Here is a 44,093-nt window from a genome sequence, read left to right as displayed (position 1 = left end):
CCGGTGAGGGTAGCGATGGGTTTTTGGCTTTCGAGGTTCCACAGTTTGATGGTGTTGTCAAAGCTTGCAGAAGCCAAGGTCTTTCCATCTGGACTAAAAGCGACGCTATAGACAGGATTGCTATGGCCGGTGAGGGTAGCGATGGGTTTTTGGCTTTCGAGGTTCCACAGTTTGATGGTGTTGTCAAAGCTTGCAGAAGCCAAAGTCAAGCCATCTGGACTAAAGACGACGCTATAAATCGAACTGCTATGCTCCGTCAGGGTAGCGATGGGTTTTTGGCTTTCGAGGTTCCACAGTTTGATGGTGTTGTCGTTACTTGCAGAAGCCAAAGTCAAGCCATCTGGACTAAAGGCGACGCTTCTGACCGGAGTGAGATGCTCGGTGAGGGTAGCGATGGGTTTTTGGCTTTCCAGGTTCCACAGTGTGATGGTGTTGTCACTTGCAGAAGCCAAACTCAAGCCATCTGGACTAAAGGCGACACTATTGACCGGAGTGCGATGCTGGGTAAGGGTAGCGATGGGTTTTTGGCTTTCCAGGTGCCACAGTGTGATGGTGTTGTCACTGCTTGCAGAAGCCAATGTCTTTCCATCTGGACTAAAGGCGACGCTATAAACCGAATTGCTGTGTCCGGTAAGGGTAGCGATGGGTTTTTGGGTTTGCATGTTCCACAGTTTGATGGTGTTATCCTCGCTTCCTGAAGCCAAAGTCAAGCCATCTGGACTAAAGACGACGCTATAGACCGAATTGCTATGCCCGGTAAGGGTAGCGATGGGTTTTTGGGTTTGCATGTTCCACAGTTTGATGGTGTGGTCACTGCTTGCAGAAGCCAAAGTTTTTCCATCTGGACTAAAGGCGACGCTTCTGACAGAATTGCTATGCCCTTCCAAACTATTGCGCTCTTTTACTGCGGACACTGCTTGTTGCAGCGCAGCTATCACTCGTCCTCTAATTTGTTTTGTCGTCTCGGCTGAAGCATCTAGTTTTTTGAATGCTTGCCCTGCCTTTAATGCTTCCAACAGTGCTGAGAATGTCTGTCCTGAACGAAATGATTCATTAGAAAAAGCAGTTTCCTGGATGACATTTGCTAAATTCTGGGCTTGAGTGATTTTATATGTGGCAAATTCCTGCGCTTTAATTAACGTCTGATTCGCTTCTTTCAAAATTTGATTGGCTTGTCTCTGTGCTTCTAACTCTCGTTCAACTTCCCGTTGTTGTAATTCCCGACTGGCATTTAAAAACTGATAATCCAAATCACTCAAACTTTTATCTGCTGCCCAAGTTTGAGCATCGTGCAAGGCTTGACCCCGCAACAGTCGCGATTCATCTTGACAATCAGAATCTATCCAAGCTTTAAAACTTTCGCTGTAAGGGCGGAGTTCCGCTAATTGTTTTTCCACCCAATCCTGGTTAAAAACCGATTGATAAATCCGGTTATAAACTTTAAGTTTGCCAGACTGCTTAACCACCAAACCAGTTAACCGCAGCTCCATTTGTTCGGGACTATCATCAGTCGCTATTTCCTTGTGCTGCAAAATTTGCTGATATAGTCCCAATAACCTACTTGCCCGTTGTTCGCTGCGTAAAATGCGATCGCGAATCGTTTTTAAATGTTCTGGTTCATCCTGTCCTTCCCAATGCTCAATCACCTTTTCTCGGACTAAATTTTCTACCCACTCAGCGGGATATTGCATGGATGCAGAGTTGGCATGATTGAGCAGCAATTTACAAACTTTTTGCGTTAAAAAGGGCTGTCCTCCTGTCCAATATAACACCGCTTCTAACAATGCTTGCGAATTTTCTGCTTGACTCTCTAACCCAACTGCCAAAGGTTGGGCTTCTGCTAATTCAAACCCCGTTAACTCTATCCCTCGACCAATATTAAAAGGAGTTCGTCGCTTGTCTTGAATTAAATCTGAGGGAGTTGCCACCCCTAACATCGTAAATGTTAATCGACGATAGTCGGGTTTATCGGCTCGATTATTATAGCAATCACGAATCACAGCAAAAAAATCTTCTATTTTAAAGTTTAAGCTGATTAAGCTGTCCGATTCATCGACAAAAATTACTATATTTGCTGAGATATTCTTGAGTAATACTTCTTCAACGAATTTACTAAATCGTTTAACGTTCGATAGTAATCTATTCTGCTCCCACCATTCATCTAAATCAAAAATTTCATACAAATCTAATCGGCTGACGATGCTATCAATCACGCCTGCATACCACTCTTCTGGTGTAATATCTGAGGTGCCAATTTCTGTGATGTCAATGCTACTACAGGCGATACCCTCTGCTTGTAACCGCTGCATTGTCCGCACTCGCAGGGATGATTTTCCCATTTGTCGGGAATTAAGAACATAGCAAAATTCTCCGGCTTTTAAAGCTTGATAAAGTTCTTCATCCGCCTTTCTAGTGACATAAGTTGGGGCGTTTGCAGGCAGGCTACCTCCCACTTGATATTGATAATCTTTCATAGGTAATCGTTAATTCTTAGGGGAAAATCCGAGAATCAAGGAATCAATTTGTACAGCCGTACAGGTTCAGAAATTCCCTTTAACTGTTGCATTCCTAAGTCAATCACATTTAAAGATAAATGGGTTTTAACGACTTGATAAATTGTCTCAGAAATACAGATTCCTCCTGGTTCTGCTTTCCCTTCTAAACGAGCAGCTAAATTTACACCAGCCCCCCTGATATCATTATTAAGAGAGAAAATTTCTCCCAAGTGAATACCAATGCGGTGTTGGAGGACATGACTCGCAGGTAAGGTTGTAGCAGCTTGGGCGAGACTTCGTTGTATTTCTAGCGCACAGGCAACTGCTTTTACGGCACTTTCGGGAAAGCAAATTAATAAACCATCGCCCATTTCTTTAAGGACTTTGCCTTGATATTTAGCGCAGATGCCTCGGATGATGTTGAAATCTCGATTTACTAATTCTAGTGTCAGCTTTTGGTTGGCAACCGATAAGGCGGTGGAATTAACAACATCCGAGAACATAATAGCTGCTAAATTACTCTCTACGAGCAAGCTTGATGGGTTATTAGGTTGTTGCACAGGAGTAATATTTGGTTGGGGAGAGGCTAGGCGATCGCGAAAATATTGACGATACAAACCACACAATGGCATTACAGCATTTCCCTGAAATTTGATCAACCCCATGCTTCGCAATTTAAAAGCCTCTCCGGTATTAATTTCTACAGGTTGTTCGCTGTTAATGACTTCTCTAATTGTTGCTGCTAGTTCTGCATCTGTTTCCAAGTTAACTAAATGCCGTCGTAAATGATCGTAGTAAGGGCCTTCTTCAGTAGGAGCGACTTTTAGCAAGCGATCTAAGATAATTCTTCCCCTGGCAATTTGGTAGAGAGCAACTCTAACTAAATAAGGATGACCGCCCACCATTTCCATCAGGTCACAAATTTCTTGATTTGACCAATTTAATTGGTGTCGATTCACTAAATCTTTTACCTGTCTCTGATTGAGTTCAGGTAATTCTATAGGCAATCCCACGTTAAATGGCGACTGATTAATATTGAGAGGGATATAAACTTCTTGAGAGTGAGAAATGACTAACCTCAGCTTTTTCCAAATTTCCTCATTTTTCCCCCGCTCGTGCCAAGCTCGTAATAATCCAAAGAAGTCGGTGGCTATTTCGGAATGCACAAAAATCCGATCGACTTCATCTAACCCTAAAACAAGAGGTTGATCGCTGTCAGATAGTAGATAGCGTTGGAAATACTTCGTAGTTTTATTTTTACTGCCGAGAACGCCTTTCCAATATTCTCCTAACCTATCTTCTAAGTTTAATTCATTGGTAATCTCACCACAAAACCACTGCAACAACTCATCAAGATTGGTGAGAAAACTACCATCAGCCCATTGAAAGTTTAAATACGCTGTTTGATATCCCTTTTCCTTGGCGTGGTCTAAAATTCGCTGCACTAAGGAAGTTTTTCCCATTTGCCGGGGGGCTTTGATTCGGATTAAAGCTCCGGGTTTGACAATAGTTTGGTAGCAGTCCGATTCAATGGGAGCCCGATCGATATATAGCGGTGAATCCAAACTCACAGAACCTTCGGGGTTGTCTAAGTTGAGCAGAGAAAGGGGAGGTGCGGCGATCGATCGCGCATTTTCCACCACAGGCGACGACTTCTCAACTATATCGCTAACAGAAGCATCGCGCGATCGCCCTGCTGCATCCAACTCCGAAAAATCCGACTTCTTCTTCAATACCGGAGTAAGTTCTTCGGAAATTCCTGCCATGCTGATGCTAACGCAACCCAACTTATAGGCACGTTCGATCGACTCCCCCGCCGCCAAGGTATCGTAAAAACCTACTGCAAATTCTCGTGCGGCGTTATCTCCCACCGCTTGCTTCATGCCGATCACGTAGGGAATGTGACGTGCGATCGCAGACGCTTGCACTTCTGAATAGCAAGCGTTGAGTATGACGCACTCCACGTACTCATTAAACGCCTCAAACAAAGCTGCCAAAGCTTTGGCATTTACCAGCTTAATCTGCCCCATGTCATCTTCTAGGGCTAAACCGCTTTCTCCTGCACCATGCCCAGAGAAATGCACAATCTCTGGTTTATAATCTAATATGGCTCGCTGCATTTCTCTGGGTGTCACCGCCCACTGTTGCTCAAGTTGGAACTTGTCGGCCTTTTTAGAGCGTTGCAACCCCTCTGCAATTTCCTTCGCCTCTTTCTGTAAGTCCACAGGGGTGGTATTTTTGGGGTTGGCTGCTAAAAACAGGATAGTTTTTTTATTTCGAGTAGAAATACTCATCAATCGAACCTTCACGCTTAGGAGATACTGGAGCTTAAGGACACTACCCCACTCAGGGCGAGATATTTCTTGCCTTGACGGTATTTAAGCACAAACATCTTTATTTTTGTTGGTAAGTCAATTGGCAGAAAGGAGCACCCTGAGTCAAGCATAACCAATCGAAAAGGCGATCGCGACTCTCAACTAATTTTTTAGCTACGTATTCAAGAAGTGCGATCGCCTTCCCCTTTTGCAGTCCTATTTCATAAATATCGAGATTCTTTATAGTTTTATTCTCATGCCCTATCCAGGATTTTTTGATGATTATTATTGCCTAAATTAGTACATAAAATTTTCTATAATTCCGCATTTATTTAATCCACGTACTCAGAAAAAAACGGTTTTTTTATCAACTCTGTGGATGACAACAATGATTTATTTTAGTTTACTTAAACAATCATTTAATTCTCCTACCAACCATTCTTTCTCAGCTTGCGGCAAAAATAAGCCAAAACAATAGTTACGCGATTTGGTGCGAATTCGGCAAAAAGTCATCGATATTTTGAGTAATGGCAGATGAATTCCGCTCAACTTTACCCGCTGGATATCTTGAGGACTGATTTGAATTGGTCTAGTAAATAGAGGAGAAGCAATCCTACACAAGCACCTACACAAGAACATCAAAGCATAAAATACGGTAGCTATTATTATAGCTAGCATTGATATAACGAAAAATTGGTTAAATAATTTACTTAGCCAGTCGGCAACAGCGTATTGAGACAAGCTAAATATAAAAAATACCAGAATCAAAGAGAAGGGAAGTAAAAATTTATAACTCAGATGAATGAACTGGAAAAAACACTTGATTTTGCTAGGTGAACGATCGGGGTGTATCTTGATTAATAACCACCGTTTAGCATCAATTAAAGTAATTCGTGATTGGGGCGATCGCTTAAAAATTTTTTCGGGATTAATCCCGCTTGGCTGTTCCCCTCGCAGCGCTGATAAAGCATCTTTTGCTGAGTGAAATCGATCTTCAACTTCGGGTTCAACTATCTTCTCTAACCAGTCGGCAAACTCTGGAGAAATAGAGACCAGATCGCGGAATTGTACCTTCAGCTTGTGTCTGGGTAGATCGGATGGAAATTTCTGGGTTAACAAGAAAAGCAGCGTTGTGCCTAATCCATACAAATCTGTTGATAATACAGCTTTTCCTCTGAATTGTTCTGGTGCCATGTAACCGTAGGTTCCGACAACGGTACTGCCTCCTGTAACGGTATGATGGTAAGTATTTTGAACTGCGCCAAAATCAACTAGGAAGACGCGCCCATTTTTTTGGAGAATAATATTTTGGGGTTTAATATCTCGGTGGATAGTAGCAGGTAACAGCGATTGCAGATAAACTATAATTTCTAGCACTTTATCGGCGATATGACGAACTTGCGATTCATTTGGTTTCCAGCCATTTTCTACCAACTGTGCGAGAGATTTTCCCGGTGCGAGTTGTTGGGCGATATAAAAACAACGATCTTGGGAAGTATCAACTTGAAAGTAGTCAATGTAGCGAGGAATTCCCGGATGATTCAATCCCGATAAAGTTTTTGCTTCTCGTTCAAATAACTCGACTTTCTTCCATTCAGTTGTCAGGCGCAGGGATAAAGCTTTGAGTGCAACTTTTTGATTGCTGTTTAAATCTACAGCAGCATAGGTGATCCCAACTCCACCCTGTCCTAGTTTACCGAGAATGCGATATCTTTCAGCAAAAATTTTTTCCGATTGTTGTAGTGTTTCCATATTTTTGTGCCTGGGTTTATTTTGGATAATTAGTTTGTTGCGCCGTGAGATCTAAGTATTTCGGCTGCTGCTTCTCGGTTGGGATTCGAGTCGGTTTCTGCTATCTTTAGCGGCGTATCGCCATAAGAGTTTGTAGCGTCAATTTTTGCACCTTTAGCAATCAGCATTTTTAAGATTTCTACAGTGCCATAATGTGCGGCTTGGTGGAGTGGAGTTGTGCCAGATACATCTATATTATTAACATCTGCACCGTTGTTAATTAGCAGTGCAGCAATATCATTGTGTCCGAGCGCGATCGCTCGATACAATGGAGTTTGACCTTTCACATTTCTAACGTTAACCCTCGCACCTTTAGCAATTAGCAGTTCAACGATATCTAGAGAGCCTCGAGTAGTGGCAAGATGCAGGGGAGTTTGAAGCAAGTTATTTTTGGCATTAACGAATGCACCTTTGGCAATGAGTTGTTTGGCTGCATCCTTAAGTTTGAAATCGACAGCGATATGCAGTAAGGTTCTGCCATATTTGTATTCGCTATTAACATCTGGGTGTTTACTAATCATCAACGCTACTGTATCCTCAAGTTGCCTGTCTACTGCGATATCCAGTGGAGTTGTTTTGTTATTATCCTGGATATTAATTTCGGCACCATGCTCTAGCAGCAGTCGATCGATATTCTGCATATTATTGTAATCAAAAAACCGCCTATTTAACACTGCAATATGTAGAGGAGTCTGTCCATCATTATTTTTAACATTGAGTTTCGCACCATTAGCAATTAAAAAAGAGACGATTGCTGGGCGATTCTTTGGAAAAGATACCCTTGGTGGGATATTATCTTGAACAGCTAGGTGTAACGGAGTATCTCCACTTTTATTTTTAACATTGACTTTCGCACCATTAGCAATTAAAAAAGAGACGACTTCTAGGCGATTATCTTGAACAGCTAGGTGTAACGGAGTATTTCCAGATTCGTCCCTAGCGTTGATATCCAGCATTAGCAAAGCAGCAACTTCTTTTGTTGCTGCATAGTGCAGTGGATTTCTTTTTTTGCTATCCCTGATAACAATATTTGCGCCGTTGTTAATTAGCTGTTGTACCAACTCCTTAAAGCCTATTTTTGCCGCGTTATGTAATAAAGCTGTACTCTTGCCATATTGGGCATTGTCTTCTTTGATGTTAATTTTTGCACCCGCAGCAAGTAGTATTTGTGCTTTTGCCTTTGATTGCGCCGTATGTAGAGGAGTTATGCCATTTTTGTTTTTGGCATTGACATTCGCACCTTTAGCAATCAGCAACTTGGCCATTTCAAGCGATCGCGCAAAGAATAGAGGAGTTGTACCCATACTATTGTCAGGTAAAAACCTTCGCAATTTAGAAGTCCATATAGACCCCGACCTCGACACATCCCAATCAAGATGAGGTGCGCTCTGGGCGTTAATATCTGCACCTTTAGCAATTAGCGTCTGTGCTACTTCTATGCGATCGAATGCAGCAGCAAAGTGTAACGGGGTAAAGCCATATGTATCCTTAGCTTTGACATCTGCACCATTAGCAATTAACAATTCTGCCACCTCTTTTGAGCCAGCAAAGTGTAGTAAATTAAGATTATCTATCCTGGTATTGGCACTAATACCAAGATCCAGATAATGCCTAATAGTTTTAGTATCTCCCTGTTCGACAGCCTGGACAACTGCTTGGGGGGTAAATCCAATCCGGTTGAGGATGGGATATTTAAAGTGATTGAAAACAGCAACAGTAGCAATAGCAGCAATTCCTATTTTGAGGCGCTTTTTCCATTGCGTCGGATTGGATTTAACGTTAACTATTCGAGGATTGCGAAGAGATTCAAGCGCTTCTTTTGCCGAGTTAAAGCGGTTTTCTAAATCGGGCGCTATCGCTTTTTCTAACCAATAGGCAAATGCTGAAGAAATCTGAATTTGAGAGCGAAAATCTTTCTCTAGTATATTTGTTGGTAATTCGGCGGGGGAACGGTGGGTTAGTAAATACAACAACGTCGCTCCTAAACCATATAAATCTGTTGCAGGTACGGCTTGTCCGAGAAATTGTTCTGGAGCCATATAACCATAGGTTCCAACTACGGTACTTCCTCGCATTAAAGTATTGTTATAAGTGTTTTGCACGGCTCCAAAATCTACTAAGCAAACTTCCCAATCTTTTGGTTGGTGGGAATTAATGGGGGATTTGAAAACAATATTTTCGGGTTTAATATCCCGGTGGATAACAGGTGGTGTTTGTGAATGGAGATAAACTAAAATCTCCAAAATCTGTGTGGCAATGCGTTGAATTTCGGCTTCGCTAGCGTGCCAGCCATATTCGACTAAACTTGCTAGAGATTGCCCTTGGGCCAGTTCTTGTACTATATAAAAACAACGGTTATCGGGAGTATCGACATAAAAATAATCCAAATAACGCGGAATTCCCGGATGATTCAATTTTGATAAAACATTGGCTTCTCTTTCAAATAGTTCCAGGACTTTCCAGTCATTCATCTTCTGTAAAGACAAAGCTTTGAGTGCGACTCGCTGATTGGTTTTGAGGTCAATGGCTTCGTAAGTTGTGCTACTACCGCCTTCTCCAAGCAGATTTTTAATCTGATAGTGGTTGACTAAGTTATGGGGAATTTGTGAAATAATATCCATAGCATTATTTTGGGGTAATGAGTACCAAGAAACATTTTATATTTGGGTTTTTGGAACCCAAGTCTTGAAAAATTTATGCAAGGTAAGTTGAGTGTTTGAGTATATTTCAAACAAGTCAATAGAAAAGTCAATGACTGACTCTGTATATTTGCTTAAATTTCAATTACCGTATTTCTATGGATAACTTACCCAGAATTTTGGAGTGTCATATCACCTTTGGCGAAAATTTACTTACGGGATATTGATCGTAATCGAGCCGATAATCATAGCCGACGCGATCGTAAATGCCTGCAAGCAATTCCGGCAAATTAACAATAGGTTCTACATCTTCTTCGCGCAAAGGAAGTTGTCGGTCTTTTTGAGATGCTAGCCAACGTTCGTAGGCTTCTCTATCGCCACTTTTTCTCTCAGCGCCCTCTGCGTCTTCTGCGGTTAATTTAAAAAATTTAGTGATTTTGGATACAATTCCCCACCAAACAGTCGATCGAACTCCTCAATTTTCGGTGGGGATCTAAAATTCACCTAAAGTTCGACGCCCTTTGGCAAAACCCTCCCTAAGATAGAAGTTGGGGGACGATCGGTCTCGTAGCCGATTCAGGGGCAAGTGTCAAGGACTCCATCGAACCCAAATCCAGAGCAGCAAGACAGGGAGGACATCAAAATCATGGTAAACGCGCCGACAGGGGAAACCCGCCTGGGCCCGACAGATCAGGTGCAAGCCTTAGACCGCGATTGCACAACCCTATCTCGTCACGTACTCCAGCAACTTCACAGCTTTTCAGCAGATGCTCAGGATCTCAGCGCGCTGATGAATCGCATCGGGCTGGCGGCAAAGCTGATCGCGAGGCGGCTCAGCAGAGCCGGATTAATGGCAGATGCCTTGGGGTTTACAGGGGCTACGAACGTGCAGGGAGAATCCGTCAAAAAGATGGATATCTATGCCAATGAAGTCTTTATCTCGGTATTCCAGCAAAGCGGACTTGTCTGCCGCTTGGCTTCGGAGGAAATGGAAAAACCCTACTACATTCCCGAAAATTGTCCGATCGGGCGTTACAGTCTGCTCTACGACCCCATAGACGGTTCTTCCAATCTTGACATCAATCTCAATGTAGGCTCCATATTCAGCATCCGCAAGCAAGAGGGGGACGATGCAGATGGCTCTGCTTCCGACTTGCTGCAACATGGACACAAACAAATTGCCGCTGGTTATGTGCTCTACGGCCCCAGTACCATGCTGGTTTATTCGATCGGTCAGGGTGTTCATTCCTTTACCCTCGACCCCAGTTTGGGCGAGTTTATTCTAGCTAACGAAAACATTAAGGTTCCCGATCGCGGCCCGATTTACAGCGTTAATGAAGGCAACTTCTGGCAGTGGGAGGAATCTTTGAGAGACTACATTCGCTACGTACACCGCAGCGAAGGCTACACCGCCCGGTACGGTGGGGCTTTGGTGGGAGATTTCCACCGGATTTTGTTCCAGGGAGGCGTGTTTTTGTACCCCGGAACGGTGAAAAACCCGGAAGGCAAATTGCGTTTGCTCTACGAATCGGCTCCTTTGGCGTTTTTGATGGAGCAAGCCGGCGGGCGCGCCAGTACGGGCATTCAAGACATTTTAGACGTTGTGCCGACCAAACTGCACGAGCGATCGCCCTTGATTATCGGCAGCAAAGAAAATGTAGCGATGGTCGAGTCTTTTATTCAAGATCGATCGCGCAATCCTAGAACTGTCCAAGAGTGAAGGAAGTTCGGCAACGGATTGTGTAACGGATGTAACGGATGTCAGGAAGAAGGAAGAGGGTTTTAACTTATAACTTTCGACTCCCAATTACCAATTCCCCATTGCCAATTTTCAATTACCAATTTTCAATTTTCAATTTCCAATTTCCAAGTCCCAATTAACAGCTATCAAATTGTAGGAGTTACAGTAATGACAGCAACACCAACGAATCACCTGTTAGAAATCAAAGAAATTGGCCAAAGTATCTGGATGGACAATTTGACTCGCGATCTGATCGAGTCCGGCGAACTCAAAAAGATGATTGAAAGTCGGGGACTGCGCGGGATTACATCTAATCCGGCTATTTTTGAGAAAGCGATCGCAGGTAATGTGATTTACGACGCGGATATCGAAGCGGGCATCCGGGCGGGTAAATCTGTAATGGAGATTTACGAATCTCTGGTATTTGAAGATATCCGCAACGCTTGCGACATCTTCGCCCCAGTTTACGCAGAGTCGAAGGGTTTGGACGGTTACATTAGCATTGAAGTGCCACCGACGATCGCCAACGACACAGAAAGCACGATTAGCGAAGCCATGCGCTATTACCAAGCCCTCGGCAAAGAAAACGTGATGATTAAGATTCCGGGAACTGCTCAAGGTTTGCCCGCAGTCGAGCGAGTCATCAGCGAAGGCATTAACGTTAACGTGACTTTACTGTTCTCGGTTGACAGCTACGTCGAAACCTTCTGGGCTTACATTCGCGGTTTAGAAGCGCGGGTGGCTAAAGGTTTGGATGTGAGCAATATTGCTTCTGTTGCCAGTTTCTTCTTGAGCCGGATCGACATCAATATCGATGGCAAGATTGACGAGAAACTCAAAAATGTCACAGATATTTCCACAAAAGCTAGACTGGAAGCAGTGAAGGGGAAAGTGGCGATCGCCAATGCGAAGATAGCTTACCAGAAGTATAAAGAGATCGTAGCGAGCGATCGCTGGCAAGCATTAGCGGCTAAGGGAGCGAAAGTACAGCGCTTGCTGTGGGCTTCCACCAGCACCAAAAACCCCAACTACAGCGATGTCATGTACGTCGATGAACTAATCGGCCCCGAAACCGTTAACACTTTGCCGCCGAACACCGTTGAAGCTTGTTTCGATCACTGCGATGTCGCACCCCGGATTGAGAACAACGTTGAAGAAGCTTACACGCTGATCGAAAGTCTCAAAGATCCCGACATCGACATCAACTTGGACCAAGTGATGGCAGACTTGCTCCTCGACGGGATTGATAAATTCGTCACCCCGTTCCAATCCCTGATGGATTCCTTGCAAGAGAAAGTCCAGAAGTTGTCACCCGTCGCTTAGGCAGATATCTGTATCCTGAAAGGCAGAAGCATTTAGGAATCGGAATAGATAATTGTTTGGGTTCTTAAATGCCGAGTTTTAAATCCTCTCTAGGATTTTTGAGATTAATGCCTCTCTGAGTTCCTAGAGAGCAAAATCATCGGCTTCCTCTAGCAGTATGAAGAACCGATTAACTCTCTCACCGAGAAACTAGCAGAAATGACCGCAAACACTCATGGTGTCTTGGCAGGGTTAACATCACTAGAACAAGGAAAATAAATAATGGTAACGCTACTTGAAAATCCACTGCGGGTCGGTTTGCGAAAAGAACGAGTGCCGGAACCACAAATTCTAGTAATATTCGGAGCTTCTGGGGATCTCACCCAGCGCAAACTGGTACCTGCAATTTATCAGATGAAGCGCGATCGACGCTTGCCACCGGAAACTACCGTGGTGGGAGTAGCCCGTCGCCCTTGGAGTCACGATTACTTCCGAGAGCAAATGCGCGAAGGCATTGAAGAATTTGGCGGCGGCATTGGCAATGAAGAATTTTGGCAAGATTTCGCTCAAGGTTTGTACTATTGCCCGGGCGACATTGACAACCCAGAAAGCTATCAAAAACTCAAAGCTTTCTTAGCGGAACTCGACGAAGAAAGGAGAACTCGCGGCAATCACATATTTTATCTATCAGTTTCCCCGAACTTTTTCCCAGAAGCAATTAGGCAACTGGGCGATGCTCAAATGCTGGTTGATCCAGTAAAACACCGCTTGGTAATTGAAAAACCCTTCGGCCGCGACTTGAGTTCGGCAAAAGCTCTTAACCGAGTCGTGCAGAAGGTTTGCCAAGAACAGCAAGTTTACCGGATCGACCACTATTTGGGTAAAGAAACTGTTCAGAATTTAATGGTGTTCCGGTTTGCTAACGCGATTTTTGAACCGCTGTGGAATCGGCAATTTGTCGATCACGTACAAATTACTGTTGCAGAAACAGTAGGCGTAGAAGACCGGGCAGGTTACTACGAATCCTCTGGGGCGTTGCGGGATATGCTGCAAAACCACTTGATGCAGATTTTCTGTCTGACGGCGATGGAACCGCCGAACTCGCTTGACGCTGACAGCATCCGCACCGAAAAGATGAAAGTTCTGCAAGCAACTCGCTTGGCAGATTTGCATAACTTGGAGTTTTCAGCGATTCGGGGTCAATATTCCGCAGGTTGGATGAAGGGCAAACCCGTGCCAGGATATCACGATGAACCGGGGGTTGCTCCCAACTCGACAACGCCGACTTTTGTGGCGATGAAGTTTATGATTGACAACTGGCGCTGGCAGGGAGTGCCTTTCTACCTGCGAACCGGTAAACGGTTGCCGAAAAAAGTTAGCGAAATTGCGATTCAGTTCCGCGAAGTTCCGCTGCTAATTTTTCAGTCCGCAGCCCAACAAACTACTCCTAACGTTTTGACTATGCGGGTGCATCCCAACGAGGGGATTTCGCTGAGGTTTGAGGCGAAAATGCCGGGGCCGGATTTGCGGACGCGGACGGTGGATATGGATTTCAGTTACGGTTCTTCTTTTGGGGTGACATCTTCGGATGCTTACGATCGCCTGTTAATTGATTGTATGCTTGGCGACCAAACTTTGTTTACCCGTTCTGATGAAGTGGAAGAAGCTTGGCGGGTGGTAACGCCGGCGTTGATGGATTGGGAATCCTCCAACGACCAAGATTTGGTTCCTAAATATGAAGCAGGTACTTGGGAACCTGCGGAAGCAGAACTGCTAATTAACAGAGACGGTCGCAAGTGGCGCAGACTTTAAGAGTCAGTCGATTTTAGATTTTAGATTTTAGATTTTAGATTTACTGCACAGATGAATCTGAGAGCTTAAACTAGGGTCTAAAATTTGGGGATCTCCACGACTACTGAACTAATGACCAATCACTGATGACTAAAAACTGACAAAGGAGAAAAAACCGATGACGATGACACCGATGAAAGCTCCGCCTCTGGTTTCGCTACAAAGTCCTAAAGATGTGTCGATCGACCAAATAGAGGCCGAATTGAGTCAAATTTGGGAAAGTTACAGAGAATCGGGGTCAAAGGGCGATGTTCCGATCGCTAGTAGGGCAACAACTTTTACTTTTATAGTCTACGAACCGGAAGAAACTCAGCGGTTATTAGCGGATCTGGGGTTTTACGACGGGCCGGTGGACGGTATTACCGGGCCGATGACGGCATCTAGCATCAGGGCGGCTCAAAAAGCTTACGGACTGCCGAGAACTGGCAAACCTAATGCTGAATTGCTGGCGACTTTGCGGGAAGAAGTGGCTCGCAAAAATTCAAATGGCGAGGAGATGGGCTCCAGTGGTTTGGGTTCAGGGGGTTCGGGGGTGGCTGACGCGATCGTGGCTGCCAATCCCTGCCGGATTATTGCTCTGTGCCCGACGGCGGGAGAAGATACGGGCGTACAGGCTCAAGTGGCTGCTTATTGTCCGGTTCACAAGCGCACCACTGGCAATCTGATCTGTTGCGAATACATTACCTTACGGGGTACGGAAGCTGCTTTGGAACGGGTGAGCGGCATCGTGACGGCGTTGACTATCGCTGATTTGCCGACGCTGCTGTGGTGGAAAGCGAATCCTGATGCCGATCGAGGTTTGTTCCAGCGGCTGGCGGCAGTTAGCAGTTCTGTGATTGTTGACTCTAGCAGCTTTGCTGAGTGTGAAGCTGAATTGCTGTTGATGCAAAGTCTGATCGAGGAGGGAATTCCGATCGCGGATCTCAATTGGCGTCGGCTTGCCGCGTGGCAGGAGTTGGCTGCTGAGGCTTTTGACGCCCCGGAACGTCGGGCTGCGATTCGGGAAATCGATCGGGTGACGATCGATTACGAACAGGACAATTCTACGCAAGCGCTGATGTATTTGGGTTGGCTGGCGAGCCGGCTTCAGTGGCGTCCGGTTGCTTTTAAACAGGAAGAGGGCGATTACCAAATCAAGCGAATTAAATTCGCGGGGCCGGACGAACGGGTTGTAGAAGCTGAGTTGGCTGCTATTCCTACTGCTGATACGGGCGATGTCGCGGGCGATTTGATTGCTGTGCGTTTGAATTCTACAAACGAAAAGGCTGACTGCGGTACGGTTCTGTGTTCGGAAGCGGGCGGCTGTATGCGGATGGAAACGAAGGGCGGCGCTCAAACCGATCGGTTTAACCAGGTGAGTCCTCTGTTCGATCAGGTGACGGAACAGTTGCTGGGCCAGCACTTGCAGAGTTGGGGCCGAGATGTGCTTTACGAAGAAAGTTTGGCAGTGACGGCTCAAATGCTGAAGTTGGCTAAGCGGTAAAGAGAAGTTCGGCAACGGATTGTGTAGCGGATGTAACGGATGTCAGTTCGATGTCCGTCGGAAGAAGGAATAAGGATTGAGTTAATATTCAGTGGGGCAGGCAATGTCTGCCCTACTTTTTTAGAAGTTATGAGTTAGAAGTTATGAGTTTTGAATTAATAATGTTCTTTGACTCAAAACTCTAAATTACTTCCCAAAAGCCACTAAATTACCTCTATTCTTCTCATTCTTCCTTCGCGGTCTTCGTGTCTTCGCGGTTCGTTAAATATGTATGTATTATTTGAGAGGTTCGAGAGCAATACTCATAATTTTATAACCGATCGGTTTTCAGTATTTTTTGTAAATAATTTAGAACTATGACTTTAGTAATTGCTGGCGAACGCAGCGGTGCGGGAAAGACTACTGTAACGATCGCCCTTTTAGCTTATTTAGTCCGTCGCGGCTTGAATGTTCAATCTTTTAAGGTTGGCCCGGATTACATCGATCCGATGTTTCATGCTTTTGTTACTGGTCGCCCCTGTCGGAATTTAGACCCGGTATTAACGTCTGAATCTTATGTAAAAAAGTGTTTTTCTCGTCATATTCAAGATGTCGATTATGCCTTAGTTGAAGGGGTGATGGGACTATTTGATGGAGTGAGTCGAAAAAATCAGGAATCACGAAGGCAAGAGACGGATTTTGACAGGGATACAGGGATTAATTATCGAAAAGAAGAAGGCAATTATGATTTTTCCTTTGCTTCTACGGCTCATGTGGCTTATTTGCTGAATTTGCCGGTATTGTTTGTGATAGATTGCAGCAGGCTCTCTGGTTCTGTGGCTGCGATCGCCCACGGTTTTCGTTCTTTTAACCCTGACCTTAAATTCGCTGGTTTGGTGCTGAATCGGGTGGCGAGCGATCGACATTTGGAACTGCTTCAAGATGCTCTCCAACCGCTCAATTTACCGATTTTGGGCGTTTTGCGTAGGGATGAGGCTGTTACTATTCCCGATCGACATTTGGGTTTGATTCCTGCTGAGGAGTTACCGAATCTTCATGCTGCGATCGATAAATTAGCGGATTTGGCTGCTGTTAGTTTTGACTGGGAGCAACTTTTGCCTTTGTTGGCTGCAACTCGAAATGAGGGGGGTGAGGGGTCAGAGCAACTTTCGTGTAGGCACAGTCTCCCTTCTGTCATTATAACTCAAAAAGATGATGTTGTCAACAGTTTGGGAAAACAATTTGGAGTGAGGATTGCAGTTGCGCGCGATCGGGCTTTTAATTTTTACTATCAGGACAATCTTGATTTGTTGGAAGAGTTGGGTGCCGAGTTGGTATTTTGGAGTCCCCTTGATGACTCGGTTTTTCCTGACAATGTGCAAGGGTTATATTTTGGTGGTGGTTTTCCCGAAGTGTTTGCTCAAAAATTGAGCGGTAATGTTTTAATTCGGGATGCGGTAAGAAGTGCTATTTTTTCGGGAATGCCGACTTATGCGGAGTGCGGCGGTTTGATGTATTTATGCGATTCTATTGTAGACTTCCATGGCAATTCTTGGCCAGGGGTGGGAGTGTTGGAAACTTCTGCTGCGATGGGAAAACGTTTGACGCTGGGATACCGAGAAGCTGTGGCGGTGAGGGATAGTTCGGTGTTAACTGCTCTTGATGAGGTTTGGGGACATGAGTTTCATCGATCGCATTTAACTGTGGAACCGACTAATCCAGTTTATCACAGTTGGAGGTATGGCAAGCGAGGGGAAGTTGAGGCGGTTGCTGAAGGTTGGGGAGTTTGTCAGGTGCACGCTTCTTATTTGCATTTGCATTGGGGTGCTCGGCCTGATATTCCGGCTCGTTTTTTGCAGCAGTGTGCTGATTTTATTAATTGTAATGGTGTTTTGGGCGATCGAACTTAAATAATATTTTTTTAACGAACCGCGAAGACGCGAAGGTCGCTAAGGAAGAGGAACGGCATGATGGGTTATGTCTGTAGCGATTTGGAAGTAAATCAATTAAGTTTTTTGTGGAACAACTCGAAAAGCCTATTCCTGGCTGTTTCCAGAGTATAAATCCAGTGGTCTTACTATTTATATTAGAATATTTATGACGGATAGAGCTAGGGATGTTGGGATTTATGAGCGAATTAATTTCGACTAAGCAGTTGTCCGCCCAATGGGTGACACCGGAGAATTTTCATAGTTACGGTCAAGTTATCTTTGCGGCTGTTGATGGCAAGTCTTTCGATGGTGAGGATGCTCAGTTAAATTTGCAAAATGGTATTCCTAGATTTTACATTATGCGGCTGCACAATAAAGGTCGCAAGTTTGGCAAAATTACACGACACATTCAATGTACTCAGTGTTTGGGTTCTTTGGAGGGGAAGGATTGGTTGATGGCGGTTGCACCTCCTGGGGATAGCTATAAACCGAGTTTAGAGGATATTGCTGCTTTTCGGATTCCGGGCAATTGTTTTATTAAGTTAGATGTGGGGACTTGGCACGCGGGGCCGTATTTTGATGCGGATTTTGTGGATTTTTACAATCTGGAATTGAGCAATACTAATGTGGTTGACCATTTTACTTTTGATTTGGTAAAAAATCACAATCTGGAGTTTGAGATTGTCTGATATTGGCGATTTGTAGTTGCGCTTTCTGCGGGGTAATTCTCGTTAGAGGTTGCTTTTGTGAGTAATATTTTTTAACCGCAGAGGGCGCAGAGGACGCAGAGGAGGAAAAGGAGGGGGTTCGCAAGGAATTGAGGACTTGATTTTGCCTCACTAGGCTGAATGGCTACTAGAAAGGATAAAGTTTACAAGTGTTAAAATAAGTGCCATTGTCATTCCTGAGCAAAAGTATAGCATTGTTCTTCTGCGCGATGTGGTTTTTAATTGTGTTGGATACTGAGGATTGTTATCATGCAATTATGAGGCGGCTGCGGTTCGGTATGTAATTTCTCGGGGGAACTTGTTGGCAGAAACTGCACCTGCTAAAATTAGTTTTTATGGTATTTGACAAACAATATTTGAAGCTATTAAATTGTGAATCAAGGTGCTATTCCCGATGAGAGTCCGAGAAATTTGCAGTAGCAACTTCTGTTGCAAGATGCTAAGGCTGGTAATTGCATAGTAATTCATTGCGGTACAGATAGATTGTTGGGGGAAGCACCGAGACTTATTGCTGTTTATGGCGGAAATTCTGACGATTGGGATAAAATGACAAGTATTGAGTCTTTTGAAATTAATGGAGCTTCCGTACAAGTCCATTGGTTTCGGAACAGTCAGACTCTTCAAGATGTGGAGTTTAAATTCAAGCGACAGTATCCCAAAACAGCCCCTAAAAATCTGTAGGTAATCAAGTTATGAAAATTCGTTGTATTGCTAAGACTGGTGCATCTCTTCCTGAAGAATATATAGATCCGCGACGCGGTTACACTAGAAAGGTTGAGTTACCGCTAACTATAGGCAAGGAATATGTTGTTTATGCTATCCGAGAATGGAAAGGGACTATTTGGTACTACATCTGCAATGATAATTATAGCTATTATCCCATCCATAATCCGGCGCCGATGTTTGAAGTGGTTGACAGCAGAATTTCTAAGTATTGGCGGTTTGAACTTTCGCCCAATGGTTTGTTAATGATAGCGTTTGAGCAGTGGTTTACTGACCCTTATTTTTATGATAAGCTAACGGATCAGGAAGAGGCAGAGGTTGAGATTTTTGAGAAGGTTAAGGAATTGATGGATGCTGAGGATTTTAGTTTGCCTCCGCTGGATGTTGCGGTTGAGAAGTTGCGGGAAACTGTCAGTGTTTGAGTGGAAAAAAAGTGCGAGCGCAATTTGTTTCTTACCACTTGACTCACATACCTTCAAATGGTATCAAATAGGAAGCAGCATAATTTTGGAAAAAAAATGGACGACAAACTTGAATCCAATAAGAACTATGAGATACTAGACGGCGATGATGTTTTGTTATTCGATAAAGCTACTTTTCTAGTACGCAGTTTTGCAGAGGTAGTCACTAGCAAGTTTATTGACATACTTGATCTTATTGCAATAAGGGAATCTCGCCAGAAATCAATAATTAATTGGATGAAAGAGCTACGGATTAACGACGAAATAATAATTAGTGGAGGGGAGATAGACTGGAACTCCCCTCAAGAAGGAATAGATTGTCAAGTTCTAAAAATTGGTTCTAAGGGTTGGCAAAAAGGAAAGCTTCAAATAAAAGTTAATGAAAATTTCCAGGCGGGGGAAACGCAGGTATGTATAAAGTTTTGTCCTGATGAACCAGCAAAGCAAAAATCCCCTCTAGATGATATCAGACAATCGGAGGAATACAAAAAACTGAGCAATAACAACTGACAACCCGATCGCGATTACAATACAATAATCGATCGCACTTATATCTGAATCTTAGATTTTCAACCGCAGATGAGGGCAGATGTACGCGGATGAACGCTGATGTTGTTTGGGATGGACTAATGATAAATATAGAAGAATATGTCGATCGCACCGCCGAACTGATACACTTACCCTTAGACCCGGAACACCGCCCCGGTGTTGTGGTAAACTTCGAGAGAATAGCTGCGATCGCCCAACTCGTTACTGAATTCCCTTTACCTCAAGCAATCGAAGCTGCGCCGGTGTTTGAACCTTAGATTTTTAACCGCAGATGAGGGCAGATGAACGCAGATGAACGCAGATGTTTTTTAGATAAGGCGGATGCGGTTGCTACGGCAGCGGCTGTTAAATGTGGTAACGTTACAGCTACAGAGGCGGTAAGTGCTGCTTTGGAACGGATTGCTGTTAAGGATAAAGCTTTTAATTGCTTTACTGCAATCACTGCATCCAGCGCACTCGCAGCAGCCGAAAATATAGATAATTCGATCGCAAATAACCAAAACCCAGGCCCTTTAGCAGGCGTTCCCTTCGCTGTCAAAAACCTGTTCGATATCGGCGGAATTACTACTCTAGCAGGGTCAAAAATCAACGCTGACAATCCTCCGGCTACCCAGGACGCGGCCGTGGTCGCCCGACTAAAACAAGCCGGGGCTGTGCTCGTAGGTACGCTCAACATGGATGAGTACGCCTACGGTTTCGTCACGGAAAACAGCCACTACGGCCCGACTCGCAATCCCCACGATACTACGCGCATCGCCGGCGGTTCCAGCGGCGGTTCCGCAGCAGCAGTCGCCGCCGGTTTTGTACCCGTCACTCTCGGTTCTGATACTAACGGTTCCATCCGCGTACCGGCTGCTTTGTGTGGTGTCTTTGGGTTTAAGCCTACTTACGGCCGTTTGTCGAGGGCTGGCGCTTATTTATTTTCGGGTAGTTTGGATTGTGTGGGGCCGTTTGGGCGATCGATCCGAGACATCGCGCTGCTGTACGATATCCTGCAAGGCCCTGATTCTCGTGACCCAGTTTGCACTCAACGCCCGCCAGAACTTTGTTCGCCCCAGTTAAATCAAGGTATCGAAGGATTGCGAATTGCTGTTGCTGACGGGTATTTCGCCACAGGGGCCGAACCCGAAGCAATGGATGCTGTAGAAATAGTTGCTAAAGCCTTGACAAATGTCTTAGATTGTGGTAATCGAACAGAAAAAACAACAAACCCCCCAAAAATAGGGGGGCTTGCGACTGTCAGCATACCGGAATCCGATCGCGCCCGGGCTGCGGCATTTATCATTACCGCTTGCGAGGGGGGAAACTTGCATTTAGACAATTTACGCTCGCGCCCTCAAGACTTCGATCCTGCCACGCGCGATCGCTTTTTAGCGGGAACCCTGATCCCTGCGACTTGGTACTTGCAAGCGCAGAGATTCAGACAGTGGTACCGCGATCAAATTCGGGAAATATTCCAACACACAGACATCATCCTCGCACCCGCAACCCCGATAGCTGCCCCTGAAATTGGCGTCGAGAAAATGGTAATAGCCGGACAAGAAATCTTAGTGCGTCCCAATCTCGGACTGTTCACCCAACCCCTATCATTTATTGGCTTGCCCGTTCTTTGCGTGCCCGTACAGCGGCCCGGCGCTTTGCCCTTGGGGGTACAAATTATTGGTGCTCCCTACAGCGAAGCGGTGATTCTCCGAGTCGCTGCGGTACTAGAATCGCAAGGCATTATATCTGCCGAATCAATTTAGTGCTAATAATTCTAGGGTTTGTTGTTGCGGTGGAAGCGTCTCTTAGTCCTTCTGGCAATAGCTTTGCGCTTCTGCTTTTCCAACGGGGTTTCAAAGTGGCGGTGCTTTCTCATGTCGGGGAAAATGCCCGCTTTAGAAACTTGTCGCTTAAACCGTCGCAGGGCTGACTCAATCCCTTCATTTTCGCCTATTACAACTTGGGTCATTATTTCTCCTTTTGTTCGGTAGATCAAGTTTTATCATATCAAGGTTTTTGGCCGCGCGACCTGTTGAAGGTCGGGCGATCGGTCAAAACCCCAAAATCATACCAGAAAATTGGTTCGTAGTCAGGACTTCAGTCCTTCTTTTTTGCGGACTGAAGTCCTCACTACAAACCCAAATTTTCGTAGTGAGGAATGCAAGTCCTGCTTTTTTGCGGACTGAAGTCCTCATTGACTACTGACTACTGACTACTGTCAACTGACTACTGTCAACTGACTACTGACTACTGACTACTGACCAACTGATTTTCCTGCCGCAGGTAAGCTTGAATAAACGGGTCTAATTCGCCGTTCATCACATCTTGGATGGCAGTTGTTTCCACTCCAGTCCGCAAATCCTTGACCATTTGATAGGGGTGAAACACGTAATTGCGAATTTGCTGGCCCCAAGCGGCCTCCACCATATCGCCGCGAATCTCGGCAATTTCCGAAGCCCGCTGTTCCTTAGCAATCACTAACAGCCTAGCCTTGAGTAATGCCAAAGCTTTTTCCTTATTTTGCAACTGACTGCGTTCTTCCGTGCAACGGACGGCCAAACCAGTAGGAAGGTGAACGATGCGGACTGCGGTTTCTACCTTGTTAACGTTTTGCCCGCCCTTGCCGCCAGCGCGGGAAGTAGTGACTTCCAAATCTTTTTCTGGAATGTCCAACTGTACGGATCGATCGAGAATTGGCATCACTTCAACGCCAGCAAAACTGGTTTGACGCTTGTCGTTAGCATTAAAAGGCGAAATTCTGACCAAGCGGTGAGTGCCTTTTTCCGATCGCATATAACCGTAAGCGTAACGGCCGACAATTTCCAAAGAAGCCGATTTAACACCTGCTTCCTCTCCCTCGGAAATTTCCATTAAATGTACTTTGTAACCTTGACTTTCCCCCCAGCGGGTGTACATCCGCAGCAGCATTTCCGCCCAATCTTGAGCATCTGTGCCGCCGGCCCCGGCGTTAATTGTCAAAACGGCGCCGCCTTCGTCGTAGGGCCCAGATAGTAATTGTTGCAGTTCCCACTGGTCGAGTTCACGGGTTAACTGAGAAAGACTCGATGAGGCTTCTTGGAACAGGGACTCGTCGGCTTCTAACTCCAGCAGTTCTAAAATAGCTTTAGCATCTTCCAAGCTCGTTTGCCAGCCGCGATATTGGTCTAAATGAGATTTGAAGTCATTAAGTTCTTGGAGGGTTTCTTGAGCTCGATCTTGGTCTTCCCAAAATGCTGGTTGGGCGCAGATTTGCTCTAAGTCTTGAATTTTGGCTGTAAGTGCGGGGATGTCAAAGATAGTCCTGGGTTGTACCCAGTCGATCGGACAAAGTTGCGATATTGTGTTTGATGTCTAGAACTTCCACTGTTACTTTTCCTAGTTGTGGGATGTATTTTTGATTTTAGCTGAAATTGGGATCTTTCAACAAAATGTTATTGCTTCTTCCTGATTAGATATAGTGCGAATGCGAACCCGTTGAATTAAAAACTTTACCGCATTCAAAATTCAAAATTCACAAAAAGTTGCTATAGTCTAAAATCAGGTTAACGATCTCGATGGGAGTTAACTGCCATGATTTCCCCAGAACTAAAATTAAGCTTGCCGTCCACCGAAGACCTCCCCTGTTCGGACGATACGCCTGTGGATAACGAAGACCAGAATCTGCTACCCAACCTATTGTTGTTTGTCCTGACCAGCATTTGGTCCGATCGCATGGATTGGTACTTTGGGGTGGATATGGCGGTGTATCACACGACGGGAATCAGTCCCAAAGTGCCTGTCGTCCCCGACGGGTTTCTCAGTTTGGGGGTGGAGCGCCGAAAAGGGGGCAAATCGCGCCGCAGCTATGCTGTCTGGGAAGAAAACGAGGTTGTGCCGATCGTAGCATTGGAAATGGTGTCTCACAAACCCGGTGGGGAGTACGACGATAAAATGTCGATTTATGCCGGGTTAGGGGTTTTGTACTACATTATTTACAACCCCGAATTTTGGCGGCGCGATCGGCATCAACCGTTTGAAGTCTACAAGCTAATTGACGGGCATTACCGGCAGCAGATTGGCGAACCCTATTGGATGCCAGAAGTGGGACTGGGCATGGGGCGATCTCAGCAACTTATTGGGGGCATCGAGCAAGAAATTCTGGTTTGGTACGACGAGTCGGGAAATGTTTATCCCCTGCCGGATGCAGTGGCGGGGCAGATGCGCGAACTGTTGAGAGTAGAACAACAGCGAGCTGAGGGTCTACAACAGCGAGCCGAACGCCTAGCTGAGTATTTGCGATCGCAAGGGATAGATCCCGATAACCTGCCTGAATCGTGACATAAAATTCGATCGGCTTGAGCGCATTCTTCCTTGTGACTAATGACTAATAACTAATGACTAATGACTAATGACTTCTTAGATATACTGCGAACCTGTTGAATTGAAAGTTTTACCGCATTCGTGAGCGCATACGTCCAACCTTTTAGAACAGGAAAAACTTTTTGTGAGGTCTTCGCGAAACCAATCTCTGGCGATCGCATCTTTCACCGATTGAGTTCTGAGAGAATTAAAGCCATTTCCGTACTTTTCAATTAAAGCCAGCATTTGCGGTCTGTAAGTGTGGTTATAAACAGCGTATTTAGTATGGCTTACCCAACAGCAAGGCCAGAGTTCCGCTTCAAAACTGATGAAAATCTCTTGGGTGGCTTGAGTTTGACAGCTAATTTCTACATTTCGGTAGTAATTGTTTAGGCTACCAAATTTTTCTACAGCTTGGATAAATTGGTCTCCTTGGGGATTTTTATATTGTTCCAAGGATGGGGGTTGCAGTTCTTCGTTGGCTGGCTTTGATGGGACAGAAGGAGTTGCTTCTGGTGCTTGAGAGGTTTCGATAGCTATAGCTTGATACCAAGCATAATTTGCTTTTTCTGGTTGCCCCAACTGCGTCAACACTTGAGCTAAATTGCGATAAGCTCCTGCAAAATTGGGTTTAAGCTCGATCGCCTTTTGGTAATAAGCACTAGCTGGCTGCCACTGTTGCTGTTGGGCATAAAGACTGCCGACATTAGCATAAACTTCTGGAAAATTAGGCTGAATTTTGAGGGCCTTGGCGTAACAATCTGCTGCTGCTTGCATCTTCCCCAAACCTTGAACAGCATTGCCTAAAGTTTTCCAGCCTGCTGCAAAATTAGGTTGAATTTTCAGGGCTTGTTGGCTGGCTGCGATCGCCTCTGAGAGCTGTCCTTGTTTCAAACAGTGTTCAGCTTGTTGGTGCAACCCAACAGCCGTCTGTGTTTGATTTCGAGGGGCTGACGCATTAGTTGTTTCTGATTGGTTGGGGCGATCGCTCTTAGCCTCTAGCTGAGAGTTTTCTGCCTTCTGGGGCTGTTGATTTGCGGACTCTTTGTCATAAATCTCTTTCGCCACAAAACGAGAGGTAGCTTTCGGTACAAACTCGACAAATCCTAGTTGTTGGGCTAGATCTCGCGCTGCTTCTACTTGGTGCTGGTTGTGTTCAAATATCAAGTAATGCCATACAGCTTTTCCGCCAGCTTGGATAAAGGCATTAACAGATTGCATTATCCTGTCCCAGTTGGTATTTTGGCGGTAGATGCTGTTAGTATCTGCCAACCCGTCGATACTAAAAATTACGCGATCGTGTTCTCCTGTCATCGCCTTTGCCAGGGCTTGCCACCAGTCTGGATTGCGTCCGCTACCGTTGGTGTACAGGGAGATATGAGGAACTCCCATGCGGTGCAAATATTCGATCGCCGGAATTGTTGTATTGCTAGTCATAGCATCGCCGTAGTTGCCGCACATATACACCAAATCCAACTGAGAGCAAAACTCTTGTGGGAAAATTCTCTCAATATCCTCCATCTTTAATTCTGCCCCCGGCAAAATCGGGTTGCCGGTGCGGGGACACTGCGGACAAGCTGCATTACACCGGGAGGTAATTTCTACGCTGACTCTCCTGATATCTTCATATTTTAAGTACATGAGTTTTCCCCAATTAATTTGTGATTAATATTGAAATCGCGATCGACACAATTAGATAGCAAGAGTTTTGATTGAGTGATTAAAGATTAAAATTATACCTTATGTCTGTCGGCTGTGAACATGATATAAGTTTTTTGTATGAGGGACAGAGGAAACGAGGACGACTATCTTGATTCCAAATCTTAATAAAAAAAAACCGCGGCCGGATGTCGATCGAGCCGCAGTTTTTTTTAATAAGCTAAAGTTTCAATTAATCCCGGCCGTTGAGAGCAATCAGCAGGCGGAGAATAAAGATGAACAAGTTGATGTAGGTCAAGTACATCGACAGAGCGGCGGGTAAATACTGGTCGTCGCGGTAGCTGCGGGGTAATATGTAAAAATCGACGATCGCAGCGCCGGCAAATATAAACACCCCGATGCCAGAAATGCCAATTTCCAACCAAGTTGGGGTGTAGACGCCAAATAGAGAGAGCAGAAACTGACCGCCAACGACGACTAACAAAGCAATGACACCTAAACTGATAGTTTTGGTGAGGGCCATGCCGTCTTGTTCAGAAAGGTTGGAGCCAATTTGGCGGGCGGCGATAAAGGTAATGCCACATCCGAGGGCTGCAAAAGCGATGCCGGAGATGCCGACGCCTTGGGTTCTGAGGGCTGTAAATACCAATCCGCTGAGAGTGTAGCCGGAAAGCAGGCTGTAGGTTGCCAGCAGGGGCAAAGCGGTGTTTTTGTTGCCTTGTTCGGCGGCGCCGCGGGCGATGAAGAAGAGAATTAATTCTACGACGATCGCAGCAATGAAGGTGGGAAAGAAGATCCCAGGATAGTTGCGGATCACTCCGAGGCCCCCGTAGGTGCCGACAGCAGTTAAGACAAGTCCGCCGCCCACGAAGGGGAGAGCGTTGGAGATGACGTTCGGGCCTACCAGCGCGTGGTTTTTGGCCTCGCGCACGGCTTCGCGGAAATTGCTAGTGTTACTCACGAGGATTTACCTAATTTTGGCTGAGAATTTCTATCTATTATTGTGACAGCTTTACACTTTGTTTGCAAAACCTGAAATAGTTTAAAGATTTGATAAAGAACGGGGGTGAAATCACTCCAAACCAGGGATCGATTGTTTATAATAGACTGCGTACAAGTCGGTGCCGTTTCGCTGTCTCGCCGCGTTGCGCCTCGCGGCAAAACTATAATTGAGTTTAAAGGGCCGGCGCTATCTGCCGCCAAGGGCTACCTTAAAGTCGATCAATTTTGGAGGGGGGATTTACGATTGGGGATTAAGGAGTATATGCTAGAGGCATGGGCCACATTTGATTTTAGGTTTTTGATTTGCGACTTAGTTGAAACTAGGGACCAGAAACTTGAATAATCTAAAATATAAAATATAAAATCAGTTCGGTTAATTGCTAAGGTAGCTCAGACACAGGATACCGAGAAAATTAATGAATAGATCGAATTCTATCGACAAACTGCTAAATAGGTAATGTCCAATGCCCACATTTCTTGAGCGCAAATTATTGCCACCTACAGCCGGAATTTTATTGGCTGTCGCCGTTATTTCCGGCGGTCAAGCTGCCGTTGCAGCTAATGTCCGAGCCGTTTCTACCGCTGCTTCATGGCAGGGTTCAGAAAATTTGCTGCTGGCTCAGACCGGTCAACTCCCCCAAAGTACAAGTTCTTCAACCCCGAACCGGGGGACGGCAAACCGCGTACCTCTGCCCGTAAGAATTCCTGAGCCTTCGGCGGTGGTAGGGTTGGGTTTAGTTGCCGGTTCGCTGGCCCTGAGTCGCCGGAGAGTGAGAGTTAAAAATTAGACTTTTTTTGGCAAAAAGTCTAATTTTTGGATTTTTAACCGCAGATAAACGCGAATAAACGCAGATAAATGTGGCTATCAGGATTTTAGCCGATCGCGTCGCGCAGAGCATTTTTAGTCATAGCTGCGATCGACTGTTCGGTAGCTTTGGGCAAGTGATAGTATTTCCCTCCAGAAGTCTTGGCCAATTCCTTCGCAAAGCCAGTCGAAATAAACTTGCTCTCGGTATCAATCACCAGCAACTGCATTCCCAACCCACGAATTTTGGCAGCAATTTCTAACAATTCCTTCTTAATATCAGGCTTTTCTCCATCTACAATCGGTTCGCCCAAAGAACGAGCCAAAGGAATATTACCGCGTCCGTCGGTAATGGCGACAATCGCAACTTGACCGATATCTCCAGACTGCCGCGCGTTGACTCCCACCCGCACTGCTTGAGTCAAACCGTGGGCCAGGGGAGAACCGCCGCCGCAGGGCAACCGTTCCAAACGCTTGCGGGCCAAGGCTATCGAGCGAGTCGGCGGTAGCAGCACTTCTGCTTGTTCTCCGCGAAAGGGAATGAGAGCAACTTGGTCGCGGCTTTGATAAGCTTCTGTGAGTAGCTGCATGACTGCACCTTTGGCAGACTGCATCCGGTTGAGGGCCATCGAACCCGAAGCATCGACGACAAATACGACTAAAGCTCCAGCTTTTCTGGCCAAACGCTTCGCCCGAATGTCTCCCTGTTCCACAAATACACGCTTCTCTCTATTTGTGATTGATCCGGCGGTGGATTCCTGATCTGAATTCCTGTCGCGGCGGGCTTTTTGGTAGGGTGCGGCGGCTCTGAGGGTGGCGTCAACGGCGATGCGGCGGACGGGGCCTTTGGGTAATACTGGCTTGACGTAACGGCCTCTATCTTCCGAGAAAATGGTGCTGCGGCTGCCCGATTTGCCTTGTTTGTTGGCGGATTGTTGGGCGAATAAAAGCACGCTGGGGTCGAGAATTACGCCTTCGGGGTCGAAGAGAAATTCTTCGGGAATGGTATCTTTTTCTGGTTCTTCTTCAGGTTCCGGGTTGTCTTCATCCTCTTGGTCTTCTTCGTCTTCTTGCTCGTTTTCTGGTTCGTCTTGTTCTTGTTCTGACTGCTTTTGGGGAGGCGGTGGAGGGGGAGGAGGAGGAGAGTTTTCGTCTGGGGGAGTTTGGATGATGGTGGCGCGGGGTACGATGACTAATTCTACGGCGCGGCGCAGGTCTTCGGCGTTAACTTCTGTGCGTCCTTCGATGGCGGCGGCGGCTTTGGCGACGCGGACTGCGAATATTTCGGCGCGGTGTCCTTGAACGCCTCCCCGGATGGCTTCTTCTACTAGGTAGGCAATTTGTTCGCGTTTAATGCTGACATCTTTGAGCCATTCTCTGGCTAGGATGATTTGGGTTTTGAGGTTGTCGGTGTCTTCGCTGTATTGATTGAGGAATTCTTGGGGGGAGCGGGAGTAGGATAAAGCTTGTTCTACTGCATAGACTCTTTCTTCTAGTTCGAGTGCTGCATCGGCTGAAAGTACGATCGCGATGCGATCGAGCAAATGTTCTCTCAGCGGCCCTTCTTCGGGGTTGTAGGTGGCGATAAATAGAGGTTTGCAGGGGTGTTGGAAGCTAATGCCTTCGCGCTCTATTTGGTTGCGCCCTTCGGTTAATACTGTTAGCAATTGGTTGGAAATATTGTCATCGAGGAGGTTAATTTCGTCTACATATAGTACGCCTCGATTTGCTTGGGCTAAGAGTCCGGGTTGAAATACGGTTTGGCCGAATTTCACTGATTGTTCGACATCAACTGAACCTAAGAGTCTGTCTTCGGTGACACCCAAAGGAATTTGAATGAATGGTGTGGGAATTATTTCAGTAGTTAAGGAATTAGTATCGGTGGTGTGGGCATCTTGCCCGCCATTTTCTGATAACAAGCCTGATGCTTGTTCTGCAAGAATATCATTAGGTTCGGCGTTGCAAAAAGAATCTTTAACAATTTCAATGGGTGGCAGTAATGAGTGCAAGGCGCGGGCCATTACTGATTTTGCTGTGCCGCGGCGGCCTGCGATCGCAACTCCTCCCAATCCGGGATCGACTGCTGCTAACAGCAGGGCTAATTTGATTGCTTCTTGCCCGACTACGGCGGTGAGGGGAAAGGCTGTGGTGGAAGGGCTAAGGTTGGCTGCGGGCATAGGATTTTCGGATGTAAAAATTTGAACTTAATGTTTAGCTTACTTCTTGGAGTATTTTAACTTCTAGGGGCAGAATCACGGTAAAAGTTGAACCGACTCCTATTTCTGATACTAGCTCGATTTTGCCTTGGAGCAGCGTGACGAGCCGCGATACTATTGCTAATCCCAGGCCGGTGCTTTCGGCAGGAAAGAGCTGTTTGCCGGCTTCTCCTGCTTGAAAGAAGGGGTCAAAGATGCGCTTTGTATTTTCGGGGGCGATGCCAATGCCGGTATCTGTAATTGCGATCGCCCAATTTCCTTCTCCAGCAGGGTGGCAACTTAATTCGATGCTACCAGCTTCTGTATAGCGAATGGCATTGCTCAGCAGGTTGATCAGAATTTGTTGCAGCCGCCCAGAGTCGGAGATTACTTGTGTTGGGCCGCAGTCGCTGGTAACAGCGAGCTTTAGTCCTTTAGCATCAGCAATTGGCTGCATCATTTCTACTACGGTGTTAATTACCGATCGTACATTAGTTCGCTGCAGGTTAAGTTTAATTTTTCCGGCATCGGCGCGAGAAAGTTCTAGCGTGTCATTAATCATGCGGAGCAACTGTCTGCCGTTACGCAATACTCGCTCGATATGTTCGATGCCGGGGAGGGTATCTTTGACTTCTGATTGCCATTTTTCTTTTCGCAGGAATAGTTCGGAATAACCAATAATTGAGTTGAGAGGAGTTTTGAGTTCGTGAGCCAAATGGTAGACGTTTTCTTGATGGACGCTGACAAGGCGAGAGAGTTCTTGATTGGTGAGTTGTAACTGAGTTTGAATTTGTTGAAGTTCCAGCAGCCTCTGAGCAACGTAGCTATTGAAACACTGGGCAATTGCTTCGTCTACTACGGCATCTATCAGCCGAAAAGCTCTGAATACGTCGGTGGTGGTTCCTGCTAGCAAATCTGCTTCTAATTGGGAGAATATTACTTGACGCAATAAGTGGTATTCGCGGGCTACTTCTGCGGCGTCGTAGCCTTGTTCGGCTCTGAGAAATCCGTGATCTAAACTGGCTTCTATTATTACTTTTATTTCGCTGTGTTGATATTGGGAAAGCACTGTGGCCATCGCCGTCAGCAGGTGAGGTATGTGATTCTCGATTGCTGAGTGCGGTAAGGCGTCAGCGCTTTCAATTTTCCGATCCTGACGAACTGCTTCAATCCAGTTTTGGACGATAGTATCGGTTTTTTCGGCGAGCACTTGGCTGTAGTCCATGATTTCTGCGTGGGGGTTGAGTTTGGCAGAGATTGCCCATGCTTCATTGTAGTTGAGCGATCGCCGGATCGCCATATCAAACTTCTGGCGATCGCGACCCTCCCAAAAGAAGTAGTTTTGAGGTTATTTTTTCCGTGTACCGGAGAGCTCTTGATGAGTCACTTCCAGCTTGTTGCTGCCAAAATCAGCACTTAAATTTATTGACAGAAGAGCCATAAAGTAGTATATTCACTCGAACCGAGAGTTTTTAATTTTTAAGTTTTATTTTTTTTAGGGGACTAAATGGAAAACGTGCAAGCTGTGATTGCTGCAACAACATTTATATGTGTAATTTTCTTAATAATTACAGAATGGATACACCTCACAGTTGCGGCATTTCTGGGAGCGGTGATTCTGGTTTTTACCCACGTGATGACGTTAAACAACGCGATCGAATATATCGGTCGCAGTCACGCCACGCTGGGCTTATTCTTCGGAGTCATGGTAATGGTGAGAGCCTTTGAGCCTACCAAAGTATTTGAATACTTGGCAACTCAAATGGTGCTTTTGGCTAAAGGCAAAGGCAAAAATCTATTGCTGGGTATTGTTGCAATTACTACGCCAATTTGTGCAGTTTTGCCCAATGCCACGACAGTCATGCTGCTAGCACCATTAATTCCACCAATGGCAGAAGAAGTCGGTGTAGATTTTGTGCCGTTACTGATTTTAATGGTATTTGTGGCTAACAGTTCGGGACTGCTGACAATCGTGGGCGATCCGGCGACATTCATTGTCGGTGATGCTATTAACATGAGCTTTGCAGATTACCTAGTAAAGTTAAGTTTGGGCGGGGCAATTGCAGTAGGAGTGATAGTAGTTATGTTGCCTTGGCTGTTCCGCGAAATTTGGCACAAGAACTTAGACGATTTGGAACATTTGCCCCACCCAAAAATCAATCACCCGCGAGTCTTAGCAGTAGGCGGCTTAATTATAGCTTTCGTGCTGACTTTTTTTGTAATAGGAGAGTCTCTGCCCGTGCCTATTTCACCGGCAGCCGTTGCTTTGTTGGGGGCTGCTTTGGCAATGCTTTTAGCTCACCATTCCCAAATTGATTCTGTTAATAATATTTTGCGGGATTTAGATTGGAGCACGCTGCTATTTTTTATGTCTATCTTTGTGCTGATTGGCGGTTTAGAAAAAACCGGAGTAATCGGCAGTATATCTGGAATATTAGCCATGATTTTAGGTAAGAATATTTTTCTTGGTTCTTTAGTTTTGTTATTTTTTGTGGGTTTGATGTCGAGCGTAGTGCCAAATATTCCGCTGGTAGTGGCAATGGTGCCGCTGCTAAAACAGTATGTTGTCAATGTCGGGCTTGCACCGGCAGAAGTGCTGGCGCCGGATTTTGCAGGGCAGTTTCCACCTGCTGTGCTGCCGCTGTTTTATGCGATGATGTATGGAGCAACTTTAGGAGGAAATGGCACTTTGGTAGGAGCTTCTTCTAATATAGTGGCAGCGGGAATTTCTGAACAGCACGGACGCCGGATTTCTTTTCAAACTTTTCTGCGTTACGGGCTTCCTGTGATGGCTGTGCAATTGGTGGCTGCGGCTGTTTATGTAACTCTTCGGTTTCTGATTTAAAGAAGTCATTAGTCATTAGTCAACAATTAACAGTCAACAGTCAACAGTTAACAGTAATCTAAACTCCATCCAATTCTAAGGGGAAAATTACAGTGAAGGAGGTGCCAACTCCTACTTCAGAAACTAATTCGATTTTACCTTGCAAGAGGTTGACTAATCGAGCGACAATTGCTAGCCCTAAGCCGGTACTGTCAGGCATCACAGAACCCAGGGAGTTGTTGGCCCGAAAAAATGGCTGAAAAATCTGATCGCAGTCTTCTGAAGCAATGCCAATGCCTGTATCGGTGATGCAGATACTCCAATGTTGGTCTGGCAATAATTCGGTTTTTATGGTAACAGTACCAGCTTGGGTGTAGCGAATGGCGTTACTCACCAAGTTGGTGATAATTTGCTGCAAGCGCAAGTAATCTGTCATAACTTGATCGAGAACCGGATCGCATTCAAGGGCGATCTCTAAATTTTTTGCTTTGGCCAAAGGCTCGATTATTTCGACAACAGTGCCGATCGCCGATCGCAGATTTGTGGCACTTAGCTGCAATTTTATGCGTCCCGTGTCGTACCGCGAGATTTCGAGAGTATCGTTAATTAATCTAAGTAATAGTCTGCCGTTGTTGAGGACTTTATCAATATGTGCCAAATTGGGAGCCGAATCTTTAACTCTAGGATTGTTTATTTGGCGCAAAAACAATTGTGAGTAGCCAATAATAGAGGTGAGGGGGGTTTTCAATTCGTGAGCTAAGTGAGATATATTCTCTTGACTGGCGCGAAGTAAGCGACTCAGCTCTTGATTTGTAAGTTGCAATTGGTTTTGCAAGTCCTCTAGTTCTTGGAATCTTGCCTGGGTATAGGTTTGAAAACAGTCAGCAATTGCTTCGTCGAGGGCAGCGTCAATTAAGCGATAAGCTCGGTTCACTTCAGCGGCTGAGCCTTTTAGCAATTCTGGCTCTAAAGCATCGAAAATTACGGTTCGCAGCAAGCGGTATTCCCGCGCAATTTCTTCGGCATCGTAGCCTTGTTGTGCCCTGACAGTCCCGTGGTCTAAACTTTCTTGTATAACTGCCCGAAAGTCGCTTTCTTCTGATTCGGACAGCATAGTTACGATCGCTTGTAGTACGATGGGAAGGCTGTCGCGCACGGAATCGTAGGTGAGTTGCTTGGCGGTGCCGATTTCCTCGTCGCCCCGAACAGCTTCGATCCAGTTTTGGACAATTATATCAATTTTATCTTGTAGCGCTTGGCTAAAATCTATCATTGCTTTTATAGAAATGAAGTAAGCGATCGTATTTTATATTTCTAGATTACTTTAATAATTAACTTTTTGAATTTTCTCTCAACTTTTGGGCTTCGTAGCCGAGCGCAAATAGCTACTCCTAAAGACGTATTGACAGAATTATATGCTCGTGCTAGCTTATGTTAAATTGGCTTAAAAAGTCAAGCCTAATTCAGCACTGCGCGATCAAACCAAGCGTGTGGCTGGAGCGGAGGAACCAATTTTCGGGGCGAATCTCTACAGAATTAAAAAGCAAAGTTAAAAATTGCCAAATGTGAGTGTAGTTTTTGATTTTGAAATCTAAGGAGAAGGACATCTCTCAGTCCTAGCCCGTCAGCTAACTTCGCAGGCATTGAGAAGAGACTGAAAAGCCAACTTTCTGAACAAGATAGTTTGGCTTCGTCAGTGTCTCAGGTTGGTATTGTTCAAGATTCTTGTACCTGCCCTGACTCTGAAGGAGATTAAAATGTTCATACAGCTTAATTTATCTGCGATCGTACTTGCAGGAGTTGCAACGTGGAAGCGTGTAAAACCCGTTGTCATCCGAGATGCAGTTTTGTTACCTGCTGCGGGTTTTTTGGGAATTATTGGCTTGTGGTGGATTGTTGCCAGCTTCAACAGCGATTTGATTCCCACTCCCTATCAGGCGTTAATAGCTAATTTAGATTACATATTCCATCCATTTTATCAGCGCGGGCCTGGAGATTTAGGTATTGGCTGGCTGCTGCTAGCGAGTTTGCGACGGGTGTTGGTGGGATTTTTCCTGGGTGCAGCAGTTGCGATTCCCGTGGGATTTCTGATCGGGATGTCGAAACCGGCAATGATGGCGCTCAATCCGCTGATTCAAATCTTCAAACCGGTGTCGCCGCTAGCTTGGCTGCCGATAGCTTTATCGATTTTTAATTTAGCAGAGCCGTCGGCAATTTTTGTCATATTCATCACGTCTTTGTGGCCGACAATTATCAACACAGCTTTGGGAGTGTCTAGCGTTTCCAAGGATTATCTGGATGTGGCGCAAGTGTTGGAAATGCAGCGCTGGAGGCGGATTACCAAAATAATTTGGCCGGCGAGTTTGCCCTACATTTTTACAGGTTTGCGGATTAGTTTAGGGATTGCTTGGCTGGTGATTGTGGCGGTGGAAATGCTGACAGGCGGTGTGGGAATTGGCTTTTTTGTCTGGGATGAGTGGAGCCGTTTGAATCTGAGCTCGGTCTTTTTAGCGGTGTTTGTAATTGGCATAACTGGATTGTTGCTCGACGCTGCTGTTGATAAAGTACAGGAATTGGTAACGCATCGATCAATCCAGAGTCATTAGTCATCAGTCATCAGTCATCAGTCATCCTCATCTCTTGACATTATCTGCGTTTATCTGTGTTTATCTGCCTTAAATCTGCGGTTACTCTATCGAGCGAAGATTTAGGCAATTGCTCGTCTATTAGTCATGGCCAATTCTTGAATCTAAAATGGTATGAGTGACAAGTTTTCCAATGAATGGAACCGCCGAGAGTTTTTGCAAGGAATGGGAATGGCGGCGGGAATGGCTTTATCGGGTTGTGGAATTAGCGCGGATCGATCGGCAAAAGGACTCACAGAAGAAGCCTTAGCCGTAAAGCCGGTTGTCGATTCCCGAAGCTTAGAAAAACCCGATTTAACCGTAGGATACGTACCGGTTAATGATTGTGCACCATTTGCGATCGCCTGGAAAAAAGGCTTTTTCCGCAAATACGGTTTAAACGTCCAACTCAACCGCGAAGCAAGCTGGGCAACCTCCCGCGACGGCGTAATCTTCGGCCGCCTCGACGCATCCCCAGTTGTATCTGGCGCCGTCACAAACGCCCGAGTTGGCGCCGAAGGAGCGCGCCACGCACCCCTGTGTGCAGCAATGACAATTCACCGCCACGGCAACGCCATGACGATGAACAAAGCTATGTGGGATTTCGGTTTGCGCCCGTGGCACGAATACAACGGCAATTTAGAAGAATTTGGCAAACAATTTCGAGCCTTTTTTGACAGTCAGCCAGCGGAAAACAGGGTTTGGGCAGTGGTTCTGAGTTCTGCGATTTACGAATATTTTGTCCGCTACATATCGGCGGCTGCCGGTGTCGATCCGTTCAAAGAATTTCGGGTAATTATTGTGCCGCCGCCGCAGATGGTAACGAACATCAGGATTGGCGCCATGCAGGCTTACATGGTGGCAGAACCTTGGAATACGCGGGCTATTCAAGGCAATTTGGGAGTGGGTTTTACCTTCGTGCAAGGCAAAGAAGTTTGGCTGGGACATCCCGATCGCCTTTTGGGAGTAATGGAATCATTCATTGAGGAAAATCCGAAGACTTATTACTCGCTGGTTAAGGCAATGGTGGAAGCTTGTCAGTATTGCAGCAAGCCGGAAAATCGCAATGAAATATCGGCGCTGCTGACTGAGCGATCGTTTACGGGGGCGAAACCGAAAAAAGGGGCGATCGACAAATTTACGCGACCGGCAATTGTTGGCGACTACAACTATGGAGGGTTTGACGGAAAAGACCGCATTATACAATCGGAAGATGCAACTATTTTCTATAACATTCCTAAGAATTTGCCTCAAATACCGGGAAATCATTCAACATTTATGTGGCAGTCTCAGAGTATTTGGTTGATGACTCAAGCCGCTCGCTGGGGACAGATTAAAGAAGTTCCCAAAAATGCTGAGGAATTAGCTAAAAAAGCTTGGAGAACCGACCTTTACCGCAAGATTGTTGCCGAAATGGGACTCGATTGTCCGAAGGAGGATTACCAAGTGGAACCTGCAGAACTTTTTATTGATAAAAAGGCATTTGATCCTAGCGATCCGGTGGGTTATTTGAATAGTTTTGAAATTCGAGCCAACCGCCCTCAGTCTTTTTTTCAGTCTTAATGTTTGATATCTGCTCTCTTCCTTCTGGATTTCTCCCGCTTCCTCCTAGCTCCTCGATCCCCCCTAACCCCCCTTAATAAGGGGGGAACCGGAGCATTCAAAGTCCCTCTTGGAAAGAGGGGACAAGACCATTCAAAGTCCCCCTTAAAAAGAGGATATAAAAGCATTCAAAGTCCCCCTTATTAAGGGGGATTTAGGGGGATCGAGACTCAGCTACAAGCGATATATACAATTACCAACTACCAATTACCAGGTACATCAGATGACTCAAAATACTGCTACTTCAATCAACACCAATAGCCAAGGTTCCAACTCCTATGAATTTCTGGAAATTAACAATTTGTTCAAGTCCTATAAAAATGCTGATGGTAGCGAATTTAGCGTTTTGGAAAATATCAATTTAAGTATTAGAGAAAACGAATTTATTTCGGTAATCGGTCACTCTGGGTGTGGCAAATCAACGCTGCTAAAAATAGTTGCTGGTTTGGAAAAACAGAGCAGGGGAATGGTGACACTGGAAGGAAAAGAAATTCGGAAACCGGGAGCCGATCGCATGATGGTATTTCAGCACTACGGATTGCTGCCTTGGCTGACGGTGCGGGAAAATATTCGGCTGGCAGTTGATGAAGTTTTGCAAAGTCTTAGCCGTCCCGATAAGATTAGTCTTGTCAACGAACATCTAGCAATGGTAAACTTAACGGCAGCAGCCGATAAATATCCAGACGAAATTTCAGGGGGCATGAAACAGCGGGTTGGGATTGCGCGAGCTTTGGCGATTCGACCGAAAATGTTATTAATGGACGAACCGTTTGGAGCCCTGGATGCTCTGACTCGCGGCAAGTTGCAGAAACAGGTGCTGGACATCTGGGAAAATCATAGACAAGCTGCAATGATGATTACTCACGATGTGGATGAAGCTATCTATATGTCCGATCGCATTGTGCTGATGACAAACGGCCCGGCTGCGACGATAGGTGAAATTTTGTCAGTGCCGTTTGCGCGCCCGCGCGATCGCCAAGAGTTGCGGGAATCCCAGGAGTATTACGAACTCCGCAACTATGCTTTGAATTTTCTCGATCGCTACTTTACCCAAGACGAATAACGCCCGACGAACCGACAAAACAATTCACTTAATAGAGGTCAAGCCTGTGAATCTCAAAACAATGTTAGCGCGTTTTGAAAGTGCATTGGGATACCACAACTTAGCAGAAGAAATGGTGTTGCTGCCGGAGCCACAAGTGCAAGGTTCTAAGAAATCCAAAGTTACAAAACAGGCAAAAAGTATCAATTTTATTGTCGGTTACAATAGTTCTCCCAAAAGTCAAACAGCTCTGGACATTACCCTTTGGATGGCGCATCAAACTCGTTTAGTAACCACTAAAGAAGTCACTGTTCAAGTTGTCTACGTGATCGACGAATCGCAAAAAAGTTACCGCGAAGATAGTTGCAAACTTGCTGTAGAAAATGCCTTGGCAGCACAGCCGAAAGTGTCTGATTTAGAGGGAACATTCGCCCTTGATTGTGCAGCACCTGCACTCGCTTTACCAACCGAAATCACATCGCTATCCGAGCAAAACACTTGGATTGATCCGTATTATTTCCAAGCAATTTATGGTCAAAATAATGAGTACGAGGTAGCAGATAAGTTGCTGTGGCAAGCGCGCTGTTTGGCTGAGGAATGGCGCGGTTTATTCAAAGCTCATTTACGCATCGGGCGGGTTGCTACAGAACTGAGAAATGTGGTTGAATTAGAATCAGCAAATTTACTGTTTTTGGGCTGTGGTTCTGGCAACCATCGGCTGGTTAGGGAACTAGGCAATAATTTTCCGTGCTGCGTACTCGGGATTCCTTCGGCACTCAGCTATCACATGGATGTTCAGCCTGAAGAAAGTTTGAGCAAGTTACAGTTGGCGACAACTATACCTGCACGTTAAACTTGTTCACTCGTTGGGCCAGAATCTAATTATGTAAGGTGCGCTGCACCCTACGACTATAATTCGCGCGCCCAACCTTTTTTTGCGTAAATTCTATATCGATCAAAATTAAAAATGGTTTCCTCGCTCGAAGTCCTAATTATGAGAGAATTAGGACTTTTTTTGATTGTGGAGACTTTAAAAATTATCGTCAAGGAAAATTATCGGCACTTATCTGATCATAGACAGTTCGTTAACTAATTTTATCCTTCCCCGACACACAGAACGCAGCAGCCGATCGATCGAGCGTTTGTCTTCCTCAGTCAAATTTTCGTCAAAAATAGCAGCCATCAAACCGTACCTATCGGCTAGAGTAATGTAGCCATTTTGATTCACTTCGGCAAACAGCTCGCCCAAAGCAGATGGAATCAGGTGGACAGGAGTTTGCATAGTAATTGACTCTCTACTCGACAATCGCGCGATCGGGCGTTTCTGCTGCAACAAAAGGCGATCGCACTATAAAATTTTAAGCTGTATTGCCTTTCAAGATGTGATAGTAAACAGCAAAATTTGTGAACAAAATCACAGTAAAAATTTGTGAATTATGATATAGCTTGCAGGTGCGTTTTAGGAAAAACCGAGCAACTGCAAACTAATGTTTTCTATAGATTGAAAATCATCACTTTCTCCACAGGTTCAGCTAACTCAAACTTAAACACCCGCGAATAGAAATAGAATTCGCCGTCAAGAGTTCTTTTAATATTTTCAGCGCGGCGAAAACCGTGCTGTTCCCCTTCATAAGCAACATAAGCAACCGGCAAACCTTTAGCTTTCAATATCTCTACCATCATTTCCGCTTGATTAGGCGGAACCACTTTATCTTCTAATCCTTGAAAGAAGATAACGGGACAAGATAAACGTTCGGCGGAATGAATGGGCGAACGATGTACATACAAATCTTTTCTTTCAGGATAAGGCCCGATTAATCCATCCAGATAGCGCGCTTCAAATTTGTGAGTATCCGTTGCCAAAGCTTCCAAATCGCTAACTCCATAATAGCTCGCACCGGCCTTAAACACATCGCGGAAAATAAGAGCGCACAGAGTAGTGTACCCCCCTGCGCTGCCTCCGGCGATCGCCATTTTTTCGCCATCAACTAAACCATTTTGAGCTAAATATTTAGCACCGTTAGCGCAGTCGTCAACATCGACAATTCCCCAACTATCTTGCAGTCTTTTTCTGTATTCTCGGCCGTAACCAGTGCTCCCGCCGTAATTAACATCGAGCACGGCAAAACCGCGACTCGTCCAATATTGAATTTTCAAATTCATGCTGCTAGAAGTAGCAGCAGTGGGGCCGCCGTGAGTTTTGACAACAAGCGGCGGTTTTTCACCCGCAGGTGCTGCGAAATCTTGATTTTTCGGGGGATAGAAGAAACCGAAAGCAGTCAAATTGTTTTCCGTGGGGAATTCAATTGGTTCCGGTACAGAAATATAACCCGGATTGATGCTTAAGGTGCTCGATTGTCGCAATATTTCTAGTGGATTTGTTGCTAAATTTAGTTGTACAATAGCAGTAGATTCAGTAGGCGAACTTGCTAGAAAAACAACAGTTTCTCCCCGCCCTTTGACAGACGAAATATCGGTGTAAGGAGTCTCAATAGTTGCCAAATGCTTTGTCGTTAAATCTAGACTCGCTAAATACCACAGGCCTTGCTGAGTGTAGGTGCAAATAATTTTGCTTTCCGAGACAACGGCATAAGTAGACATTCCAAAAACCCACTGAGGAAGTCCGAATTCAGCCGCCATTTCGCACAGAGGTTCAACATCTTGCTGTTCCCTCGGCAAGCGGGGATTGACGGTTCTATAGAAGTTCCACCAGTTCGACTTGTCAGAAACAAAATACAAAACTCCATCGGGCGACCATTCCGGTTGAAAAATCGACTCATCAACCCCGCCAGCAACCAAGTATTTTTCACCTAAACAACCGTCAGTATTAATTTCTGCTACCCACAATTCTGTGCCATCCCACGGCATATTTGGATGGTTCCAACAAATCCAGGAAAGTTGAGAACCGTCTGGACTTAAACGAGGGGAAGCATAAAAATCATTGCCTTGAGTTAAGATTTGAATATCTTCGCCGTTATCTAAATTAATGCTAACAATAGTATTGACAGGTTCGCCCTCACCTGCGTGGTCTTCGCGCACGCAAATCAGGCGATTTCTTTGCTTGTCAACTATCGCATCTGCATAGCGACAATTAGCAGCAGGAGTCAGAGGTTTGGGTTGAGAATTTAATGTTTGAACATAAATACGTTGGTCGGCAAAATGAGAAAAATAGACAACACCGCCAGCAACTGCAAAAGCAGCGCCGCCGTATTCGTTAACGCGAGTGCGAACATTAAAAGGATGCGGTGTCACGTCGCTGATTTTACCATCAGGAGTGCGCCGCACGAGGACGCTTCTTCCCGCTTCCGAAGGTCTTCCCTCAACCCAGTAAATATCATCGCCGTCAATAGCAATTTGTCCGAGCCCGACAGTTCCAGAAACAATTAAATCGGAAGAAATAGGTGATTTCCAAGAGCCGTAAGGTGATACTGTATTCATATAGTTGAGGCAGTTGTGTTTTTCGCACAAAAAAATTAATATTTGTACTTTACACTAATTCAGTCACCGGGGAAGCAAAATGTCCAAAAAACTCGTATTAATGGATCACGACGGTGCAGTTGACGACTATCTCTCAGTCGTGTTGCTGATGACAATGGAGGAAGTCGAAACTCTGGGAGTAATTGTAACTCCTGCGGACTGCTACATTCAACCGGCGGTGAGTGCAACGCGCAAAATCCTGGATTTGATGGGGCGTTCAGAAGTTCCGGTGGCGGCGAGTACGGTGCGGGGACTCAACCCATTTCCGGTGTTATTTCGGCGAGATTCCTTTGCAGTCGATCGACTTCCCATTCTAAATGAAAAAGGAACCATTGACACGCCGTTAATATCAGAACCCGGACAAAACTTTATGGTGCGAGTTTTGCAAGATGCAGCCGCACCAGTCACATTAATGGTAACAGGGCCGTTAACAACAGTAGCGCAAGCTTTAGATATCGCACCAGAAATTGAAAACAAAATTCAAGAAATTGTCTGGATGGGAGGCGCCCTCAATGTTATCGGCAATGTTAGCAAAGATATGGAACCCGGACAAGATATGTCGGCGGAATGGAATGCTTACTGGGACCCGATAGCAATCGAGAGAATTTGGCAAACCCAAATTCCCGTTGTCATGTGTCCTTTAGATATCACGAATAATGTACCGCTGACAGTCGAATTTTCCAATCTCTTAGCAAAACAGCGCAAATATCCAATTTCCGACTTAGCAGGACAGTGTTATGCCCTAGCAATATCTCAAGATTACTATTTTTGGGACATTTTGGCAACTGCTTATTTAGCGCATCCCGAATTTTACCAACTGCGAGAATGGGAAACCGAAATAGTTACAGAAGGCATCAGCCAAGGACGCACAAAAGTTAAAACGGGAGGGCGGAAAATTCAAGCAATGGATAAAGTAGACACCGCCAAATTTTACAATTACATATTACAACAGTGGGCGCGGTAAAAAACAAACTGCAAAAGTCGCAAACCATCTTGAAAGACATCTGCGTTAATCTGCGTTAATCTGCGGTTTCCTATAAATCTAAGACTAAATCAAAACATCAAAAAATGTTGCCAATTCTATCAATTATTCCCTTAGCCCAAACCCCTCCCGCACCTCAAGAAATAGTTCAAATCCAAGAAGTGCGACCTCTCCCCGGACAGTTAGACAACATACCAGTATTTAACAGTAACAGTCCCGAATTAGTGCTGCAAGAAGGAATTTTACTTTCGACATTTCCCCCAGATGGTAAAAGATTTCCAGCCGCACATTTAAACTTTCCGTTTCAAGGACGTTTCGACATATTTGCCCACCACATAGCCCGCGCACCTTCGCCGGAAGATTTGCGAACCTTGTATCAAGGAGTAATTGTTTACAATCCGGGCAATAAACCAGTAAAATTAGATATATTGCAAGCTGCGAGTTATCTCAGTCAACCCGATGCACCTTTTATTGAATTGCCGCCGCAAGTCGATAATTCAAACAGCAATATTTACGCGGGGCCGGGAAGCCGCGCTGTGAATGATATTCTCAGAGGAAGGAGACAGTCTGACTTTGAGCCGGTATTAATTATTCCACCGGGAAAAAGCCAATTGTTGATGAATCATCCGATACCGGTGCGGGGATTGGTACCTCCGCTAAACGGTCGATCGACCTTGATGCGGTTACGGAGCGATGGTATAGTCTATGTTGCCAGTCTGGCCATGTTTGCCCGACTTGACCCAGAGGGAAACGGACAGGGAAACGAGCGATCGCCCAACTTAGCAGAATGGCAAAACTTATTAGACAATGGTAATATAGCCGGGCCGCGCGATCGAACTCCCACACCGCCGGAAATCACGGAAGGTCAAATAATTTACGGCCGAGTTGCCGGTGTAGCATTAGGTTCAGAATGGCGAGCACTTCTCTCCGACAACCCCGCCACATCAAACCTAGCAATTCCCCAACCCGGAACAGCATTTTCCTACCCATTAAGCAGCCTCCCGCGCGGAATGCTGGGCACAAATCAAGTGCAAAGTGCGAGAATGCTACTCCGCTACCCAGATACAGCATACCGCGCCCACGGCAATTACGGAATTCAATACAGTCTCAGCTTGCCGCTATACAATTCTACCAGCAACAATCAAACTGTAACTGTCGCAATTCAAACTCCAATTAAGACAGACAAATTAACTTCAGGAGGACTGAGTTTTTTAGAACCTCCGGCACCTCAAACTTTTTTTAGGGGGACGGTTAGAGTGCGTTATACTGATGACAATAAAGTGCCTCAAACTCGGTACGTGCATTTAGTGCAGCGGCGGGGACAGCAGGGGGAACCTTTAGTAAAATTAGAGATGGAATCGGGAGAAAAGCGACTGGTAGAAGTGGATTTTATTTATCCGCCCGATGCGTCGCCTCCCCAAGTTTTGACAGTGAAAACAAATTAAATTTTAGCGGCTGCTACGGGTAGGTAGACGGCTACAAAGACAATGCGTAATGTAAGGATTCAGGTCAAAAAAACTTCGGTGACAAAAGCTGGTAAAATAAACCAATGAAAAAGCCCCCAGCAACCAGA

At 45.4% G+C, this 44,093-nt stretch carries 34 protein-coding genes and 1 riboswitch; of the genes, 20 read left to right on the top strand and 14 right to left on the bottom strand.

Annotated elements, in window-relative coordinates:
• From QT979_RS21325 to QT979_RS21305, 5 genes are all read right to left on the bottom strand, one after another.
• Positions 1 to 2,474 (bottom strand): WD40 domain-containing protein (locus tag QT979_RS21325; RefSeq protein WP_333311618.1); only part of this gene is annotated, 2,474 nt, incomplete at its 3' end.
• Positions 2,475 to 2,509: 35 nt separating this feature from the next.
• Positions 2,510 to 4,789, bottom strand: a complete 2,280-nt coding sequence (locus tag QT979_RS21320) for an AAA-like domain-containing protein (protein WP_333311617.1) — start codon at positions 4,787 to 4,789, stop codon at positions 2,510 to 2,512.
• Between the two features lie 414 nt (positions 4,790 to 5,203).
• Positions 5,204 to 6,562, bottom strand: a complete 1,359-nt coding sequence (locus QT979_RS21315) for a serine/threonine-protein kinase (RefSeq protein ID WP_333311616.1) — start codon at positions 6,560 to 6,562, stop codon at positions 5,204 to 5,206.
• A gap of 29 nt (positions 6,563 to 6,591) precedes the next feature.
• Complete coding sequence (locus tag QT979_RS21310) at positions 6,592 to 9,222, bottom strand: ankyrin repeat domain-containing protein (RefSeq protein WP_333311615.1); 2,631 nt, start codon at positions 9,220 to 9,222, stop codon at positions 6,592 to 6,594.
• Between the two features lie 205 nt (positions 9,223 to 9,427).
• Positions 9,428 to 9,562, bottom strand: a complete 135-nt coding sequence (locus QT979_RS21305) for a DUF4058 family protein (protein WP_333166948.1) — start codon at positions 9,560 to 9,562, stop codon at positions 9,428 to 9,430.
• A 324-nt stretch (positions 9,563 to 9,886) separates the two neighbouring features.
• Here QT979_RS21305 and fbp point away from each other — a divergent pair, with 324 nt between their 5' ends.
• The 11 genes from fbp to QT979_RS21250 all read left to right on the top strand — a co-directional run bounded on the left by fbp (position 9,887) and on the right by QT979_RS21250 (position 21,733).
• Positions 9,887 to 10,960 (top strand): class 1 fructose-bisphosphatase, encoded by a 1,074-nt coding sequence (gene fbp, locus QT979_RS21300; RefSeq protein ID WP_333166999.1) that lies wholly within the window; start codon positions 9,887 to 9,889, stop codon positions 10,958 to 10,960.
• A 189-nt stretch (positions 10,961 to 11,149) separates the two neighbouring features.
• Complete coding sequence (tal, locus tag QT979_RS21295) at positions 11,150 to 12,304, top strand: transaldolase (RefSeq protein WP_333311614.1); 1,155 nt, start codon at positions 11,150 to 11,152, stop codon at positions 12,302 to 12,304.
• Positions 12,305 to 12,565: 261 nt separating this feature from the next.
• A complete protein-coding gene (zwf, locus tag QT979_RS21290; RefSeq protein ID WP_333311613.1) occupies positions 12,566 to 14,095 on the top strand; it encodes a glucose-6-phosphate dehydrogenase in 1,530 nt (509 codons plus the stop codon).
• A 157-nt stretch (positions 14,096 to 14,252) separates the two neighbouring features.
• Positions 14,253 to 15,617 carry a glucose-6-phosphate dehydrogenase assembly protein OpcA gene (gene opcA, locus QT979_RS21285; RefSeq protein ID WP_333311612.1) on the top strand — a complete coding sequence of 455 codons (1,365 nt, stop codon included), beginning with the start codon at positions 14,253 to 14,255 and terminating at the stop codon, positions 15,615 to 15,617.
• Positions 15,618 to 15,973: 356 nt separating this feature from the next.
• Entirely contained in the window at positions 15,974 to 17,506 is a 1,533-nt protein-coding gene (locus QT979_RS21280; RefSeq protein ID WP_333311611.1) for a cobyrinate a,c-diamide synthase, read from the top strand.
• Positions 17,507 to 17,724: 218 nt separating this feature from the next.
• Positions 17,725 to 18,216 carry an ureidoglycolate lyase gene (locus QT979_RS21275; RefSeq protein ID WP_333213344.1) on the top strand — a complete coding sequence of 164 codons (492 nt, stop codon included), beginning with the start codon at positions 17,725 to 17,727 and terminating at the stop codon, positions 18,214 to 18,216.
• Positions 18,217 to 18,684: 468 nt separating this feature from the next.
• On the top strand, positions 18,685 to 18,936 hold the full coding sequence (locus tag QT979_RS21270; protein WP_333311610.1) for a hypothetical protein: 252 nt from the start codon (positions 18,685 to 18,687) through the stop codon (positions 18,934 to 18,936).
• Between the two features lie 11 nt (positions 18,937 to 18,947).
• Positions 18,948 to 19,400: a hypothetical protein gene (locus QT979_RS21265; RefSeq protein ID WP_333311609.1), complete on the top strand. Its 453-nt coding sequence runs from the start codon at positions 18,948 to 18,950 to the stop codon at positions 19,398 to 19,400.
• A 96-nt stretch (positions 19,401 to 19,496) separates the two neighbouring features.
• Positions 19,497 to 19,949: a KGK domain-containing protein gene (locus QT979_RS21260; protein WP_333311608.1), complete on the top strand. Its 453-nt coding sequence runs from the start codon at positions 19,497 to 19,499 to the stop codon at positions 19,947 to 19,949.
• 119 nt (positions 19,950 to 20,068) lie between these two features.
• A complete protein-coding gene (locus QT979_RS21255) occupies positions 20,069 to 20,245 on the top strand; it encodes a DUF4089 domain-containing protein (RefSeq protein WP_333311619.1) in 177 nt (58 codons plus the stop codon).
• 24 nt (positions 20,246 to 20,269) lie between these two features.
• Positions 20,270 to 21,733: an AtzE family amidohydrolase gene (locus QT979_RS21250; protein ID WP_333311607.1), complete on the top strand. Its 1,464-nt coding sequence runs from the start codon at positions 20,270 to 20,272 to the stop codon at positions 21,731 to 21,733.
• Between the two features lie 11 nt (positions 21,734 to 21,744).
• On the opposite strand, the gene rpsU is transcribed toward QT979_RS21250, so the two are convergent.
• Together rpsU and prfB are read right to left on the bottom strand one after the other, a co-directional pair.
• Positions 21,745 to 21,939: a 30S ribosomal protein S21 gene (rpsU, locus tag QT979_RS21245; RefSeq protein ID WP_006632476.1), complete on the bottom strand. Its 195-nt coding sequence runs from the start codon at positions 21,937 to 21,939 to the stop codon at positions 21,745 to 21,747.
• A 278-nt stretch (positions 21,940 to 22,217) separates the two neighbouring features.
• A protein-coding gene (prfB, locus tag QT979_RS21240) for a peptide chain release factor 2 (protein WP_333213339.1) occupies positions 22,218 to 23,334 on the bottom strand; the annotation gives its coding sequence in 2 pieces (ribosomal slippage) (positions 22,218 to 23,261 and positions 23,263 to 23,334; 1,116 coding nt in all).
• Between the two features lie 206 nt (positions 23,335 to 23,540).
• On the opposite strand from prfB, the gene QT979_RS21235 reads away from it, so the two are divergent.
• Positions 23,541 to 24,287, top strand: a complete 747-nt coding sequence (locus QT979_RS21235) for a Uma2 family endonuclease (protein ID WP_333213338.1) — start codon at positions 23,541 to 23,543, stop codon at positions 24,285 to 24,287.
• Between the two features lie 78 nt (positions 24,288 to 24,365).
• On the opposite strand, the gene QT979_RS21230 is transcribed toward QT979_RS21235, so the two are convergent.
• Positions 24,366 to 25,949 carry a tetratricopeptide repeat protein gene (locus QT979_RS21230; RefSeq protein WP_333311606.1) on the bottom strand — a complete coding sequence of 528 codons (1,584 nt, stop codon included), beginning with the start codon at positions 25,947 to 25,949 and terminating at the stop codon, positions 24,366 to 24,368.
• Positions 25,950 to 26,199: 250 nt separating this feature from the next.
• Positions 26,200 to 26,928 carry a Bax inhibitor-1 family protein gene (locus QT979_RS21225; RefSeq protein ID WP_333177599.1) on the bottom strand — a complete coding sequence of 243 codons (729 nt, stop codon included), beginning with the start codon at positions 26,926 to 26,928 and terminating at the stop codon, positions 26,200 to 26,202.
• Positions 26,929 to 27,433: 505 nt separating this feature from the next.
• Here QT979_RS21225 and QT979_RS21220 point away from each other — a divergent pair.
• Entirely contained in the window at positions 27,434 to 27,757 is a 324-nt protein-coding gene (locus QT979_RS21220; RefSeq protein ID WP_333213336.1) for a PEP-CTERM sorting domain-containing protein, read from the top strand.
• A gap of 85 nt (positions 27,758 to 27,842) precedes the next feature.
• Here the strand turns inward: QT979_RS21220 and bchD are convergent, their stop codons facing one another.
• Together bchD and QT979_RS21210 are read right to left on the bottom strand one after the other, a co-directional pair.
• The gene (gene bchD / locus QT979_RS21215; protein WP_333213335.1) at positions 27,843 to 29,951 is read right to left on the bottom strand and encodes a magnesium chelatase ATPase subunit D; all 2,109 of its coding nucleotides are present in this window, start codon (positions 29,949 to 29,951) and stop codon (positions 27,843 to 27,845) included.
• Between the two features lie 34 nt (positions 29,952 to 29,985).
• Entirely contained in the window at positions 29,986 to 31,269 is a 1,284-nt protein-coding gene (locus tag QT979_RS21210; protein ID WP_333213334.1) for a HAMP domain-containing sensor histidine kinase, read from the bottom strand.
• Between the two features lie 207 nt (positions 31,270 to 31,476).
• On the opposite strand from QT979_RS21210, the gene QT979_RS21205 reads away from it, so the two are divergent.
• A complete protein-coding gene (locus QT979_RS21205) occupies positions 31,477 to 32,814 on the top strand; it encodes an ArsB/NhaD family transporter (RefSeq protein WP_333213333.1) in 1,338 nt (445 codons plus the stop codon).
• Between the two features lie 58 nt (positions 32,815 to 32,872).
• Here QT979_RS21205 and QT979_RS21200 read toward each other — a convergent pair whose 3' ends face one another.
• The gene (locus QT979_RS21200; RefSeq protein WP_333213332.1) at positions 32,873 to 34,066 is read right to left on the bottom strand and encodes a HAMP domain-containing sensor histidine kinase; all 1,194 of its coding nucleotides are present in this window, start codon (positions 34,064 to 34,066) and stop codon (positions 32,873 to 32,875) included.
• 172 nt (positions 34,067 to 34,238) lie between these two features.
• Positions 34,239 to 34,451, top strand: a riboswitch (cyclic di-AMP (ydaO/yuaA leader).
• 99 nt (positions 34,452 to 34,550) lie between these two features.
• On the opposite strand from QT979_RS21200, the gene ntrB reads away from it, so the two are divergent.
• The 4 genes from ntrB to QT979_RS21180 all read left to right on the top strand — a co-directional run bounded on the left by ntrB (position 34,551) and on the right by QT979_RS21180 (position 38,914).
• Complete coding sequence (ntrB, locus tag QT979_RS21195) at positions 34,551 to 35,399, top strand: nitrate ABC transporter permease (protein ID WP_333311605.1); 849 nt, start codon at positions 34,551 to 34,553, stop codon at positions 35,397 to 35,399.
• A 153-nt stretch (positions 35,400 to 35,552) separates the two neighbouring features.
• Entirely contained in the window at positions 35,553 to 36,980 is a 1,428-nt protein-coding gene (locus QT979_RS21190; protein ID WP_333311604.1) for an ABC transporter substrate-binding protein, read from the top strand.
• 262 nt (positions 36,981 to 37,242) lie between these two features.
• Positions 37,243 to 38,082 carry a nitrate ABC transporter ATP-binding protein gene (locus tag QT979_RS21185; protein WP_333311603.1) on the top strand — a complete coding sequence of 280 codons (840 nt, stop codon included), beginning with the start codon at positions 37,243 to 37,245 and terminating at the stop codon, positions 38,080 to 38,082.
• 46 nt (positions 38,083 to 38,128) lie between these two features.
• The gene (locus QT979_RS21180; RefSeq protein WP_333311602.1) at positions 38,129 to 38,914 is read left to right on the top strand and encodes a universal stress protein; all 786 of its coding nucleotides are present in this window, start codon (positions 38,129 to 38,131) and stop codon (positions 38,912 to 38,914) included.
• A gap of 210 nt (positions 38,915 to 39,124) precedes the next feature.
• On the opposite strand, the gene QT979_RS21175 is transcribed toward QT979_RS21180, so the two are convergent.
• Complete coding sequence (locus QT979_RS21175) at positions 39,125 to 39,343, bottom strand: hypothetical protein (protein WP_006632461.1); 219 nt, start codon at positions 39,341 to 39,343, stop codon at positions 39,125 to 39,127.
• Between the two features lie 212 nt (positions 39,344 to 39,555).
• The gene (locus QT979_RS21170; protein WP_333311601.1) at positions 39,556 to 41,499 is read right to left on the bottom strand and encodes a S9 family peptidase; all 1,944 of its coding nucleotides are present in this window, start codon (positions 41,497 to 41,499) and stop codon (positions 39,556 to 39,558) included.
• Positions 41,500 to 41,578: 79 nt separating this feature from the next.
• On the opposite strand from QT979_RS21170, the gene QT979_RS21165 reads away from it, so the two are divergent.
• Together QT979_RS21165 and QT979_RS21160 are read left to right on the top strand one after the other, a co-directional pair.
• Positions 41,579 to 42,502, top strand: a complete 924-nt coding sequence (locus tag QT979_RS21165) for a nucleoside hydrolase (protein ID WP_333213326.1) — start codon at positions 41,579 to 41,581, stop codon at positions 42,500 to 42,502.
• Between the two features lie 104 nt (positions 42,503 to 42,606).
• Complete coding sequence (locus tag QT979_RS21160) at positions 42,607 to 43,965, top strand: DUF3370 domain-containing protein (protein ID WP_333213325.1); 1,359 nt, start codon at positions 42,607 to 42,609, stop codon at positions 43,963 to 43,965.
• Positions 43,966 to 44,093 lie beyond the last annotated feature (128 nt).

It is taken from the genome of Microcoleus sp. w2-18bC1 (genome assembly GCF_036700365.1).
Taxonomy (GTDB): Bacteria; Cyanobacteriota; Cyanobacteriia; order Cyanobacteriales; family Microcoleaceae; genus Microcoleus.
The sequence above is the reverse complement of the archived record's forward strand: the minus strand, read 5'-3'. Positions and strand labels throughout refer to the sequence as shown.

Excerpts from the sequence above, each read along its gene's own strand:
- bchD (WP_333213335.1), bottom strand. The coding sequence starts at position 29,951 with ATGCCCGCAGCCAACCTTAGCCCTTCCACCACAGCCTTTCCCCTCACC.
- QT979_RS21310 (WP_333311615.1), bottom strand. The coding sequence starts at position 9,222 with ATGGATATTATTTCACAAATTCCCCATAACTTAGTCAACCACTATCAG.
- QT979_RS21260 (WP_333311608.1), top strand. The coding sequence starts at position 19,497 with ATGGACGACAAACTTGAATCCAATAAGAACTATGAGATACTAGACGGC.
- rpsU (WP_006632476.1), bottom strand. The coding sequence starts at position 21,939 with ATGACCCAAGTTGTAATAGGCGAAAATGAAGGGATTGAGTCAGCCCTG.
- QT979_RS21210 (WP_333213334.1), bottom strand. The coding sequence starts at position 31,269 with ATGGCGATCCGGCGATCGCTCAACTACAATGAAGCATGGGCAATCTCT.
- QT979_RS21200 (WP_333213332.1), bottom strand. The coding sequence starts at position 34,066 with ATGATAGATTTTAGCCAAGCGCTACAAGATAAAATTGATATAATTGTC.
- QT979_RS21165 (WP_333213326.1), top strand. The coding sequence starts at position 41,579 with ATGTCCAAAAAACTCGTATTAATGGATCACGACGGTGCAGTTGACGAC.
- QT979_RS21185 (WP_333311603.1), top strand. The coding sequence starts at position 37,243 with ATGACTCAAAATACTGCTACTTCAATCAACACCAATAGCCAAGGTTCC.
- QT979_RS21205 (WP_333213333.1), top strand. The coding sequence starts at position 31,477 with ATGGAAAACGTGCAAGCTGTGATTGCTGCAACAACATTTATATGTGTA.
- QT979_RS21320 (WP_333311617.1), bottom strand. The coding sequence starts at position 4,789 with ATGAGTATTTCTACTCGAAATAAAAAAACTATCCTGTTTTTAGCAGCC.
- QT979_RS21255 (WP_333311619.1), top strand. The coding sequence starts at position 20,069 with ATGATAAATATAGAAGAATATGTCGATCGCACCGCCGAACTGATACAC.
- QT979_RS21220 (WP_333213336.1), top strand. The coding sequence starts at position 27,434 with ATGCCCACATTTCTTGAGCGCAAATTATTGCCACCTACAGCCGGAATT.
- QT979_RS21175 (WP_006632461.1), bottom strand. The coding sequence starts at position 39,343 with ATGCAAACTCCTGTCCACCTGATTCCATCTGCTTTGGGCGAGCTGTTT.
- ntrB (WP_333311605.1), top strand. The coding sequence starts at position 34,551 with ATGTTCATACAGCTTAATTTATCTGCGATCGTACTTGCAGGAGTTGCA.
- zwf (WP_333311613.1), top strand. The coding sequence starts at position 12,566 with ATGGTAACGCTACTTGAAAATCCACTGCGGGTCGGTTTGCGAAAAGAA.
- tal (WP_333311614.1), top strand. The coding sequence starts at position 11,150 with ATGACAGCAACACCAACGAATCACCTGTTAGAAATCAAAGAAATTGGC.
- QT979_RS21250 (WP_333311607.1), top strand. The coding sequence starts at position 20,270 with ATGAACGCAGATGAACGCAGATGTTTTTTAGATAAGGCGGATGCGGTT.
- opcA (WP_333311612.1), top strand. The coding sequence starts at position 14,253 with ATGACGATGACACCGATGAAAGCTCCGCCTCTGGTTTCGCTACAAAGT.
- QT979_RS21280 (WP_333311611.1), top strand. The coding sequence starts at position 15,974 with ATGACTTTAGTAATTGCTGGCGAACGCAGCGGTGCGGGAAAGACTACT.
- QT979_RS21170 (WP_333311601.1), bottom strand. The coding sequence starts at position 41,499 with ATGAATACAGTATCACCTTACGGCTCTTGGAAATCACCTATTTCTTCC.
- QT979_RS21160 (WP_333213325.1), top strand. The coding sequence starts at position 42,607 with ATGTTGCCAATTCTATCAATTATTCCCTTAGCCCAAACCCCTCCCGCA.
- QT979_RS21275 (WP_333213344.1), top strand. The coding sequence starts at position 17,725 with ATGAGCGAATTAATTTCGACTAAGCAGTTGTCCGCCCAATGGGTGACA.
- QT979_RS21230 (WP_333311606.1), bottom strand. The coding sequence starts at position 25,949 with ATGTACTTAAAATATGAAGATATCAGGAGAGTCAGCGTAGAAATTACC.
- QT979_RS21190 (WP_333311604.1), top strand. The coding sequence starts at position 35,553 with ATGAGTGACAAGTTTTCCAATGAATGGAACCGCCGAGAGTTTTTGCAA.
- fbp (WP_333166999.1), top strand. The coding sequence starts at position 9,887 with ATGGTAAACGCGCCGACAGGGGAAACCCGCCTGGGCCCGACAGATCAG.
- QT979_RS21235 (WP_333213338.1), top strand. The coding sequence starts at position 23,541 with ATGATTTCCCCAGAACTAAAATTAAGCTTGCCGTCCACCGAAGACCTC.
- QT979_RS21315 (WP_333311616.1), bottom strand. The coding sequence starts at position 6,562 with ATGGAAACACTACAACAATCGGAAAAAATTTTTGCTGAAAGATATCGC.
- QT979_RS21265 (WP_333311609.1), top strand. The coding sequence starts at position 18,948 with ATGAAAATTCGTTGTATTGCTAAGACTGGTGCATCTCTTCCTGAAGAA.